This is a genomic window from Nonomuraea typhae (assembly GCF_009760925.1).
Lineage (GTDB): Bacteria > Actinomycetota > Actinomycetes > Streptosporangiales > Streptosporangiaceae > Nonomuraea > Nonomuraea typhae.
In genome coordinates this window covers 56,615-109,997 of the sequence record NZ_VRLV01000022.1, presented here as the reverse complement: position 1 = coordinate 109,997, position 53,383 = coordinate 56,615, and the positions used below count along the sequence as shown (strand labels likewise).

General features: G+C 67.8%; 58 protein-coding genes, 4 tRNA genes and 3 pseudogenes (2 of these 65 cut by a window edge). 25 read left to right on the top strand and 40 right to left on the bottom strand.

The genetic code is table 11. The annotated features are described in order from the left end of the window. From FVE25_RS49700 to lepB, 3 genes are all read left to right on the top strand, one after another. Positions 1–700 carry the 3' portion of an RNA polymerase sigma-70 factor gene (locus tag FVE25_RS49700; RefSeq protein ID WP_157254402.1) on the top strand. The gene continues 239 nt to the left of window position 1, outside the view, so only the last 700 of its 939 coding nucleotides appear in the window; the start codon falls outside the window, past its left edge; its stop codon occupies positions 698–700. Positions 701–819: 119 nt separating this feature from the next. Next, a complete protein-coding gene (locus FVE25_RS57265; RefSeq protein WP_219825989.1) occupies positions 820–1,053 on the top strand; it encodes an integrase core domain-containing protein in 234 nt (77 codons plus the stop codon). Between the two features lie 34 nt (positions 1,054–1,087). Beyond that, positions 1,088–1,591, top strand: a complete 504-nt coding sequence (gene lepB, locus FVE25_RS49690) for a signal peptidase I (RefSeq protein WP_157254401.1) — start codon at positions 1,088–1,090, stop codon at positions 1,589–1,591. A gap of 303 nt (positions 1,592–1,894) precedes the next feature. Here the strand turns inward: lepB and FVE25_RS49685 are convergent, their stop codons facing one another. Next, positions 1,895–2,335 (bottom strand): hypothetical protein, encoded by a 441-nt coding sequence (locus FVE25_RS49685; protein WP_219825988.1) that lies wholly within the window; start codon positions 2,333–2,335, stop codon positions 1,895–1,897. After that, entirely contained in the window at positions 2,332–3,165 is an 834-nt protein-coding gene (locus FVE25_RS49680; protein WP_157254400.1) for an IS5 family transposase, read from the bottom strand. The genes FVE25_RS49685 and FVE25_RS49680 overlap by 4 nt, the downstream gene beginning before the upstream one ends. Before the next feature lie 335 nt (positions 3,166–3,500). On the opposite strand from FVE25_RS49680, the gene FVE25_RS49675 reads away from it, so the two are divergent. Both FVE25_RS49675 and FVE25_RS49670 read left to right on the top strand, forming a co-directional pair. Beyond that, on the top strand, positions 3,501–6,833 hold the full coding sequence (locus FVE25_RS49675) for a type ISP restriction/modification enzyme (protein WP_157254399.1): 3,333 nt from the start codon (positions 3,501–3,503) through the stop codon (positions 6,831–6,833). A gap of 202 nt (positions 6,834–7,035) precedes the next feature. After that, entirely contained in the window at positions 7,036–8,328 is a 1,293-nt protein-coding gene (locus FVE25_RS49670; RefSeq protein ID WP_157254398.1) for a tyrosine-type recombinase/integrase, read from the top strand. Between the two features lie 107 nt (positions 8,329–8,435). Here the strand turns inward: FVE25_RS49670 and FVE25_RS49665 are convergent. Both FVE25_RS49665 and FVE25_RS49660 read right to left on the bottom strand, forming a co-directional pair. After that, positions 8,436–8,511: transfer RNA gene (locus tag FVE25_RS49665), tRNA-Lys, on the bottom strand. Positions 8,512–8,629: 118 nt separating this feature from the next. After that, positions 8,630–9,784 carry an acyl-CoA dehydrogenase family protein gene (locus tag FVE25_RS49660; protein ID WP_157254397.1) on the bottom strand — a complete coding sequence of 385 codons (1,155 nt, stop codon included), beginning with the start codon at positions 9,782–9,784 and terminating at the stop codon, positions 8,630–8,632. 89 nt (positions 9,785–9,873) lie between these two features. Between FVE25_RS49660 and FVE25_RS49655 the strand changes: the two genes are divergently transcribed. Further along, positions 9,874–10,143: a PspC domain-containing protein gene (locus FVE25_RS49655; RefSeq protein WP_157254396.1), complete on the top strand. Its 270-nt coding sequence runs from the start codon at positions 9,874–9,876 to the stop codon at positions 10,141–10,143. Here FVE25_RS49655 and FVE25_RS49650 read toward each other — a convergent pair whose 3' ends face one another. Beyond that, positions 10,144–11,421, bottom strand: a complete 1,278-nt coding sequence (locus FVE25_RS49650; RefSeq protein WP_157254395.1) for an MFS transporter — start codon at positions 11,419–11,421, stop codon at positions 10,144–10,146. It abuts the gene before it with no gap. A gap of 125 nt (positions 11,422–11,546) precedes the next feature. Then, positions 11,547–11,897 carry a metallopeptidase family protein gene (locus tag FVE25_RS49645; RefSeq protein WP_181019961.1) on the bottom strand — a complete coding sequence of 117 codons (351 nt, stop codon included), beginning with the start codon at positions 11,895–11,897 and terminating at the stop codon, positions 11,547–11,549. Positions 11,898–11,930: 33 nt separating this feature from the next. Here FVE25_RS49645 and FVE25_RS49640 point away from each other — a divergent pair, with 33 nt between their 5' ends. From FVE25_RS49640 to FVE25_RS49625, 4 genes are all read left to right on the top strand, one after another. Continuing rightward, positions 11,931–13,475 carry a metallophosphoesterase family protein gene (locus FVE25_RS49640; RefSeq protein WP_157254393.1) on the top strand — a complete coding sequence of 515 codons (1,545 nt, stop codon included), beginning with the start codon at positions 11,931–11,933 and terminating at the stop codon, positions 13,473–13,475. A gap of 7 nt (positions 13,476–13,482) precedes the next feature. Beyond that, positions 13,483–13,555, top strand: a tRNA-Glu gene (locus tag FVE25_RS49635). A 79-nt stretch (positions 13,556–13,634) separates the two neighbouring features. Next, positions 13,635–13,709, top strand: a tRNA-Asp gene (locus tag FVE25_RS49630). 5 nt (positions 13,710–13,714) lie between these two features. After that, positions 13,715–13,791, top strand: a tRNA-Phe gene (locus FVE25_RS49625). A gap of 256 nt (positions 13,792–14,047) precedes the next feature. On the opposite strand, the gene FVE25_RS49620 is transcribed toward FVE25_RS49625, so the two are convergent. From FVE25_RS49620 to FVE25_RS49610, 3 genes are all read right to left on the bottom strand, one after another. Continuing rightward, on the bottom strand, positions 14,048–14,866 hold the full coding sequence (locus FVE25_RS49620; RefSeq protein ID WP_157254392.1) for a CPBP family intramembrane glutamic endopeptidase: 819 nt from the start codon (positions 14,864–14,866) through the stop codon (positions 14,048–14,050). Between the two features lie 30 nt (positions 14,867–14,896). Then, positions 14,897–15,124, bottom strand: coding sequence for a hypothetical protein (locus FVE25_RS49615; RefSeq protein WP_157254391.1), 228 nt, complete (start codon positions 15,122–15,124; stop codon positions 14,897–14,899). A 121-nt stretch (positions 15,125–15,245) separates the two neighbouring features. Next, positions 15,246–15,653: a DUF1761 domain-containing protein gene (locus FVE25_RS49610; protein WP_157254390.1), complete on the bottom strand. Its 408-nt coding sequence runs from the start codon at positions 15,651–15,653 to the stop codon at positions 15,246–15,248. A gap of 86 nt (positions 15,654–15,739) precedes the next feature. Between FVE25_RS49610 and FVE25_RS49605 the strand changes: the two genes are divergently transcribed. Next, positions 15,740–16,384, top strand: coding sequence for a winged helix-turn-helix transcriptional regulator (locus FVE25_RS49605; protein WP_157254389.1), 645 nt, complete (start codon positions 15,740–15,742; stop codon positions 16,382–16,384). Between the two features lie 44 nt (positions 16,385–16,428). Here the strand turns inward: FVE25_RS49605 and FVE25_RS49600 are convergent, their stop codons facing one another. Beyond that, positions 16,429–16,800, bottom strand: coding sequence for a hypothetical protein (locus FVE25_RS49600; protein ID WP_157254388.1), 372 nt, complete (start codon positions 16,798–16,800; stop codon positions 16,429–16,431). Between the two features lie 379 nt (positions 16,801–17,179). Between FVE25_RS49600 and FVE25_RS49595 the strand changes: the two genes are divergently transcribed. After that, positions 17,180–17,935, top strand: a complete 756-nt coding sequence (locus FVE25_RS49595) for a putative protein N(5)-glutamine methyltransferase (RefSeq protein WP_157254387.1) — start codon at positions 17,180–17,182, stop codon at positions 17,933–17,935. Here the strand turns inward: FVE25_RS49595 and FVE25_RS49590 are convergent. Further along, positions 17,925–19,046 carry a sensor histidine kinase gene (locus FVE25_RS49590; protein WP_157254386.1) on the bottom strand — a complete coding sequence of 374 codons (1,122 nt, stop codon included), beginning with the start codon at positions 19,044–19,046 and terminating at the stop codon, positions 17,925–17,927. The two genes, FVE25_RS49595 and FVE25_RS49590, sit on opposite strands and share 11 nt — an antisense overlap. Beyond that, positions 19,043–19,687, bottom strand: coding sequence for a response regulator transcription factor (locus FVE25_RS49585; protein ID WP_157254385.1), 645 nt, complete (start codon positions 19,685–19,687; stop codon positions 19,043–19,045). The genes FVE25_RS49590 and FVE25_RS49585 overlap by 4 nt, the downstream gene beginning before the upstream one ends. An 89-nt stretch (positions 19,688–19,776) precedes the next feature. Between FVE25_RS49585 and FVE25_RS49580 the strand changes: the two genes are divergently transcribed. The 4 genes from FVE25_RS49580 to FVE25_RS49565 are packed head-to-tail and all read left to right on the top strand — an operon-like array spanning position 19,777 to position 23,157. Further along, positions 19,777–20,277, top strand: coding sequence for a hypothetical protein (locus FVE25_RS49580; RefSeq protein WP_157254384.1), 501 nt, complete (start codon positions 19,777–19,779; stop codon positions 20,275–20,277). Next, positions 20,274–21,329 (top strand): efflux RND transporter periplasmic adaptor subunit, encoded by a 1,056-nt coding sequence (locus tag FVE25_RS49575; protein WP_157254383.1) that lies wholly within the window; start codon positions 20,274–20,276, stop codon positions 21,327–21,329. The genes FVE25_RS49580 and FVE25_RS49575 overlap by 4 nt, the downstream gene beginning before the upstream one ends. Continuing rightward, complete coding sequence (locus FVE25_RS49570) at positions 21,326–21,982, top strand: ABC transporter ATP-binding protein (RefSeq protein ID WP_157254382.1); 657 nt, start codon at positions 21,326–21,328, stop codon at positions 21,980–21,982. Before FVE25_RS49575 ends, FVE25_RS49570 begins: the two co-directional genes overlap by 4 nt. Then, a complete protein-coding gene (locus tag FVE25_RS49565; RefSeq protein WP_157254381.1) occupies positions 21,979–23,157 on the top strand; it encodes an ABC transporter permease in 1,179 nt (392 codons plus the stop codon). The genes FVE25_RS49570 and FVE25_RS49565 overlap by 4 nt, the downstream gene beginning before the upstream one ends. A 1-nt stretch (position 23,158) precedes the next feature. Here the strand turns inward: FVE25_RS49565 and FVE25_RS49560 are convergent, their stop codons facing one another. From FVE25_RS49560 to FVE25_RS49535, 6 genes are all read right to left on the bottom strand, one after another. After that, on the bottom strand, positions 23,159–24,277 hold the full coding sequence (locus FVE25_RS49560) for a hypothetical protein (RefSeq protein WP_157254380.1): 1,119 nt from the start codon (positions 24,275–24,277) through the stop codon (positions 23,159–23,161). Next, positions 24,274–25,401: a DNA adenine methylase gene (locus FVE25_RS49555; protein ID WP_157254379.1), complete on the bottom strand. Its 1,128-nt coding sequence runs from the start codon at positions 25,399–25,401 to the stop codon at positions 24,274–24,276. Before FVE25_RS49555 ends, FVE25_RS49560 begins: the two co-directional genes overlap by 4 nt. After that, complete coding sequence (locus tag FVE25_RS49550; protein ID WP_157254378.1) at positions 25,398–26,777, bottom strand: DNA double-strand break repair nuclease NurA; 1,380 nt, start codon at positions 26,775–26,777, stop codon at positions 25,398–25,400. The genes FVE25_RS49555 and FVE25_RS49550 overlap by 4 nt, the downstream gene beginning before the upstream one ends. 8 nt (positions 26,778–26,785) lie before the next feature. Beyond that, the gene (locus FVE25_RS49545) at positions 26,786–28,888 is read right to left on the bottom strand and encodes a helicase HerA domain-containing protein (protein ID WP_157254377.1); all 2,103 of its coding nucleotides are present in this window, start codon (positions 28,886–28,888) and stop codon (positions 26,786–26,788) included. Between the two features lie 118 nt (positions 28,889–29,006). Continuing rightward, entirely contained in the window at positions 29,007–30,065 is a 1,059-nt protein-coding gene (locus tag FVE25_RS49540) for a quinone-dependent dihydroorotate dehydrogenase (protein ID WP_157254376.1), read from the bottom strand. Positions 30,066–30,071: 6 nt separating this feature from the next. Continuing rightward, positions 30,072–30,722 (bottom strand): response regulator, encoded by a 651-nt coding sequence (locus FVE25_RS49535; RefSeq protein WP_157254375.1) that lies wholly within the window; start codon positions 30,720–30,722, stop codon positions 30,072–30,074. Positions 30,723–30,791: 69 nt separating this feature from the next. Here FVE25_RS49535 and lpdA point away from each other — a divergent pair, with 69 nt between their 5' ends. After that, complete coding sequence (gene lpdA, locus FVE25_RS49530) at positions 30,792–32,171, top strand: dihydrolipoyl dehydrogenase (RefSeq protein WP_157254374.1); 1,380 nt, start codon at positions 30,792–30,794, stop codon at positions 32,169–32,171. A gap of 61 nt (positions 32,172–32,232) precedes the next feature. Here lpdA and FVE25_RS55985 read toward each other — a convergent pair. The 10 genes and pseudogenes from FVE25_RS55985 to FVE25_RS49480 form a co-directional block, all read right to left on the bottom strand. Next, positions 32,233–33,147 (bottom strand): annotated as a pseudogene (locus tag FVE25_RS55985) (tyrosine-type recombinase/integrase); the annotation flags it as partial. Positions 33,148–33,417: 270 nt separating this feature from the next. After that, a pseudogene (locus tag FVE25_RS49520) lies at positions 33,418–34,289 on the bottom strand (IS5 family transposase); the annotation flags it as partial. 219 nt (positions 34,290–34,508) lie between these two features. Continuing rightward, positions 34,509–34,913 carry a hypothetical protein gene (locus FVE25_RS49515; RefSeq protein WP_157254373.1) on the bottom strand — a complete coding sequence of 135 codons (405 nt, stop codon included), beginning with the start codon at positions 34,911–34,913 and terminating at the stop codon, positions 34,509–34,511. 76 nt (positions 34,914–34,989) lie between these two features. After that, positions 34,990–35,211: a DUF397 domain-containing protein gene (locus FVE25_RS49510; protein WP_157254372.1), complete on the bottom strand. Its 222-nt coding sequence runs from the start codon at positions 35,209–35,211 to the stop codon at positions 34,990–34,992. Positions 35,212–35,580: 369 nt separating this feature from the next. Further along, positions 35,581–35,706 carry a hypothetical protein gene (locus FVE25_RS56695; RefSeq protein ID WP_281367985.1) on the bottom strand — a complete coding sequence of 42 codons (126 nt, stop codon included), beginning with the start codon at positions 35,704–35,706 and terminating at the stop codon, positions 35,581–35,583. A gap of 6 nt (positions 35,707–35,712) precedes the next feature. Continuing rightward, positions 35,713–35,970 (bottom strand): hypothetical protein, encoded by a 258-nt coding sequence (locus FVE25_RS49505; RefSeq protein WP_157254371.1) that lies wholly within the window; start codon positions 35,968–35,970, stop codon positions 35,713–35,715. 33 nt (positions 35,971–36,003) lie between these two features. Beyond that, the gene (locus tag FVE25_RS49500) at positions 36,004–36,861 is read right to left on the bottom strand and encodes a helix-turn-helix domain-containing protein (RefSeq protein WP_157254370.1); all 858 of its coding nucleotides are present in this window, start codon (positions 36,859–36,861) and stop codon (positions 36,004–36,006) included. 9 nt (positions 36,862–36,870) lie between these two features. Continuing rightward, positions 36,871–37,380, bottom strand: a complete 510-nt coding sequence (locus tag FVE25_RS49495) for a DUF6879 family protein (protein ID WP_157254369.1) — start codon at positions 37,378–37,380, stop codon at positions 36,871–36,873. 571 nt (positions 37,381–37,951) lie between these two features. Then, complete coding sequence (locus FVE25_RS49485) at positions 37,952–38,392, bottom strand: anthrone oxygenase family protein (RefSeq protein ID WP_157254367.1); 441 nt, start codon at positions 38,390–38,392, stop codon at positions 37,952–37,954. Positions 38,393–38,462: 70 nt separating this feature from the next. Beyond that, a complete protein-coding gene (locus FVE25_RS49480) occupies positions 38,463–39,173 on the bottom strand; it encodes a TetR/AcrR family transcriptional regulator (protein WP_157254366.1) in 711 nt (236 codons plus the stop codon). 112 nt (positions 39,174–39,285) lie between these two features. Between FVE25_RS49480 and FVE25_RS49475 the strand changes: the two genes are divergently transcribed. Beyond that, positions 39,286–40,734 (top strand): DHA2 family efflux MFS transporter permease subunit, encoded by a 1,449-nt coding sequence (locus tag FVE25_RS49475; protein ID WP_157254365.1) that lies wholly within the window; start codon positions 39,286–39,288, stop codon positions 40,732–40,734. 53 nt (positions 40,735–40,787) lie between these two features. Next, positions 40,788–40,982, top strand: a complete 195-nt coding sequence (locus FVE25_RS49470) for a heavy-metal-associated domain-containing protein (RefSeq protein ID WP_157254364.1) — start codon at positions 40,788–40,790, stop codon at positions 40,980–40,982. Here the strand turns inward: FVE25_RS49470 and FVE25_RS49465 are convergent. The 4 genes from FVE25_RS49465 to FVE25_RS49450 form a co-directional block, all read right to left on the bottom strand. Beyond that, positions 40,979–42,577 (bottom strand): beta-N-acetylhexosaminidase, encoded by a 1,599-nt coding sequence (locus tag FVE25_RS49465; RefSeq protein WP_157254363.1) that lies wholly within the window; start codon positions 42,575–42,577, stop codon positions 40,979–40,981. The two genes, FVE25_RS49470 and FVE25_RS49465, sit on opposite strands and share 4 nt — an antisense overlap. Beyond that, positions 42,574–43,389: an N-acetylmuramoyl-L-alanine amidase gene (locus tag FVE25_RS49460; RefSeq protein ID WP_157254362.1), complete on the bottom strand. Its 816-nt coding sequence runs from the start codon at positions 43,387–43,389 to the stop codon at positions 42,574–42,576. Before FVE25_RS49460 ends, FVE25_RS49465 begins: the two co-directional genes overlap by 4 nt. A gap of 28 nt (positions 43,390–43,417) precedes the next feature. Beyond that, on the bottom strand, positions 43,418–43,666 hold the full coding sequence (locus FVE25_RS49455; RefSeq protein WP_157254361.1) for a hypothetical protein: 249 nt from the start codon (positions 43,664–43,666) through the stop codon (positions 43,418–43,420). Positions 43,667–43,759: 93 nt separating this feature from the next. After that, positions 43,760–44,797, bottom strand: coding sequence for a LacI family DNA-binding transcriptional regulator (locus FVE25_RS49450; protein ID WP_157254360.1), 1,038 nt, complete (start codon positions 44,795–44,797; stop codon positions 43,760–43,762). Between the two features lie 147 nt (positions 44,798–44,944). Between FVE25_RS49450 and FVE25_RS49445 the strand changes: the two genes are divergently transcribed. Beyond that, positions 44,945–45,616: a TetR/AcrR family transcriptional regulator gene (locus tag FVE25_RS49445; protein WP_246268694.1), complete on the top strand. Its 672-nt coding sequence runs from the start codon at positions 44,945–44,947 to the stop codon at positions 45,614–45,616. Positions 45,617–45,823: 207 nt separating this feature from the next. Here FVE25_RS49445 and bldC read toward each other — a convergent pair whose 3' ends face one another. Continuing rightward, entirely contained in the window at positions 45,824–46,027 is a 204-nt protein-coding gene (bldC, locus tag FVE25_RS49440; protein ID WP_013133571.1) for a developmental transcriptional regulator BldC, read from the bottom strand. 334 nt (positions 46,028–46,361) lie between these two features. Continuing rightward, a complete protein-coding gene (locus tag FVE25_RS49435) occupies positions 46,362–47,228 on the bottom strand; it encodes a DUF8083 family protein (protein ID WP_157254359.1) in 867 nt (288 codons plus the stop codon). A gap of 107 nt (positions 47,229–47,335) precedes the next feature. On the opposite strand from FVE25_RS49435, the gene FVE25_RS49430 reads away from it, so the two are divergent. Together FVE25_RS49430 and FVE25_RS49425 are read left to right on the top strand one after the other, a co-directional pair. After that, on the top strand, positions 47,336–48,415 hold the full coding sequence (locus tag FVE25_RS49430; RefSeq protein ID WP_157254358.1) for a Glu/Leu/Phe/Val family dehydrogenase: 1,080 nt from the start codon (positions 47,336–47,338) through the stop codon (positions 48,413–48,415). A gap of 149 nt (positions 48,416–48,564) precedes the next feature. Next, positions 48,565–48,801, top strand: coding sequence for a DUF3073 domain-containing protein (locus FVE25_RS49425; RefSeq protein WP_157254357.1), 237 nt, complete (start codon positions 48,565–48,567; stop codon positions 48,799–48,801). Positions 48,802–48,882: 81 nt separating this feature from the next. Here FVE25_RS49425 and FVE25_RS49420 read toward each other — a convergent pair whose 3' ends face one another. Continuing rightward, positions 48,883–49,590 carry a helix-turn-helix domain-containing protein gene (locus tag FVE25_RS49420; RefSeq protein WP_157254356.1) on the bottom strand — a complete coding sequence of 236 codons (708 nt, stop codon included), beginning with the start codon at positions 49,588–49,590 and terminating at the stop codon, positions 48,883–48,885. Positions 49,591–49,766: 176 nt separating this feature from the next. Here FVE25_RS49420 and FVE25_RS49415 point away from each other — a divergent pair, with 176 nt between their 5' ends. Continuing rightward, positions 49,767–50,891, top strand: coding sequence for a serine hydrolase domain-containing protein (locus FVE25_RS49415; protein WP_157254355.1), 1,125 nt, complete (start codon positions 49,767–49,769; stop codon positions 50,889–50,891). A 1-nt stretch (position 50,892) separates the two neighbouring features. Here FVE25_RS49415 and FVE25_RS49410 read toward each other — a convergent pair whose 3' ends face one another. Beyond that, positions 50,893–51,300, bottom strand: coding sequence for a PPOX class F420-dependent oxidoreductase (locus FVE25_RS49410; RefSeq protein WP_157254354.1), 408 nt, complete (start codon positions 51,298–51,300; stop codon positions 50,893–50,895). 22 nt (positions 51,301–51,322) lie between these two features. Next, on the bottom strand, positions 51,323–51,838 hold the full coding sequence (locus FVE25_RS55980; RefSeq protein ID WP_246268687.1) for a LysR family substrate-binding domain-containing protein: 516 nt from the start codon (positions 51,836–51,838) through the stop codon (positions 51,323–51,325). Between the two features lie 44 nt (positions 51,839–51,882). On the opposite strand from FVE25_RS55980, the gene FVE25_RS55975 reads away from it, so the two are divergent. After that, the gene (locus FVE25_RS55975; RefSeq protein WP_246268721.1) at positions 51,883–52,134 is read left to right on the top strand and encodes a hypothetical protein; all 252 of its coding nucleotides are present in this window, start codon (positions 51,883–51,885) and stop codon (positions 52,132–52,134) included. Here the strand turns inward: FVE25_RS55975 and FVE25_RS55970 are convergent. Then, a pseudogene (locus tag FVE25_RS55970) lies at positions 52,083–52,214 on the bottom strand (LysR family transcriptional regulator); the annotation flags it as partial. The gene FVE25_RS55975 and the pseudogene FVE25_RS55970 sit on opposite strands and share 52 nt — an antisense overlap. Before the next feature lie 61 nt (positions 52,215–52,275). Between FVE25_RS55970 and FVE25_RS49400 the strand changes: the two are divergent. Then, the gene (locus FVE25_RS49400) at positions 52,276–52,599 is read left to right on the top strand and encodes a DoxX family protein (protein WP_157254353.1); all 324 of its coding nucleotides are present in this window, start codon (positions 52,276–52,278) and stop codon (positions 52,597–52,599) included. On the opposite strand, the gene FVE25_RS49395 is transcribed toward FVE25_RS49400, so the two are convergent. Then, positions 52,596–53,192 carry a GNAT family N-acetyltransferase gene (locus tag FVE25_RS49395; RefSeq protein ID WP_157254352.1) on the bottom strand — a complete coding sequence of 199 codons (597 nt, stop codon included), beginning with the start codon at positions 53,190–53,192 and terminating at the stop codon, positions 52,596–52,598. The genes FVE25_RS49400 and FVE25_RS49395 overlap by 4 nt on opposite strands. A 56-nt stretch (positions 53,193–53,248) precedes the next feature. After that, a protein-coding gene (locus FVE25_RS49390) for an MFS transporter (RefSeq protein WP_157254351.1) crosses the window boundary here: on the bottom strand, positions 53,249–53,383 show its final stretch. 1,386 nt of this gene lie beyond the right edge of the window; only the last 135 of its 1,521 coding nucleotides appear in the window; the start codon falls outside the window, past its right edge; the stop codon is at positions 53,249–53,251.

The following is a 53,383-nucleotide window of genomic DNA, read 5'->3' as shown; positions in this document are numbered from 1 at the left end:
CCGGCAGGCGCTGGACCGGCTACGCGCGCTCGGCCGGCGCAAAGAGTCCTACGTCGGGCCGTGGCTGCCCGAGCCGTTGCTGACCGCGCCCGACGTGGCCGAGGACGTCGAACTCGCCGAGAGCGTCTCGATGGCGATGCTGCTGGTGCTGGAGACGTTGCAGCCGACCGAGCGGGCGGTCTTCGTGCTGCGCGAGGTGTTCGATCTGGACTACGACGAGATCGCCGAAGCCGTCGGCAAGAGCCCGAACGCGGTCCGCCAGATCGCCTACCGGGCGCGCGCCCATGTCGCCGCCCGCCGACCCCGCGGCCTCACCTCCCCGGCCGAGACCCGGGCCGCGCTCCAGGCATTCCAGCGGGCTGTCGAAACCGGGGAGTTGCAGAGCCTGCTGGACGTCCTCGCGCCCGATGTCGTCGCCTTGAGCGACGGCGGCGGAGTCAGGCACGCCCTGCTGCGGCCCGTCGTGGGGATCGACAACGTGGCTCGCCTCCTGGCCGTCGGCTGGTGGAAACGCGACGCGGAACGGTCGGTCGAGCTGGTTCAGATCAATGGCGGCCCCGGACTGCTCGTACGGGTCGACGGAAAGATCGACGGAGTGGTGGCGGTGCGCGTGGAGAACGGCTACGTCACCGGCGCCTACCACGTGCGCAATCCCGAGAAGCTGTCGCACGTCGAGCGGGAGACCACCGTGACCCGCTGAGCCCGGTGAGACCGCACTCGGCATCAAGATCACCGCCTCCACCGTGTGGGGGATCTCGAAAGAGCACGGCATCGCTCCCACACCGGTCGGTCGTCACCACAGGCATCCGCATCCCGCGCATGAACTCCACCATGGAGCGCTGGATACAGACCTGCCGTCGCGAACCGCTGGACCGCACCCTGATCTGGAACCAACCTCATTTACTCCACGCGCTGCGAGAGTTCGAGACGTTTTACAACGAGCATCGACCACATCGGACGCTCGGGCAGGCGGCAAGACGTATGACTCGATCGCGTACGGCATCCTGCGCTCGGACTGGGAGTCCGGGAGCGTCGGGAGGACTGGTCGGCTAGATTTACTGGCCTTGTTTCCCCTATGGGATGGGTGATGATGAGGGTTGCCGCGGCTCTGCTGAGCATGACGCTGCTGACGGGGTGCGGCATGGTGTCGCAGATCACGGGCGGCGCCAAGATCCAGGTCAACAGCGATGCCATGGAACCCACGATCGAACGGGGAACCACGGTCACCGCTCAGCCGCTCAAGGACGGCAGGCCGCCGAAGCCGGGTGACATCGTCGCGTTCAAGGCCCCCGAGTGGGCGGACGGCGTCTTCGTCTACCGCGTGATCGGGGTGCCCGGCAATCGGGTCGACTGCTGTGACGGGCAAGGACGCGTGGTAGTCGACGGCAAGCCGCTGGACGAGCCCTATCTCCAGGGCATGAGCCCGTCGTCCACCAGCATGTTCTCCGTCACGGTTCCGCCTGATCGGCTCTGGGTGCTGGGAGACAACCGTGCCGCCGCCGCCGACTCCCGCACCCGTCAGGACCGCCCTGGCGGCGGAACCATCGCTGTGTCCAGCGTGATCGGCGTCGTGGAGCGTCCGGCGGGCTGACTCAGGGCACCCAGTGGCGGCCCGACCTGGAAATCAGCTTCCGCTTCCGGCACGGTTCGCACCGCTGGCTGGTCGATAGCGGGTTCTTCCAGGCCCATCGAGGCAGCCCGGATTCCGGGACTACACACCTGACTGCTTCACGAAGGCCGTTCCGGGCCGTGCCGCCAGGGTTGGTTTCAGTCGGCTTGGCCTGTGGTTGGACGGGTCTGCGTTTTCGCATCTCAGAGGGCGTTGCGTGAGTTGGTGCCCCTTTGGTCGCTTGGATTTGAGCAGGGCAGGCTGGTGAGGAGCGTTGCGGTGAAGCTACGGACGCGGCTGAGTGAACAAGCCGGGTTCGGTCTCGGCGAGGATGCCCTGGCTGACCAGGCGTTTGAGCTTGGCGCGGATCTTCTCGGTGTTCTTCGCGACGATGGGTAGGTCCATGGCCTCGCACAGATCGCGTGCTCGTAGAGGCCGGCCGTAGTCGGCGAACAGGTCCAGGATCTGCCGGTAGGCGGGGTGGCTGGGGAGGACGGGAGCCGGCGGGACATTCCCGGCCCCAGGCTGGTCGGCGAGACTGAGCAGCGTCTTGCGGGTGATCCGCAGGTGCTCGGCCGCTTGTTCGAGGTCGCGCAGTCGTGTGGTCAGGGTGTCGATCTCGGCGCGGGTCTGCTCGATCTGGCAGGTCACGGCCTGTTCACGGGCATCGATCTTGTCCAGCAGCCACGTGCCGGGATCTGGCTCCTGCCCGCCGGCTCTGGTCACGACGAGCGCCACGACGGAGCGGGGCCGTGGGCCAGGCGGCGGGACATCACGGCTGTCATCGCCCAATACACCCGTGATTCGGAGCTGGCCGGCAGGTGCTCGTAGTCGCGTACCAGGCGCCGGTGCAGCATCAAGGTGCCGTAGGTCTGCTCGGCGATCCATCGTTTCGGCTGGGGGACGAAGGCACGGTTGGCGGGATTGCGTTCGACGATCTCCACGTCGATCCCGAGGGTGACGCCATGGTCGACGACCGAGTTCTTGAACCCCTGGTCGGCCAGTGCTTTGGTCACAGTGGCGCCGGTGTGGGCGGCGATGCGGTCCAGCAGAGCGATCCCGGCGGTGTTGTCGTGGGCTGAGGCGGCCAGCACGACCACGGCGATGACCAGGCCGAGCACGTCCACGGCCAGGCCACGTTTGCGGCCCGGCACCTTCTTGGCCGCATCCTTTCCGGTCGTGGTGGGGGGGACCCCGGCTGAGGCGTGCACGCTCTGGGTGTCCAGCACGACCAGGCTCGGATCGGCTAATCGGCCCTTGTTCTCCCGCACGTGCCAGCGCAGCAGGTCGCAGATCTTCTGGGCGGTTCCGTCGTCGCGCCATTTGGCGAAGTAGTAGTAGGTCGCGCTACCCGGCGGCAGGTCGTGCGGCAGGTACTGCCATTGGCAGCCGGTCCGGCCCTGGTAGAGGATCGCGTTGACGATCTCGCGCATCGCGTAGTTGCCCTGGTGGCCGCTGACGGAGCGGTGCGCGGCCTTCCACGCCGTGATCACCGGTTCGATCAACGCCCACTGCTCGTCGGATAAGTCACTCGGGTACGGCTTGCGCTCGCTCACCCAGCCATCTCAGCACACGCGCACCGGCCGACAGGCGGTAACGCTATAAAACCACCCGATCACACTGCGACATCAAAGACATCTACTCGCGCAACGCCCTCTCAGGCTCAAGTAGACCGAGAGGACGACCCTCGATGGTGTAGCGGGACTTCGTCTGCCCGTCTGCATGAGCGATGGCGTGAGGCTGAGCAAGTCACGGTCCGTGATAGGTCCAGCGCAGCGGGCCGGGCCGGTGGGAGCTCGCGCTCAGTGGCATGGTTTCCGTTTCGTATCTTGATGGATTTTGATGCGGCGGTCACAGTGAGTGGGGTGCTGGTCGTCGACCGGAGGTGTGTGTGGCCCGAGTTCCCAAGCTCGACACCGGAACCACCGCGGACGCGATCGTGGCCAGGTTCGGCCGCACGGTGGTGGAGAAGCGAGGGCTGGGTGGAGCGGAAGAGGACCAGTTCCGTGGCCCGTTGGAGTCCCTGCTGCGCGACCTCGGCGCGTTGATCGGTGTCGAGGCGATCCCCTACGGCGAGGTGCGGTTGAAGCATCTGCGGGCGCGGCCGGACTATGCGGTGAACATTGGACAGGTCCGCGTCGGCTACGTCGAGTTGAAGAGACCGGGCAAGGGAGTGCCAGGAGCGCCCGAGTGGCGCCCCGACAAGCGGGATTTGGAGCAGTGGGGCAAGCTCTCCGCCCTTCCCAATGTGGTCTACTCGGACGGGGTCACCTGGGCGCAGTACTCGTTCGGCGAACGGATCTCGCCGATTGTCAGGCTGGCGAATACCGTCGCGGAGTTGCGGCGTCCGGCGGCGTCGGCCGTCGTCGACCTGATGGGTATCGTCCGGCGGTTCATGCTCTGGGAGCCAGAGTCTCCTCGGACGCTGGGCTCTCTCGTAAAGATCCTGGGTGGGCTGTGTGGCCTGTTGAAGGACGAAGTGTACGCCGCAATCACCGACCCGTTGAAGAAGCGCTCCCAGATGAGGCTGGCGCTGCTGGCCGACGACTGGCGGAAACTGCTATTCCCGGGGCTCAACCATGAGCGCTTCGCCGACGCCTTTGCCCAGACCGTCACGTTCGCGCTGCTGCTGGCCCGCTCGGATGGTATCAACCTGGTTGGCGAGTCCTATCAGGAGATCGCTCGGAAGCTGGGCAAACGACACCTGCTGATGGGGCAGGCGTTCGCGGTGCTCACCAGCGGGGCCGACGATGAGCTCAACACCATCGAGACCCTTCGCCGCGTGGTCAGCGTCGCCGATCTGCAGACGCTCGACGTCAGCCCGGCAGATGCCTACGCCTATCTCTACGAACACTTCCTCGCGAGCTACGACCCCACTCTCCGCAAGGAGACCGGCTCTTACTACACCCCGGTCAGCGTCGCCCGCCATCTTGTTCGGTTCGTGGACGCGGTGCTTCGTGAGCACCTTGATAAGGAGTGGGGGTTCGCCGACGACAACGTGGTGGTTGTCGACCCGGCGATGGGAACCGGCACCTTTCTGGTCGAGGTCATCGGCTGTGTCGCGGACCGGGTTGCAGACAAGCTCGGGTACGGGTCGCGGGATGACTACGTCAACGACCTGGTCACCGACCGGCTGATCGGGTTCGAGATCCAGGTAGCCCCGTACGCTGTGGCTGAGCTACGGATCCATGGATCGTTCCAGAGCCGGTTCGCGGTGGAGACCCCACCTGAGGCCCTGCGATTTCTCACCGACGCATTAGCCGACCCACACCATGTGCAGCCAACGCTGGGCGCGCCGTACCGAGTGATGGAGGAGGCACGGGACAAGGCGAACGACATCAAGCGCAGAGTCCCGGTGATGGTGGTAATCGGGAACCCGCCGCATGTGGAGAACGCCAAGGGCCGAGCCGAATGGATCGAACGGCCTCGCAAAGGGATGCCCCGGCTCGGAGCCAGGGTTGATCGCCCCTCGCTTGACGAGTTCCGAGCCGACGGCCTCGGCCGCTACGAATCGGACCTGCATGGAATGCCGTGGTACTTCCTGCGGTGGGCGGCCTGGAAAGTGTTCGAGGCCGAACATCGTATGCCGGAAGGCGTAGTGGCGTTTATCGTCCCGTCGAGCGTGGTCAGAGGTGCTGCTTTCCGGGGCCTGCGCCAGTATTTGCGACGCACGTGTGACCTGGGCTGGGTCATCGAGCTCACACCGGAAGGGAACCGCCCGCCGATCGCGACCCGAGTCCTCGGACAGGATGTTGGGCGCCAGCTCAGCATCCTGGTCTTCGCCAGGACGGCTGACTCCGACGCGGAGAAGCCTGCGGTGGTCCGCCATCTGGAGTTACACGGAACGCGTGAGGAGAAGACAGCCGCGCTGGCGCAGTTGACGACGACAGGACCGTGCTGGCATTCCTGCGGTAGCGGGTGGCAGGACTCCTTCCTCCCGGCCCCCGACGCGCAATGGGCGGCGTTCCCCTCGCTCGGTGACCTGATGCCGTGGCGGTCGAGGGGCGTCACGGCAGGACGAGCGTGGGTGTACGCGCCCACCGTCGAGGTCCTGCGCACCCGGTGGCAGACCCTCCTTGCTGCCTCGACCGAGGACCAGCGGAAACTTTTCAGAGAGGGGCGGGATCGCACTCTGCACAGCCGAGTCGGCCCGCTGCCTGGGTTCCCACCAGTCCAACGCTCGCTGGTAGAGGAGTCAGGGCCGTGTCCCGAGCCGATCCAGGTGGCCTACCGCTCGTTCGATCGGCAGTGGCTCATCCCCGACAACCGGCTTCTCGTCATGGCCCGTCCGCCACTCTGGCAAGTCCGATCCGAGCACCAGATCTACGTTTCCGAGCAGGACTCCCACGAGATTACTGATGGCCCGGCTTTGGTTTTCTCCGGGCTCATCCCCGACCTGGATAACTTCAAGGGCTGGGGCGGCGGCGGTGTGCGTCCGCTCTGGCGCGATTGCCTGGGCAGCGTCCCCAATATGACCCGGCACCTGCTCGAACACCTCCGCATCCGGTTGGGCACTCCCATCTGTGCAGACGACGTGCTGGCGTATATCGCGGCGATCACCGCGCATCCCGGATACACCAGCCGATTCCGGGAGTATCTTCGGCAACCGGGCGTCCGCGTCCCGCTCACGGCGGATCCGAAGCTGTGGGATCGGGCAGTGGCGATCGGACGCGAGATTCTCTGGCTCCACACCTACGGCAGCCGCTGCGTTGATCCCGCCGCAGGGCGGGGACGCTCAGAACGTGCCCTTGTCGAACGGTTCGGCGTCAAGTGCCTCACCGCCGTTCGGGCACTCCCTGAGCGGCTCGACGAGCACCTCGACTACGACCCCAGAACGCAGACACTCACAGTGGGCAGCGGAACATTCGCCCCCGTACGTCAGGAGGTCATCGACTACACGGTTTCTGGTCGGCGCATCGTGTGGCGGTGGTTGAACGACCGGACCCTCCAGCCTCGAAACAAGCGCCGGACATCCAGCCTCGACGACGTCACGCAGGACTCGTGGAACCGTGAGTTGACACTCGAATTCCTGGCACTGCTTTCCGTCTTGACCGGATGTGTCCTGATGCACCCCGAGCAGGACCAGGTGCTGGCCGACGTGTGCTCGGGGCCGCTGGTAGGCCAGGCTGACCTCGCCGCAACTGGCGTGCTCCCGGTTCCAGAATCAGCGACGAGGCCGCCGAAGTCAACGCAGACGAGTGCCGAGCCTCTTCCTGACAGCTGACCTTAATCAGCGGGTCCGAGATATGAGTCTCTGTCTGCGTACCAGACCTGTTCAGTCTCGATCCCACAGAGACGAGGCCCGCTGGGGCGGGTGATACGGACGGTGATGCTGCGGGACGAGCCCGGCGTTGTACGAACATCGCTCGAACGACGTCACGTCTTCCTGATTTGCCCGTCTTGCTAGTGGAGGAGAGGGGAGCAAGATGGGCGAGCCGGTGGTGTACAAGCGGTGCGGGTGCTCAGATCATGACAGGGCCTGCCCGGATCTGGCTGACGAAGGTCACGGTTCGTGGTACTTCGCGATCCAGGTGCTGGGCCCGAGCGGACGTAGGGAGCGGGTGCGGCGGGGCGGCTTTCGTACTGCAGAGCACGCCATGCGCGCTGCCCGCGAACTCGCCGCCGCTGATGACCCAGGTGGGGTGAGCGCAGCGTGCACCGTGGCGCAGTGGTTGCGCCACTGGCTGGCTACCCTCCAGTTCGTCCGCGAGCGTACTAGGCAAGGCTATGCCGATCATGTGCGAATCCACCTGGTCCCTGGCTTGGGCCGGATCCCGATTGCGGAACTCGGGCCAGTCGATCTCCGCCGCTTCTTCGCCGGCCTAACTCAGCGGCGAAATCGGTACGGCAAGGCGCTGTCGCCGTCCACTGTGCAGAGGGTCCACGCCACCTTGCGGGTGGCACTCAACGAGGCGATCCGCGAAGGTCTCATTGACACGAACCCGGCACGCCGGTTGGGGCTGCCGCGTACCCGGCGGCCTCACGCCCAGGTTTGGACTCGAAGTCGCGTAGCGGTGTGGCAGGCCACGGGACAGCGTCCGGCGGTGGCGGTGTGGACGACGGAGCACCTGACGGCGTTCTTGGACTACGTCCGCGAGGACGCGTTGCATACGCTGTGGTGGCTGGCCGCGTTGCGCGGCTTGCGTCGCGGCGAGCTCGTCGGCCTGCGGTGGGTGGACATCGGCCTGGAGACCCGCGAACTTACGGTCGTCCAGCAGCTCATCCACGTCAATGGCCGGCTGCAAGTCGTCCCGCCCAAGAGCGAGGCGAGTCAGCGCACAATCGCCTTGGACACCGAGACGACCCGCCTTCTACGTCGCCATCAGCAACGCCAGCACCAGAAGGGGCTGGATGTCGCTGGCTGGGTGTTCACCCGTGAGGACGGTCAGCCGATACGACCGGACTACCTGACATATCGGTTCCGCTATCTGGTGGCGGCCAGTGGGCTGCCTCCGGTACGGCTGCATGACCTGCGGCACGGCGCCGCCTCCACCGCGTTGGCGGCGCATGTTGACCCGTGTACGGTCCAGGGTCAGCTCGGGCACGCCAGCATCGTGCTGACCTCCGACACCTACACCTCGGTGCTGCCCGAACTTCATCACGAGGCGGCCGAGGCGACGGCACGCCTGGTGATGAGCACAGCGCGAAGGGCAGGTCACAGACTACGGAAGCGGACGATTCGACTCCGACGTCGCCGAACAACCCGACCGCCCCGATAGGCGCTTTGCCGAAATGGTCCGTGGTGTCGGTTTGTCCCAGGCGTGACCCAGGTATGACCCACCTCTTGATTCTTTGATCAAGAGGTCAGCAAATCCGCAGGTCAGAGTGGTAGGGCGCCCGGGGCTCGAACCCGGAACCTACGGATTAAAAGTCCGCAGCTCTGCCAATTGAGCTAACGCCCCTCGCAACATGCAGGGTACAGAGGTTACCCGTCGGTACGCGACGGGCTTACCGCAGGCCACGATAACGCACCCCCAAGCCCCTCCGGGGCAACAAGTGCCCCGGCGGCGTCAAAAGGGGTCAGCGGTAGGCGGCCAGGCCGGTCAGGGCTTCGCCGAGGACCAGCGTGTGGATTTCCTGGGTGCCTTCGTAGGTGAGGACGCTCTCCAGGTTGTTCATGTGGCGGATGACCGGGTACTCCAGGGTGATCCCATTCCCGCCGAGGATGGAGCGGGCCTGGCGGGCGATGTCCAGGGCGGCGCGGACGTTGGCCAGTTTGCCGAAGCTGACCTGCCGGGGCTGCAGTTGGCCGGCGTCCTTCAGGGCGCCCAGGTGGAAGGCGGTCAGGGATGCCTGGCCCACGCCGACGTACATCCATGCCAGCTTCTCCTGCGTCAGCTGGAACGCCCCGATCGGCTTGTCGAACTGCACGCGGGTCTTGGAGTACTCCACGGCCGACTCCAGGCAGGCGCGGGCGGCGCCCACGACCCCCCACAGGATGCCGAAACGGGCCTCCGACAGGCAGGACAGGGGGCCCTTCAAGCCCGACACTTCGGGGAGGACGGCGGAGGCGGGGAGGCGGACGTCGTCGAAGTACAGGGATGAGGTGATCGATGCCCTCAGGGAGAGCTTCTTGTGGATCTCGGGGGCGGAGAAGCCGGGGGTGTCGGTCGGGACCACGAAGCCTCGGATGCCTTCGTCGGTCTGGGCCCAGACAACGGCCACGTCCGCCACGGAGCCGTTGGTGATCCACATCTTGGAGCCGTTGAGGATCCAGTCGGAGCCGTCCCGCTTGGCGTACGTGCGCATGCCGGACGGGTCGGAGCCGTGGTCGGGCTCGGTGAGGCCGAAGCAGCCGATCGCCTGGCCGGCGGCCATGCGGGGGAGCCACTCCTCCTTCTGCTCGGCCGAGCCGTACTTCCAGATGGGGAACATCGCCAGCGAGCCCTGGACGGAGACGAAGGATCGCAGACCGGAATCGCCGGCCTCCAGCTCACGGCAGGCCACGCCGTACGAGGTCGCGTCGGTGCCGGCGCAGCCGTAGCCCTCCAGGTGCATGCCGAGGAGGCCCAGTTCGCCCAGGACCGGGGCCAGTTCGCGGGAGGGGAATGTGCCCTGCTCGAACCAGTCGCCCACGTTGGGGAGGATGCGGTCGGCCACGAAACTTTTCACGGTGTCGCGGATCAGGCGCTGGTCAGGGTTGAGCCGGTCGTCTATGCGCAGCAGGTCTTCCATGACGGTCCACTCCTCCTTAGGGGGCTACCAGGGTTGTACCAGGGCGAATCCCGATGTGCGAACGCGGGGTCGGGGGGCAGTCTTGAGGCATGAGCGAATCGAATGTCAAGCAGCTGCGCCGGACCCGCAAGGGCAGGATCGTCGGAGGCGTGTGCTCCGGTATCGGGGAGTACGTCGGGATCGACGCGAACATCATCAGGATCGGCCTCGCGATCGCGACCCTGTTCGGGGGTATGGGCGTGGGCCTGTACGCGATCGGCTGGCTGCTCATTCCGGAGGACGGGCGCAACGAGTCGATCGTCCAGGACCTGATCGGCAAGCAGCAGGCGAAGAAGAACGACGACGTCTGGCAGCAGTGATCAGGCGGTGGCCTGGGCGCGGACCCGGGCGGCGATGTCACCGCGGGACTCGGTCCACAGCATGGCGAGCACGGCCGCAGTGGTCACTCCCATGACGCCGGACAGCGCGACGACCGGCTCCGGGCCGAGTCTTTCCGCGGCGAATCCGCCGATCAGGATGCCGATGCCCTGTACGGCCATCAGGCCCGACTGCACCAGGCCGAAAGCCTGGCCCCGGCGTTCCGCGGGGACACACTGGACGAAAGCGGCGTTGGCCGCGAGCTGGTAGGCACCGCCGATTCCCGACAGAATCCACAATCCCAGGACGATGGCCAGCGGCGGCCGCATGGCCGACAGAATAAGCGGAGCGCAGCTCAACATGGCCATCCACCCCATCACGCGCAGACGGCCGGTCGGGGTGATGAACCTGCTGAAGAAGAACGCCCCCACCACGGTGCCCGTCGGCATGGCCGCCATCAGCAGGCCGGTGACGACCGCCACGGGGAGGTCGGAGTGCAGAGTGGCCGCATAAGGTACGGCGATGCCCTCAGGAAGCACGTAAAAGCCACAGAGCCAGGCGAACAACACCAGCGTCCGGAGCTTTCGGTCACCGAAGACCAGGGCGGCTCCGGCACGTGTCATGGTCCACATGGAGGGTTTCGCCCCCTCGCGGGTGGCGGACGGGCGGCGCCGTACCCCTGAGACGAGGATCAGCGCGGAGGCCAGGAAGGTGGCGGCGTCGAGGGCGAGGGCGCGGTACGGCCCGAGCGTCGCGATCAGCGCGCCACCCGCGGCGAAGCCGAGCATTTGGACGGCCTGGTTGGTCATGTTCTGGAGCGCGGAGCCGGCTACGTAGCGGTCGCCGACCAGGATCTCGGGGAGCAGGGCGGCGCGGGCGGCGGAGAACGGGGCGCTGAGCAGGACCACGAAGAAGACCAGGACACAGAGCACCGGGAACGGCATGCCGGGCACGGCCATTCCGGCGACCAGCATCGCGCGCAAGATGTCGCAGGTCATCATGACGCCGCGGCGGGCGAAACGGTCGGCCAGGCCGGCGAGGAGGGGGCCGCCGAGGATCGAGGGAAGGTACGTGAGCGCGTAGACGGCGGCGGTGGCCAGCGCGGACTTCGTCCGGTCGTACACGAGTACGGCCAGCGCCACCTGGGCCAGCTGGTCGCCGAGCAGGGACAGGCCCTGGGCGTACCAGAGCGCGCGGAACTCGCGTATGGCGATGACCTCGCCGTACGTGGCCTGTCGCTCTGCGGCACGCCGATGCCGCCCCGGAAGCCTTGCCCCCATCGGACTCCGCTGTGCCTGACTCAGTGTGTTCGGTATGTCACCTAAGGTGCCCGATCACCTGGCACGCCGCAACCGAAAGCTTCCAAGCGCTTGCAAACTGTAATCGCGTGCACTGATATGTCGGCTTACCAGCCAAGCTCGTGGAGTCTGGCGTCATCAATGCCGAAATGATGGGCGATCTCGTGCACGACCGTGATCTGGACTTCTTCCACCACGTCATCCTCGGTCTCACAGATCTGACAGATCGGATTGCGGTAGATCTCGATCCGATCGGGCAAGACAGCTGAGTACCAGCCGCCGCGCTCGGTGAGGGGGACGCCGGTGTACAGGCCGAGAAGGTTCGGCTCTGGCGGGTCGTCGACGACCACGACGACAACGTTGTCCATGAGCCGGGTCAGATCTGGCGGAATCATGTCCAAAGCCTCGGACACGAGTTCCTCGAACTTCTCCCGGGGAACCTCGATCACAGTTGCCATTCTGCCCTGCTCGTCGGGTAAGCAAGAAAGCGTATGAAGTACCTGAAGTCCAGATGGGTAGTGTCCGCCGCGGTCGTGTTCGTCGCGGCGGTAGGGGCGTGGCTGGGTATTTTCCTGAGCGGTACGGTGGCCGCGAAGATCGGCCCGGTCGAGACGGGGATGTCCCTGAGGCCCGCCTGGAAGGGCGAGACGATCGTCGACGCCAGTCCGCTGGGCACGCTCACCTTCCGCACGCACGACGCCCCGCTGCGCCTGCGCATCTCGCTCGAGAACATCGACCAGGAACAGGCCAAAGCGCTCATCGAGGACCCGCGGCTGGCCGACCGGCTGCCCGCCATCCTCGAGCGCGACCTGCGCGACGGCCTCGCCATGCTGCTCGTCCGCTCCTTGCTGAGCGCGGGCGCCGGGGCGCTCGTGGTCACCATGCTGGTCTTCAAACGCCCCAAAGTGGGCCTGATGGGCCTTCTGGCCGCCTCTGTGGCGCTGGCGGGCACCGGGATACTGGCCGCCGCCACGTTCAAGCCCGACTCGGTCCTGGAGCCGCGCTACTCCGGCCTCGTCGCGGCCGCGCCGTCCCTGGTGGGCAGCGCGGGGGAGATCGTGACCAAGTTCGAGTCGTACCGGGCCCAGCTCACCAAACTCGTCACGAACGTCTCCAAGCTCTACGACACCGTGCGCGACCTGCCCGTTTACGACGCCGATCCGGGCTCGATCCGCGTCCTGCACGTCTCCGACATCCACCTCAACCCCATCGCCTGGAACGTCATCCGCTCCATGACCGACCAGTTCAAGGTCGACTTCATCGTGGACACCGGTGACATCTCCGACCATGGGAGCAAACCCGAGAACAAGTTCGTGGAGGAGATCGGCAAGCTCGGCGTGCCGTACGTCTTCGTGCGCGGCAACCACGACTCGGACATCACGGAGAAAGCCGTCGCCCGCAACAAGAACGCCATAGTCCTGGACGACGCCGGCGCCGAGGTGAACGGCCTGCGCATCTACGGCCTCGGCGACCCCCGCTTCACCCCGGACAAGTCCGTCCCCGCCGACTCCGACCCCGCCCGCCTGCACGAGTTCGGCCGCTCTCACGCGGTACGGCAGGCCGCCCCGCCCGACCTCGTCGCCGTCCACGACCCGACCATCGCCCGCGGCTTCTCCGGGGCCACGCCCATGATCCTGGCCGGCCACTCCCACGAGCGCTCGACCAGCGTCCTGCCCACCGGCAGCCGGATCCTCGTCCAGGGCTCGACCGGGGGAGCCGGCCTGAGGGCTCTGGAACACCCCGAGCCGACCCCGGTCCAGGCATCGGTTCTGTATTTCGACAAGACCAGCAAACGCCTTCAGGCCTGGGACGATGTGACTCTGGGGGGCCTCGGTGAGCAGTCTGTGTACATCCAGCGTCACGTGGAGGAGAACCCTGGACGTATGATTTCTCCAGAGCCAACGAACGCCCCGTCGCCAGCGGGACCGGTCACAGGCACAGTGACGCCGGCCGCCGGTCCACCGCTTTGGCATGAAGGGCAATCGTCCCCTATGCTTCAGAGGTCTCCGACGGAAGACGTCAGGAACAGGATGTGAATCCTGAGCCCCCATCGTCTAGCGGCCTAGGACACCGCCCTTTCAAGGCGGCGGCACGGGTTCGAATCCCGTTGGGGGCACGGCTTAACAGGAAAACGGCTGGTCGAAGACCTCCGAAAGACTGGTAAGCTAGGCGAGGCCGAAAGGCCAAGCAAACAAGGTCCTGTAGAGCAGTTTGGAGTGCTCGCCACCCTGTCAAGGTGGAGGTCGCGGGTTCAAGTCCCGTCAGGACCGCTCTGGGTCAGGTAGCTCAGTTGGTACGAGCGTCCGCCTGAAAAGCGGAAGGTCGGCAGTTCGACCCTGCCCCTGACCACCAGCTTTGAACAGCCAGAACGCCCCGGTCATGAGTTACTGACCAGGGCGTTTTCGTTTATGCGTGACCAGGACGCCGGGGTAAGTGGAAAGATGGCTCCCTCCTGCATGACGGGTCTGATCCGCTTGCGGTAGACCGTCTCCGCCACGACCGTGTCGGTGTGGCCGACCGGGCCATCTCCGTGATCTTGAAGGCGGAATCGGTCGCGGCGGGAAGACGGTCGGCTGAGCGAGAGGGCAGGCGTGAGCAGGGAATCAACCTAACCGTCGATGGGCCCGCGGACGAGCCGCGCCCGGCTCGGGCGCATCAGCCACACGGCGGCGGCGAGCGTGAGCACCCAGCCGATCACTTCGATGAGCAGGTGATCCGTTGCGTTGGGGACGGATTGCAGCAGGTACACCCGGACGCTGTTGATCGCTCCGTGCGTCAGAACCGCGGGCCAGACACTCGCCGAGTGCCAGCGAAGTGCGAGCAACAGAGGCGCCCAGGGCAGCATGCCCGCGTAGTAGATGACGATGTCCCAGACGGGTCGATCACCGATGACGGCGAGGACCGGCAGATGCCAGACGATCCAGACCAGGCCGCTGACGAGGGCCAGTGGCCAGAATCCCCATGACGCGGCGCGCGTCGCCAGCCAGCCGCGCCAGCCGAACTCTTCGCCGATGGCGAAGACCGACTGCATGAGGAAGACCGGAGCGACCCACATGGTCGCCGTGAAGATCTGGTCAAGCGGGTTGAGCTGCCAGATCCCCAATGCCAGTGCGATGGCGGTTTGGATCGCGGCGATCGCGGCGATGAGGCCGATGCCGATGCCGGTCCACTTGAGTGTGCCGCGCCACCTGGTGGCGAACGTCGCTCGGAACGTTCCGGGCCGCCGGGCAAGCCACATGATGATCGCTGCGAGCAGCGGAGTCTGTTGCATGATCGGAGTGATCAGGTTGTTGAAGTCCGTCGGGACGAGCCGGAAGACCATAGGGACGGACAACGCGAAACACAGCAGGACGGCGATCGCGAAGAACCAGGTGACATCGGAAGTGGTTGATCTGGCGGAACTGGAGCGCGTGGGGGACGCAGTCATGATGACCTCGTTTCGTGCGGGCGCGAGGATCTAGCTCGACGAGCGTGCGGTGATCTTGGTGTAGCGCGGATCGGCCATCTTGAACTCGGGGAGAACCGTGACGACCGCGTCGTCCACGGAGAATCGGTTCGTCAGCGGCATGATCGCCGTCGCCGTCATCGACTTGCTCAAGCGGTAGTCGTCGATCGGCTCTTGGCCACGGGCTGTCCAGCCGACGAGCATGACGACGCTGAGAAGGATGAGACGTAGGAAACGCACAGTCTCGAAGCTAGGCCGGGCGGAACCGGTCCGGCCTCACCCGACGGGGTGAACCCGGTATCGCCCGTCAGGATGGAATTCCGGTTCCGCGCGGGTCTCGCTGCCGGATCCGCCGTGGGCGCTACAGCAGCCCGATCACCAGCGCCATGGCGAGAAACAGCACCAGCTGATAGCCGCTGTTGACGAGGGTCAGCTTCGGAGGCTTCAGCTCGAAGGCGTTGTGCTGGAGGAGCGTGGTCGCCGAGAACGTCAACCACGCCACGAGGCCGACCAGCAGCGCCGGCCACACGGAATCGTTACCTGTGGCCGCCGACGCGATCCCGATGCCGGCCGCCAGTCCGAGCGCCGTCACGCTGTTCGCGATGAGGAGCTGGACCATGTTCCTTCTGCTGGCCGTCTTGGAGTCTTCGGGAGCTATGCCGGTCAACCTCCACCAAACGATCCCGAAGCCCTTCTTGCTGTACCACACGAACGCCACGGCCATGCCGACGACGATGGCGAGCACGGTGGCAAGCCAGTTGATCTCCATGGCGTCACTCCTTGGTTGTCCGAGCATCGGGGCGGTCCGAGCCGTGCCCGGCGACCGCATCGAGGAGCTTGATATAATCAACCACGATGGAAAATATCAAGCACTCTTCGGGTCGCTCCTATGGGCAGTTCTGCGGACTTGCCCGCGCCTTGGACGTGGTGGGCGACCGCTGGAACCTCCTGATCGTGCGCGAACTGCTGCCCGGTCCGCTGCGCTACAACGAACTGAAGACCTCCCTCGCCGGGATCGCGACCAACCTCTTGGCGGAGCGCCTGCGGAGCCTGGAGGGAAATGGAATCGTCGAGCGGCGGCTTGGAGATGCGGGCGTCCTCTACGCCCTGACGCCGTGGGGCGCGGGGCTCCGCGAGCCGATGGAGGCGCTTGGCAGGTGGGGTGCGCCGCTGTTGGCGACAGGACGTGGCGACGACGCGTTCCAGCCGCGCTGGCTGGCGCTCGCGCTGCCGGCGATGCTACGCGGCGTGACCGCGGCTCCCGCGCTCGAACTCGGCCTCGAGGTCGAAGGCTTCCTCATGGTCCTGCACATCGACGAGAACGGCCCGCGCGCGGTCGCCGGGCCCGACGCTCGGCCGGGCACGATTCTCACGGCCGTACCAGAGATCGTCATCGGGCTTGCGGCCGGCACGTGCACGGTCGAGCAGGCGGTCTCCGCAGGACGCCTCCAGGGCGACGCCGAGGTTCTCCGCAGAGTCTTCCCCGCCCCTGGCGCGTGACCGAGTCCCCGGTGTGTGAAACACCGGGGAAGCTCGCCAGGAGGTCAGCGGCCGTGGAGCAGTGCCCGGCAGAATCTGCGATCGAGGTCGAGATACCGGCGGCAGAACGGCCGCGGCTTCCCCGGGCGGTAGTACGTGACCTTCACCTGCATGTGGTACGGCTTCCGCTCGCTGTGCGCCGGGGTCCGGGTGGACACCGTACGGGTGACCGTGACGGTTGGACGTGGCGTCATGCGCCCTGCCGCGGCCGGCGGTTTCGGGTGCTCGGACGTGCTGCTGCTTGCCGTGAACACCGCCACGGTGATCACGCATACCAGCGCGATGCTGCCCGCGGCCTGCGGCACGATCAGACGGTACGGCTTCTTCGGCAACGATCGAATCTTGGCGGACGGCGGGGGGTCATAGAGGCCGGTCACGATCTCCCCATCACCACTTTCCTCGCTCGGTTGTGGGCACTGGGCAAACGATCACCTATGTGCTTGACGGGCGATGGGAGCGCGAAGGTTTCCCGAGACGTCGATCTAGACCCGGCCCTGGCCGACTGTTTCACCATGCTTGACGCGTAAGTCCCGCGGGGGTGGCCGGGAAGAGACTGCGTGGAGCGGCCGGTGGTGTCGTGACCTGAAATACGACATATCGCAATAAATGGGGATAAAAGCCACCCGCCTGCCGTCCCCAGAAGACGGCCCAGTATCCTGGCACCCGACTTGAGGAGGTGAGACCGATTTCCGCTACAGAGACGCGGGCGATCTCGCCAACCGCAGGGGGACGCCCGCAGCACCGAAAGGCGTTCGTGTGTCACCCGAAGAAGTCGTCACCAGACTCCGTGCCGCCGGCTGTGTCTTCGCCGAGGACGAGGCGGAGCTGATCCTCTCCACCGCCGCCACCCCGGGGGAGGTGGCCGCCATGGTGGGCAGAAGAGCGGAGGGATACCCGCTGGAGCAGGTCGTGGGCTGGGCGGAGTTCTGCGGCCTGCGCGTGCGCATCGGCCCCGGGGTGTTCGTGCCGCGCCGCCGTACCGAGTTCCTGGTACGGCAGGCCGCGAAGCTGGTCCCGAGCCCGGGCGTGATCCTCGACCTGTGCTGTGGTTCCGGAGCCCTGGGCAAGGCGCTGGTGTCGCTGACCGGCGGCGAGTTGCACGCTGCCGACGTGGAACCGGCCGCCGTGGCGTGCGCGCGCGAGAACCTGGCGGGGAACGTGTACGAGGGCGACCTGTTCGACCCTCTGCCGGAGCACCTGCGCACCCGGGTGGACGTGCTCCTGGCCAACGTCCCCTATGTGCCGACAGCCGACATCGGATTCCTGCCGCAGGAGGCCAGGGAGCACGAGCCGCTGGTGACGCTGGACGGCGGCCCGGACGGCCTGGACGTCCTGCGCAGGGTGACGGCCGAGGCGCCGCGGTGGCTGGCTCCGGGCGGCCATCTGCTGTTCGAGACCGGCGAACGTCAGGCTGAGGCGGCCCGAGCGGTGGTGGAGGCGGCCGGGCTGCGCGGGCAGGTGCTGCGCTCGGCCGAATTCCACGCGACGGTCATCGTAGGCGTCAAGGAGTGAGCGGGAGGCGCACGGTCACCGACAGCCCGCCTTCGTGGCGAGGCTGCGCGCTGACGGTGCCCCCGTGCGCCTCCGCGATGGCCCGGACGATCGACAGCCCGAGCCCGGCCCCCCGGCCGGACTGCACCCGATCCCCATGACGCCGGAACGGCTCGAACAGGTCATCCACTTCGAAGGGCGAGATCACCGGCCCGGTGTTCTCGACGGTGAAGGCGGCCCCGCCGTACTCCTCCCGCAGCGAAACCCACACCCGCCCGCCCCGCACGTTGTACTTGAGCGCGTTCTCCAGCAGGTTGAACACGCAACGCTCGAGAAACAGCGGATCGCCCTCGACGACGACCGGCCGCAGATCCTGGTGAACGGTGATGTCGCGCTTGACTGCGGTGAGCTCCAGCGCGGTCCGCACGACATGCTCCACCTGGACCGGCTTGCGGGTGCCCAGCTCCTGCTCCGACTGCGCGAGCAGCAGGAGCCCCTCGATCAGCCGCTCGTAGCGGGCGTTGGTCCCCAGCAGCGCCCTGGCCAGCGCCTTGAGGTCGGGCGAGGCTTCGGGTTCCTCCAGGGACACCTCCAGGACGGTCCGGTTGATGGCCAGCGGGGTGCGCAGCTCGTGCGAGGCGTTGGCGATGAAGCGGCGTTGCGCGTCGAAGACCCGGTGCAGCCTGCCGAGCATCGCGTCGAAGGTGTCGGCCAGCCGCTTGACCTCGTCCTGCGGCCCTTCCAGCGCGATGCGCTCGTGCAACGTGCTCTCGGACAGGCGCTGGGCGGTCTCGGTCACCTTGTTCAGCGGTCGCAGCGCCCGGTCGGCGACCAGGTAGCCGATGACCACGGCCGCGATCCCGATCAGCACCATCGCGCTGACCGACCAGCGCAGGGTCTCGTCGAGCACGGCGCCGGCGCGTTGTTCCATCTCGGCCTGGGCGGCCTTGAAGACCACGTCGCCGGACGGCGGCTCGCCGCCCTGGGGGCCGCCGCCGATGACCTTGACGAACTTCTGGCTCACGGACCGCGCGGTCATCAGATAGGTGATCCACAACAACGCGCTGCCCGCCAGGAAGAACAGCCCGCCGTACAGCAGGGTGAGCCGCATCCGCAGGCCGAGCCGCTTCACAGGCGGTACCCGCGGCCGGGGACGTTCTCGATCACCGCGGGGGTGCCGAGCTTCCTGCGCAGCGAGGTCAGCGTGACCCGCAGCACGCCGGTGCCGCCGTCCGCGTACTCGTCCCACACCTTCCTGCGCAGCTCGATCGAGGTGAGCAGCTTTCCGCCGGCGCGCAGCAGCTCGTGCAGGACGTCGAACTCCTTGCGGTTCAGGCCGACGTCGGCGCCGTCGCGGGTGACCGTACGGCGGGCGGGGTCGAGCCGGATGCCCGCGCGTTCGAGGACCGGCGCCTCGCCCCGGTCGGTACGGCGGGCCAGCGTCCGCACCCTGGCCACCAGCTCGGCGAAGGCGAACGGCTTGACCAGGTAGTCGTCGGCGCCGAGCGTCAGCCCGTCCACCCGGTCGTGCAACTGCCCGGCGGCGGTCAGCATGATGATCCGGCTGCGGGACATCAGCTCGCGGCACACGTCGTCCCCGTGCACCGCGGGCAGGTCCCGGTCGAGCACGATGACCGAGTAGTCGATGTAGGAGGCCAGGTCCAGCGCCTCCTGCCCGTCGTAGGCCACGTCGACGGCCATGGCGTTGAGCCGGAGCCCGCGCGCGATGGCGTCGGCCATCTGTTCCTCGTCCTCGACGACTAGCACCCGCATGCAGGTCAGGGTCGCTGATGAGGTGTTAGCGCCAGGTAAATACGGCGGCTTATCCGCGTTTAGCACCGGCTTCGGTGAAGTGCGGTGCCATGAACCTACGCATCGTCCCGGCCGTCGCGGCCATCCTTCTGACCCTCGTCGCCTGCGGCACCACCTCCACCGGAGCGACGACCGCCGGCGCCTCCGGCGCGGCCTCGGCCAGCCCGTCGGGCAACGCCCGTGACGCCCAGCTCAAATACGCCCAGTGCATGCGCGAGAACGGCGTCAAGATGGATGACCCGGGCGACGACGGCCGCATCCAGATCAGGCTCCCCGAAGGCGTCGACAAGAGCACGGTCGACAAGGCCCAGCAAAAGTGCCAGGAACACCTCAAGGGCGTCATGGGCGACAGGGGCGCCAACGCGGACCCGGAGGCGCGCGACAAGATGGTCAAGTTCGCCCAGTGCATGCGTGAGAACGGCGTCGACGTGCCCGACCCGACGGCCAACGGCGGCATCATGATGACCGGGGGCCCCGGTGACGGCGACAAGATGCAGAAGGCCCAGGAGGCGTGCAAGCAGTTCGCGCCCGGCGCGGTGAAGAAGCCGTGAGGAAGCTCCTGGCAGCCGCCGCGGTCGCGCTCGTGGGCGCGGCCGCCGCCTGGACGGCGACAGCCGTACTCAGCGACAGCGGCACGGGTACGGCGGCGCCGACCAGGGCGCCCGCGCCGGCCACCGCGGACATCACCCGGCAGGACCTCGTCGACACCGAGACCGTGGACGGCACGCTGACCTACGCCGACGAGCGCACGGTCACCACCGAGGCGCGCGGCACCGTCACCTGGGTCCCGGAGGAGGGCGCGCTGGTCAAGCGGGGCCGCTCGCTGATGCGGGTGGACCGCGAACCCGTCACGCTCATGTACGGCAAGCTCCCCCTGTACCGCACCCTGGAGCGGGGCGTCGAAGGCCCGGACGTCACCCAGCTCGAACGCAACCTCAAGGCCCTCGGCTACGGCGACGACCTGACCGTGGACGACGAGTTCACCTACGCCACCTACCTGGCCGTCCTGGAGTGGCAGGAGGATCGCGGCCTGCCGGAGACCGGCCGGGTGGACGCCGCCCAGGTGGTCTTCCAGAAGGGCGCGGTCCGGATCGGCGAGGTGAAGACCGCGGTCGGCCGCAAGACGATGCCCGGCCAGGAGGTGTTCAAGGTCACCGGCACCAAGCGGCTGGTGCACGTGGACCTCGACACCGACGATCAGGAGCTGGCCAGGAAGGGCGCCAAGGTCACGGTCGAGCTGCCCGGCGGCGAACGCGCCAAGGGAAAGATCACCGCGGTCGGCACCGTCGCCGAGACCAGCGGCTCGCAGGAGAACCAGACCACCACCGTGGACGTGGACATCACGCTCAACAAGAAGCCCAAGACCCGGCTCGACCAGGCGCCCGTGGACGTGGAGCTGGAGAGCGAGCGGGTCAAGGGCGTGCTCACCGTCCCGGTCGAGGCGCTGCTGGCCACCAGCACCGGCGGCTTCGGCGTCGAGGTCATCGAGGGCGGCGGCAACAAGATCGTCCCCGTGGAGCTCGGCGCGTTCGGCAGCGGCCGGGTCGAGGTCAAGGGCTCCGGGCTCGCGGAGGGCATGAAGGTCGGGGTGCCGGCCACATGAGCGTCATCGAGCTGCGCCAGGTGACCAAGACCTACCACGGCGACGTGCAGGCGCTGCGCGGCGTGGACCTCACCGTCGAGTACGGCGAGCTGGTCGCGATCGTCGGCCCGTCCGGCTCGGGCAAGTCCACGATGCTCAACCTGATCGGCACCCTGGACCGGCCCACCACCGGCATCGTCCGCATCGCCGGGCACGACATCGCCACGCTCAGCGACCGGCAGCTGTCGGCGCTGCGGGCCAAGCACCTGGGCTTCGTCTTCCAGCAGTTCCACCTCTCGCCCGGCGTCAGCGCGCTGGACAACGTGGCCGACGGCCTCCTCTACACCGGCACGCCCCGCCGGGTGCGCCGGGAGAAGGCCGCCGCCGCGCTCGAACGCGTCGGACTCGGCCACCGCCTCGGCCACAAGCCCAACCAGCTGTCCGGCGGCGAACAGCAGCGGGTCGCCGTCGCCAGAGCGGTTGCCGGGGATCCGCCGCTGCTGCTGGCCGACGAGCCGACCGGCAACCTCGACAGCGCCTCCGGGGCCGAGGTGCTGCGCATCCTGGGCGACCTGCACGCCTCCGGCACCACCATCGCCGTCATCACCCACGACATGGACGTGGCCGCCTGGTGCCCGCGCCAGGTCAAGGTACGGGACGGAGCCGTCTCATGAAGCCCGCCCGGCTCAGCCCGTCGGACGTCATGCGCGTCGGCGCCGCCGGTCTGCGCAGCCGCCCCACCCGGGTGGTCCTGTCCGCGCTCGGCATCGCGATCGGCATCGCCACGATGATCGCGGTGATCGGGATCTCGTCGTCGTCCAGGGAACAGCTGCTGCGCCAGCTCGACCAGCTCGGCACCAACATGCTGACCGTCTCCGCCGGGCAGACCCTCTTCGGCCAGCAGGCCAAGCTGCCGGAGAACGCCGCCGGGATGGTCGGGCGCATGGAACACGTGCAGACGGCCGGAGCCACCGGCACCGTCGAGGCGACCGTGCGCAGGACCGCCCACATCCCGGAGGCGGTGACCGGCGGCCTCGCCGTACAGGCTGCCACGATCCCGCTGCTGAAGACCCTGGAGGGAAGCGTGGCGCAGGGCGCCTGGCTGAATGCCGCCACGGCCCGGCAGCCCGCCGTCGTGCTGGGCGCGAAGGCGGCGGAGCGCCTGGGGATCACCAGGACCGGCGTGCGGGTGTGGATCGGCAACCGCTGGTTCAGCGTGATCGGGATCCTGAATCCGATGCCGCTGGCTCCGGAGGTCGAGCGTTCGGTCCTGGTCGGGTTCGCCGCCGCGGAGACGTACCTGTCCTTCGACGGGCACCCCACCACGATCTACGAACGCTCGAGCGACGCCGCGGTGCCCGCGGTCCGCGAGGCCCTGCCGAGGACGGTGAACCCGGAGAACCCCAACGAGGTGGAGGTCAGCAGGCCGTCCGACGCCCTGGCCGCCAAGGCCGCCGCCGCGGGCGCCTTCACCAGCCTCCTGCTGGGCCTGGGCGCCGTGGCCCTGCTCGTGGGAGGGGTGGGCGTGGCCAACACCATGGTCATCTCGGTCCTGGAACGACGCAAGGAGATCGGCCTGCGCCGCTCCCTGGGCGCGACCCGCGGCCAGGTCAGGGTGCAGTTCCTGGCCGAGTCGCTGCTGCTGTCGGCGCTGGGCGGGGTGGCGGGGGCCTTCCTGGGTACCGTCGCCACGGTCGCCTACGCGGTCTCCCGCGACTGGCCACCGGTGGTCCCGCCCTGGGCCATCGGCGGCGCCGTCCTGGCCACCCTGCTCATCGGCACGGTCGCCGGCATCTACCCGGCCATGCGCGCCGCCCGCCTGTCCCCGACGGTGGCCCTGACCGTTTGAGTCACTCTCGAGGCACCTGGGAGGCGAACCACTCGAGCGCGGCCCAGAGGCGGTCGGCTCCCGGGCCGCGCAGGGCGGCGAGGGGGAAGGCGGGCCGGCCGGCCAGGCTCTCGTTGTCCTCCGGCAGGGACACCCCGGGGATCTCGTTGACCCTGAGCAGAAGCTCGCGGCGGAGCCCGATGTCGTCGAACGGCGGGCGGCGGCTCAGATGGTCGAACGTGATGTGGATCTTGCGGATGGGCGGGCTGATCGAGACGGCCCAGTAGTCGAAGTCCTCGCCGTCGAGGACGAGCAGGCAGGACGTCTCGGTTCCGCTGTAGGTGATCGAACCGCCCAGCTTGACCCACCGCTGGAGGATGCCGGTGACGGCCGGAGCCTCCTCCGGGTAGCGGCCGAGCAGGGCGTCGAAACGCTGGGACAGTTCGACGGCCGGCGCACGGGGCATCGGCAGCGCGGGCGCGGCCGTCTCCGCGGGCCGCCGCTCACGGTCCAGAACCTCGACGATGGCGGCGGCGACGGTCTCCAGGAAGTCGATGACCGCCTGGACCTCGTCGGCGTCGATGGCCAGCTTGGCGCCCGGGAGATCGGGGTCGCGGTCGGCCTCGTGGGAGATCTTGTTACGGCGGTTGGCCACGGCCGTGAGCCGGTCGGTCACGTCCTTCGGCGCGACCCGGGTCCCGCCGGAGCGCTGCGCGCTGAGCGCCTTGGCCACCTCCTCCCACAGCGGCAGGTCGCTGACCAGCGCGAACCCCTCCTTGATCTTGACCGGGTTCTGGTAGGACCGGTGGCTCAGCGACTTCTTCAGATGGTCGCGGAATCCGGCCTCCAAGGAGACGAGTCCCGCGCTCACCTCCTCGACGAGCCGCATGGGGATCTCGAAGGCCAGGAACTTCCTGGGCTTGCCGGGATCGTCCGGCCGCAGGGCGATGGCGGCCGCCCGATGGTAGATCTCCTCGTGCGCCCAGTGGTCGAGCGCCGCCACCGCCTGGACCCAGGCGGCCCGGTACAGGTCGTCCACGTCGAAGGAGCTCACCCCGAGGCCCGCCAGCAGGCGGGCGCCCTTCACGATCTGGCGGGCGTAGTCCAGGTTCTGCGTGAACACGTCGAAGGGGGAGGTCATGGATCCTCTGGGGAGATGAACCGCTCGTTGGCGGGCACGCGGGCCGGCGGCAACGTGGTCAGCAGCAGCTCACGGCGCCGGTTCCGCATGTTGCTCGACACGGTGTAGTGGAGGTCGACCAGGCGACGGGAGATGCGCCAGGCCCTGACCCTCAGGAGGTCGTCCCTTGGCGTCATCCGGCGCGCGGCATAGAGCCCGGGATCGGCCGTCAGGTCCGGATGGTTGTCGTAGGAGAGGATCCACCGGTGCTGCGCCTCCCGCCGGAGGTATTCCGCGAGGCGGTGGTGGGCGAGCCCGTCGGTCCAGGCGGCCTCCTGCATGGCGTACCCGCCGCCGGGGTCGAAGGACCGGCCGTACAGCCGCTCCGACTTGTCGATGTACGGCGGGTCCAGGTAGGAGATCACCTTGTCCGGCAGCAGGTGGGGGTACCACTCGGTGACGTCGTCCAGGGTTTCCCGCCAGTCCTTGCACCAGACGTCGACGATGCGGTTGCCGGCGTACAACCTGCCGACGACGCGCAGGCGCTCGGCCAGGTTCTCCTTGTTGAACCGGCAGTCGATCTTGTACGGGCTCTCCTGCTTCCGCCCGCCGATGGGTCCGGCGCGCCCGTGCAGGATCCCGGAGAACGTCGTCCGGTTCAGGAACAGGCACTTGACCGCCACCTCGCGGTCGTCGCGGGATCGCGGCTGCCAGGACCGCCAGTAGTCCCACCGCTGGAGGGTGATCGGCTCGTCGAGCATGCGGTCGATGAGCCAGTCGGTCTCGGCGGCGGCGATCTGCCAGAACCTGGCGACCAGCGGGTCGGCGTCGGCCAGCAGCACGCGGTCCACGAGCCCCGAGCTGACCAGCCTGAGCGAGGTGGAGGCGCCTCCGGCGAAGGGCTCGACGAAGAGGCTCGGCCTGCCCAGGGAGCGCGACGCCGACGCGACGAGCTCACCGATGGCCGCGGCCAGCCCGGACTTCGCCCCCGGATAGCGCAGGGGCGAGAGGTAGCGGATGCCGGCGGGGTCCGCGCCGTCGAGTTTCCCGATCTCGCGGACGGCCCGTGGCGTCGCGCCGATGTGGCGGGGCGCGGCGCCCGGCGTGATGCGGCGGTAGGCCAGGGCGGGGGTCGGCGTGCTCATCGGCCGGCGGGCCCGTCGTCGGGAGCGTCGCGCAGGCCGAGCTTCTGCTTGGCGACGAGCCGGAGGACGTCGGTGCCCACGCCGATCGGGTAGGCGGCCTTCGAGTGGGCGAGGGCGACGGGGATGAGCCCGTCCCGGTACATGGACGACCCCGTTCTGTCGACGACGTCGAGAATGGCCGGCAGCGAGGGATAGGCGGCCGGATCCGCCTGCCCGCCGTGGTCATCGTAGGGGGCGCCCGAGCCGGGCAGCACGGTGATCACCACAACGCGCCCGTCGAGTGAGCGGTAGAAGAACTTGCGGCCCCAGTAGGTCTCTGAACCGTAGGCGAGGGGATTGCCGGCATTGGTCATCTTGGCGATGACCTCGTCATCGACCAGGAGGAGATCGCCGGGTTTGAGCACCTCGTGGCGGACCAGCGAGCGGGCGTAGTCGACCGCCGTGCCGGTCTTCTCCACGCCGCAGACGAAGGGGCCGGGCTCCATGCTCTGGAAGTAGCCGAGGGCTCGCCCTCTGAGCTTGGCGGGCGGCCCGTAGACCGCCATCGGCCCGTCGATGACGAACAGCGTCGAGGTGAACAACTCCGTCCGCGACAGCCGCCACAGCAGGGTGGACAGGCCCACCAGCACCAGGAGCTCCACGACCTGCATGAGCCGGCCGAGCGCGGTGCTGTTCTCGCCGTCCTCCACCACCTCCTCGTAGATCCGCAGGGTGTCGGTGGGGTAGAGGGCGCTCCCGCACCTCGGGCAGGGCCGGCCCGCCTCGGGCACCGCGACGTCCTTCCACCGGCACGACTGCCGCGGGCAGTCCACGGGGACGGTGTGGGCCGGCGCCCCGGGCCGGCCGTGCAGCAGCATGAGCAGCTCCAGCAGGCTCTGGTCGAGCCGGTTCACCTCGATCTTCTTCTCGCGGAAGAGCCGGTCGACCGACTCGCGCCAGGAGTCCTCGATGGACATCCCTTCACGCAGGTAGGCGCCGGCGACCGGCATGTCCATCGAGATCAGGTTGGATTTCACCGCCTCGTGCAGCGCGACCGGATCGACGAAGCGTTCCTTGCGCTGGGCCTGCATCAGCTCCAGGTCCAGCCAGATGGCCGCCGCCTGCGCGTAGCCGTACCGCACGGAAGGCAGGCCGTCGCGCACGGGGACGACCATGAGCGAGCCGTCGACGCCGATCACCCCGGTCAGCCGATGCTCGTCGGCCCGCGCGAGCTCGGATCTGTGGCGGATCTTGGGCTGGAGCCAGGCGATGTCGCGGACGTGCTCCGCGGGGACGTAGAAGTGCGCCTCCTCGGCCAGCGCGCGGACGATCGCGTGGGTGTGACCGAGCCGTGAGGCGAGCTCGTGCTGGTCGCCTCCAGAGGTCTCGTACGGCATGGCGTCCCTCACTCCTGGACCAGGTCGAGCGCCAGCAGACCGGCCGCCTGCCGGGCCTCGTCGACCAGGGCCCTGCCGTACCGGTCGATCTGGACGGGCACGATGAACGGCGAGGACATGGTCTTAAGCCGCACGTAACCCCTGTCCTCGTGGCTGATGATCGCGTCGTTGAACGCCTTGAAGTCGTAGTAGCGGCCGAGTTCGGTGACCTCCTTCGCGTTGTTCAGGTGGGCGACGACCCAGTTCTTGGTGTTCGCCAGCACCTGGTGGTCGACGCCGGTGACCTCCTGGGTGGCGTAGAGCATGCCGATGTTGAGCTTGCTGGCCTGCTTGGCCATCCGGACCCACACATCGAGCTCGTCGCGGTACTTCTCGGTGGAGAAGAGGTTGTGCGCCTCCTCGATCGCGATCTGGATGTCGGGCGGCTCGGAGCCCGAGGTGAAGACGGCGGTCTGCCGGTACATCAGGTATTCGGCCAGCCGTTCCGAAAGCCGTCTGGTGGCGCCTTCCGAGCCGAGGTGGAGATCGACGATCACGATGCGCCCGCGCAGGAGCTCCCCGTAGATCTCGTTGCGGTAGTCGACGCGGGCCGCCGGCGAGTGGTAGGTCCTGGCCGGCTTGAGCTTGGCGAAGCCCGACACCCTGCGGTTCTGGGAGAGCTGCGTGTAGATCGGGAGGGCCGAGCGCCACGGGTCGCCGGAGACGAACGACTGCAGGCCCCGCAGCGCCTCCCCGGTGAGGTCGCCGGCCTCGTCGCGCTCGATGATCCAGTCGATGACCCTGATGAGCGAGTTTCTCTCGACGCCGATGACGCGGTTGCCGGGGTAGCGCCGGATGTGCCCCTCTCCCAGGGCGCGTTCCAGCTCGTCGGCCAGGGCCGCCCTCATGGTCACCATCGCCCGCCATTCGCGCAGGCGCCCGCTCTCCTCGGGGATGTGCGTGGGGACGGAGAAATCAGCCTTGGCCAGAGCGCCGTAGAGCAGCAGGCGTCCGCGCTCCGCCCTGGCCTGCCGCCTCGCCGCGTCCTCCGGTGTCTCACCGACGACCGGGGCGCCGCCGAAGTCCGCCAGGACGAAGCCCTTCACGTAGTCGGCGGAGGCGTCGGCCAGTTCGGCGGAGATGATGTCCTTCACCGGCTGGATCTGCTCGGGGTCGAAGAAGTTGAAGCCCAGCGGGCGGACGTTGCGCCTGCTGCCGTCGGCGCCGAACTTGTAGATGACGACGTGTTCGACGCCGATCGCGGCCAGGTGGGTGCCGTCCTGGGTGTTCGGGTTGGCGTATTCGCCCTGCGGGTCGAAGATCAGCTGCCCGATGGGCGGCTCGCCGCCGAGCCGACGCTGTTCCGAGACGGCGAAGACCCGGGCCGCGATCGTCTTCATCGTGTTGGACTTGCCCATGCGGGTCATCCCGAACATACCGGTCTTGGTGCCGATGAAGTCCTGGATGTTCACCTTCACCGGCACAGACGACTGCTTGGCGAGGATCGCCCGCCGCCGGGTGGACGAATAGCGCACCGTGCCTATACGCACCATCTGGACGAAGTCGTCGGTGGGCTTGATGAACGAGGTGAGGGCGCTGAGTCCGTCCCCGATCGGCTTGAAGACGCGATAGGTTGCGGTCGCATAGAAGTTATCCACGTCATGTCCGAAATCAAGCACCTGGTGCCCGTCCCGGATGTCTTCATAGAAAGTGCCAATGATCCGGCAGTCCAGCCCGGTAAAGGACATTCTGTTCTTGGTGAAGGGGTCCAGGTCCATATCCAGAACGATGGACGGTGACGGGTCGTTCTTCTTCGAGAGGGCGTCCCGGAGGGCTTCCTCTCTTACGGCGAGCTGGTCGCGTTCGAGCGAGAGCGGCGCGGTGCCCTCGACGCGCAACAGCAGGACCTCGTCGTCGTCCCCGCCGCCGTTGCCCACCTCACGCGCGGTCGCGAGGAGGAACGCGTATTGCGGAATGCCGCCGACCTCGGCTTTCCATCGATCGTGGGTGATGACGACGGCACGGTCGTAGTCCAGCCGATGGACGGCCCCGACCCTGATCGCCCGGTCATCGGCAAGAAGGACCCTTTCGAGAAGGGTCCCTGATCCGACATTGGGGATGAGGTCGGGCATGGGGCGTCCTCCTTGGCAAGTAGTGCCAACGGGTCAGGACCCCCATAATGCAGGATCTTGCTTTCGTTTTAAATACGCCGCCTATTTGTCCGATTTGCTGCGAACAACTGTTCTTCATTTAGTGCTCGGCTGTTTTGCCGATCGCCTCGGTGATGGACTTCATGCCGTGGCGGCGCAGGCGGCGGGCGAGCTGGCGGTGGATGCGCGCGGCCCAGAACGGGCCCTGGTAGATCCACCCGGTGTACCCCTGGACCAGCGTGGCACCGGCCAGCAGGCGCTCCCAGACGTCGTCGACGCCCTCGACGCCGCCGACCGAGACCAGCGTGAGACGGTCGCCGACCCGGGCGCGCAGGCGGCGCAGCACCTCCAGCGAGCGGGACTTCAGCGGCCGCCCGGACAGCCCGCCCTGCTCGCCGTCGTGCCTGATCGTGGTGTTCGTCGCGATGATGCCGTCCAGTCCCAGCTCCAGGGCGAGGTCGGCCACCGCGTCCACGTCGTCGTCGGCGAGGTCGGGGGCGATCTTCACCAGCAGCGGGGTACGGCGGGGCGTCCCGTCGGCCACGTCCTTCACCGCCGCCAGCAGGGGCCGGAGCAACTCCACCGCCTGCAGGTTGCGCAGGCCGGGGGTGTTGGGCGAGCTGACGTTGACCACCAGGTAGTCGGCCAGCGGCGCGAGCTGCCGGGCGCTGGCCACGTAGTCGGCGGCGGCCTCCGCCTCGGGGACCACCTTGGTCTTGCCGATGTTCACGCCGACGACCACCGGAACCCCGCGGGTGCGCCGCAGCCGCTTGGCGGCCACGCCCGCGCCGCGGTTGTTGAACCCCATCCGGTTGATGACCGCCCCCTCCTTCACCAGCCGGAACAGCCGGGGCCGGGGATTGCCGGGCTGGGCGTGGGCGGTGATGGTGCCGACCTCGACATGGCCGAAGCCGAGCGCCGAGATCGCCTCGGCGCAGGCGGCGTCCTTGTCGAAGCCCGCCGCCAGGCCGAACGGCCCGGGGAAGTGCACGCCGAAGGCGCTGACCCGCAGCGCGGGGTCGCGGGGCGCGAACCGGCGGTGCAGCAGCCGCTTCAGGTACGGCAGGGCCGCCAGCACGGCCAGCGCGCGGACAGTGGCGTGGTGCACGGTCTCGGCGTCGAAACGGCGCAGGACCAGCAGGAAAAGGAGACGGTACATCACAGGTCAGGCTACCAACCCGGCTTCGTAGGCGATGATCGCGGCCTGCACCCGGTTGCGTACCCCGAGGCGAGTCAGGATGGTGCTCACATACGCCTTCACCGTGCCCTCGACGATGTAGAGCCTGCCGGCGATCTCGGCGTTGGACAGCCCGGCGCCGACCAGGGCGAGGACTTCCCGCTCGCGCTCGGTCAGGGCCCCGACGCGGTCGCGGGCGGCGGCGGCGCGCGACATCTGGCCGCCGGCGAGCTGGGTGATGACGCGCTGGGCGACCTTGGGCGACAGGTAGGCGGCGCCGCCGGCGACGGCGTGGATGCCGGCCAGCAGCTCGCGGGGGTCGCCGGACTTCAGCAGGAAGCCGCTGGCCCCTACGTCCAGCGCCTTGGCGATGTAGTCGTCCTCGCCGAACGTCGTGAGCATGACCACGGCGCTGCCGGGCGCGGCCTTGCGGATCTCGGCCGCCGCGGCCAGGCCGTCCAGCTTGGGCATGCGGATGTCGAGCAGGACCACGTCGGGGTGGTGGCTGATGGCCAGATCGACGGCCTCCCTGCCGTCACCGGCCTCGGCGATCACCTCGAGCTCCGGGTCGGCGCCGAGGATGGCGCGCACGCCGGCCCTGATCATGGCCTCGTCGTCGGCGAGGAGGATGCGAATCACGCTTCTATCTTGGCGGAGGTGTCCGCACTGCCGTAAAGGCGGACCGTGGCGAACGGTATCGTCCGACTCATGAGCACTCACTATGACGTCGTCGTTCTCGGCGCGGGTCCCGGGGGATACACGGCTGCGGTCCGCGCCGCCCAGCTTGGCCTCAAGGCTGCGGTCATCGAGGAGAAGTACTGGGGTGGCGTCTGCCTGAACGTGGGCTGTATCCCGTCCAAGGCGCTGCTGCGCAACGCGGAGCTGGCCCACATCTTCACGAAGGAGGCCAAGACCTTCGGCATCAGCGGCGAGGTCTCCTTCGACTACGGCGCCGCCTTCCAGCGCAGCCGGAAGGTCGCCGACGGCCGGGTCAAGGGCGTGCACTTCCTGATGAAGAAGAACGGCATCACGGAGTACAACGGCCGGGGCCAGTTCCTGGACGCCAACAGCATCCAGGTGAACGGCGAGACGATCACGTTCGCCACCTGCATCATCGCGGCCGGCGCCACGACGCGGCTGATCCCCGGCACCTCGTTGTCGGAGCGGGTCGTGACCTACGAGGAGCAGATCCTCAGCGAGGACCTGCCGGGCAGCATCATCATCGCCGGCGCGGGCGCCATCGGCGTCGAGTTCGCCTACGTGCTGCACAACTACGGCGTCAAGGTGACGATCGTGGAGTTCCTCGACCGGGTCGTGCCGACGGAGGACGAAGAGGTCTCGGCGGAGCTGGCCAAGCGCTACAAGCGGCTCGGCATCGAGGTGCTCACCTCGACCCGCGTGGAGAACATCGAGGACACCGGCGCCTCGGTCAAGGTCACGGTTACCCGCGACCAGCAGACGCAGGTGCTGGAGGCCGACAAGGTCCTTCAGGCGATCGGCTTCAAGCCGAGGGTCGAGGGCTACGGGCTGGAGAAGACCGGGGTCGCGCTCAACGACCGCGGCGCCATCGAGGTGGACGGGCGCGGCCGTACCAGCGTCCCGCACATCTTCGCGATCGGCGACGTGACGGCCAAGCTCATGCTGGCCCACGCCGCGGAGGCCATGGCCGTCGTCGCGGCCGAGACGATCGCCGGCGTCGAGACGATGGAGATCGACTTCGCGATGGTGCCGCGGGCGACGTACTGCCAGCCGCAGGTGGCCAGCTTCGGCTACACCGAGACGCAGGCCCGCGACCTGGGGTACGACGTCAAGGTGCAGAAGTTCCCGTTCACCGCGAACGGCAAGGCCCACGGCCTGGGCGACGCCAACGGCTTCGTCAAGATCATCGCGGACGACACGTACGGCGAGATCATCGGCGCCCACCTGATCGGGCCCGAGGTGACCGAGCTGCTGCCCGAGCTGACGCTGGCCCAGCAGTGGGATCTCACCGTCCACGAGGTGGGCCGCAACATCCACGCCCACCCCACGCTCGGCGAGGCGGTCAAGGAGGCCATCCACGGCCTGGCCGGCCACATGATCAACATGTGAGCTTGGTGGGCAAAAGTGCCTGCTAGACAGGCATTTCCGGTCTGTAAATGTCAGCACAACGTCAGCACGCTGCGGCGGCCACGTTGGTGGAGATGCCTGTCTGGTAGGCGGTCTGCATGAGGCTGACCGCCGTATCCCATGCCTCGTCCACGAGGTGGCCGTACGTGCGGAAGGTGATCCCCATGTCCTGGTGTCCCAGCCATCGGGACACGTCCGTGATGGGGATGCCCTGAGCGAGTTGCATCGAGGCGTAGGCGTGGCGGAGCCCGTGAGGCGTGAAGTCTTCGGGGAGACCCGCCTTCTTGACGGCGGCCACGAAGGCCGTGCGGTAGGACTCGTACTTCACGAAGCCTTCCACGCGCCCCGTGAAGAGGTACCCGTCAGTCGTCCCATGGTCGTCGATGTGCGTGGCGATTGCTTCGGCCACGAAGGGCGGCAACGGCATGTCGCGGTAGTCGCCCTCCTCCCGATGCTTGAGAGGGCCGGGTACGCGCTTACGGGTGATCTGCTCGTGGATGCGCAGACGCTTACCACCGAACATCTCGCATCCGGTCCCCACGGCGAACGCTTCGGAGACGCGCAGACCGCATCCAGCCATGAGCCACACCGTTGCCCGCCATTGGGCGGGCATCGAGTCGGCGAGTGACTTGATCTGTCCCCATGACGGGACGTAGAAGTCCTGGTGCTGTGCGGGGTTGGGTAGCTCAATGTCCACGCAAGGCGATTCGGGAATGAGCTTGTCTTTCGCCGCCTCGCTGAGGATTTCCGCGATCACGCGGTACGCGCCATTCACGGAGTTCGGCGCGTAGCCCCCCTTGCTCAGGGCCGAGATCAGGTTCTTGATGGTCTGGCGGGTGACGGCGTTGAGCCGCATATGTCCGATGGTTGGGTTGATCAGGTTCTTGAGGCACGAGCGGTATACCTCGATGCTCTTGGGGGCGAGGCTGACCCGCCCAGCGAGCCACTTCTCCGCGAAGGACTCGAACGTGATCGCACCGGCCTTGGGGTCGATGGTGCGGCGCAGGCCGGACACCTTGTCGGACTTGATCTCCAGGATGAACGCTTCGGCGTCGCGCTTCATCTCGTGTGGGTAGGACTGCTCTTGCTGCTTGGAGGTGCGCCCGCCGAGCCGGTAGCGGACCGTCCAGGAGTGGGCGCACTTGGCCCATACCCTTTCAGCGGCCTTACGGTCGTCGGACTTGCGGAGGTTGAGTCTGCGCCCGGTCTTGGTCTCGGCGCACTCGCATTTCTTGTCGTATCGAGTGGCCGCGGCGCGGAAGTTCTTCAGCCGGTTGATCGCGCGTTCGACGACATTGCGCTGTTTGTAGCGCTCGGTGTCGAAGCTGGTGGGCCGGCCTCCGGCGGAGCCGCGGTTGCGGCGGTTGGCGCGCTGGTCGCGGGGTTCGGGGATGGTGTGCCGGATCTTGCGGCGGCGTAGCAGCCGGCGGTTGGCGCGGGAGCTGTAGGCCTTGTCGGCGCTCAGGTGTTCGGGCCGGGTGCGGGGGCGTCCCGGTCCGCGCCGGGGAACGCGGATGCGGGCCAGCACGGCTGGCAGTTGCGGGCTGTCACCGCGCTGCCCCGCGGTGATCAGCAGACCCAGCACGCGGCAGCGTCCGTCGGCGGCCAGGTGAATCTTGGTGGTGAAGCCGCCGCGGGAGCGGCCTGGGCATTCGCCAGCTTGACCACCGCCTCCAGTTGGGCGGCCAGCGCGGCCAGTACCGGATCGCCCTGCTTTGTCCCCGGCGCGTCCCCCTTTTGCCGCACGGGCGCCGGCGCGGTGTGAGGCGCTCCGGCGGCGTGCTGGTGAGCGCGGACCGTGGTGGAGTCCACTGCGATGTTCCAGTCCAGGCGCCCCTCGGCGTCCTGGGCGGCTTGCACCGCGGTGAGCAGCCGCTGCCAGGTGCCGTCGGCGGATCAGCGGCGATGCCGCTTGTAGATGGTGATCCACGAACCGAACCGCTCGGGCAGGTCCCGCCACGGCAATCCCGTCCGCGCCCGGTAAAGCACACCATTGATCACCATCCGGTGATCGTTCCACCGGCCACCACGCCTGCCACCTTCAGGCAGCAGCGCTACCAGCCGCTCCCACTCGGCATTCGTCAGATCTCCACGCCCCATAGATTCAGCGGGGCAAGACCATCACGAATTGTCACAAGAACCAAGAAACAGCTCCTAGGCCGGGCTGGTCTCTCAGAAGTCCAGTAGGGCCAGAGCCCAGCCACCGGCCAGCGCCAGCAACAGGAACGGGGCCAGGAAGTACAGGTGTCTACGCGGCATCGGGCGACTCCTTCGAGACCTGTGACCAGGGCTGATGATCAGCGGGCGGTTTGCCGGCCGCTACCGGCCGTCACCGCGCTTGGGGCACGGATGGTTCACGTGCCGGTTCGGGCAACAGATCATCCCGACCGTGAGGAAGCGCCCTCCGGGCAGCCAGCAGCCCCACTGCACATCCACCCCGCCCGGCAACAGGCCGTATGCCTCGCGCTGGTGGTGAGACATGGAGATCGGGTCGTGGGCTGATGCGGGCGCGTACTGGGTTCGCATCCACTCAATGGCCTTGTCCACGTCCTCGAACGTCTCGGCGATCCGCGATGCGGGTTTGGCCAGCCACTCCCCAGTCCGCATGGGCGGCAACAACGAACTAAAGAAGTCCGGCGAAGTCGGGCGGCGTTCGTCTTCACGGGCCAGATCCGCACCATTGCCGTTCCAGGTGTAGGCGTGCCAGTGCAGCAGCAGTTCCAACGATTCCCCCGTACAGTCGAAGGACGGGACGGCCCCTGCCTGATTCAGGCGGGCGGGGACCGCCCCGGACGGCGTTCTAGATGGTCTTCAGTCCGGCCGCGCGAAGCTCGGCACCGGTGAAGCGGAGCGTCCCGGCATCCGGGTTCTTGGAGTCACGCAGGGCGAACGCATCAGCCACGCCCGCAAGCGGGGCGATCATGACGCACGACTCGCCTTCTCCGTCCTCGTTGTTGCTGCCGCCGCACAGGCGGCGGAAAGCCAACGGACCCAGCTCTCTGGCGTACAAGTCCACAGACATGCTGAACAGACCTCCTAGCGGTGTGGTGGATGGGGTTCGTGGCGGCCCCGCCGTTGCGGCACCAGCGGGACCACCGCACGGCCAGCCCTGACACGGGTGTGTTCCTTCGCGGGACCGTGTCTCCGGGCTCCCCAACAACCCGGAACGGGCCAGGCCATGCCCACGGCTGAACGCAATGGGGGACGTCCCGCCAGCCGTGAACTTTTAGGACGCCTTGCGCCGGGCCGTCGCCCCGGCCAGGAACGCTGCCAGGAACTCTCCCAGCAGCACCTCGGCGCGGGCCTTCGCCTCCTCAATGGAGTCGAAGCTCTCCGACAGCAGGGGAACACCCTGATGATCCGGCAGGCGGGGATAAAGGCTGAACTCGCGCTAGTGCTCAACGACGGAGAACGCCTTGATCTCCCCGACCATCCCGTATTCGGTGTCCTGGAAGTGCCGCTTCCAGCAGATCTCCAGCCTCATGAGGCCGCCGCCCCGCCCCTGCACAACCAGCACAGGCCGCTAAAGTGCACCCGCCGCGCGTAGATCCGCTCCATGAGCGCCCCCCAGCTCGGTGGCACGCCGTTTCAGCTCTGGCAGGTCCTCGGCCGGCACGAACACGTCGTAGCCGCTGCGGTCATGAACCGCCCGCAACCCCGACTCCTCCCGCTTCACCGTGAAGCCGTCGATGACGGTCTCGATCTGGCGCTGCGCGGGAGGCCCGTCATAGCAGGCAAGGGGCTTCGCGTACCGGCGGTGTGCTGTGTGTGCGAGGGCCATGCATCGACTCTGAAGGGTGACGCCCTCTCGGGTCTACGAAATTGCGCCTGATTGCGGCAAGCGTCTCCGAGCCTCTTCGACCAGGGCTCGGGCTGGATCTCCGTACACGGCCATCGAGCGGAGCATCTCGAACGCTTTCAGATACACAGCGATCTCATCCGGCCTATTGGTCCGGATTCGCCCCGTCCAGAGATCGTCACGGACGAGCTGATCATCGAAAATGTAGAAACATTCCCCCGGATACAGAATCCTCCGCCTTGCCGAGGGAATGATGCCGAGTGAGACGTTGGGCAGCCTACTAACCCGAATGAGAAAGTCGAACTGCTCGTGCATTGCCTCGGTGTCACCCATGGAAGCATTGAGTGCCCCGACTTCCAGAACAAACGCGTACCTATTGTGGCCGTCAGTGACTAGATGTTGGCGCGAAAGTCTGGCATCTGTTGCTTCTGTCAGATCATCTGTGGGTAGTCCATATAGGTGCGCATTGGCTTCCATGACGCCATAGACGTAGCCGCGCGTTTGCAGGATGCCCGGAACAACCCCGGATTCATAGACCTTCAACAGTTTTGTCCGCTCATACAGGGCGGTCCCCTGCGCCTGGATGTATGGCTGCCCGGCCCGCATGGCCTGGCGGTGCTCCTCCCACATGAGCGCGATCTCGCGGCGAGTCGCGATCAGTTCGGGAAGGAGTCGCGCCACCCCGCAGGCGATGGCCCATTCCCGGATGTCGTCCTCAGATGCGTTGGACTGCCCCAACTCGATACGGCTGATCTTCGCGGGATGGCAACCCAGTCTTTCCGCCAACTGTTTTGCGTTCATTCCAGCGTCACGACGAATATTGCGGAGTCTGGCGCCAAACGCTTTCTTTGCGACATCTGCTTGCTCGGTCATAGTGCAGTTCTAGACCTGATATTGAGGGTAAGGCGTCGCCATCATCCAGGCCGCCTCGAATGAGTCGCGGCAGAACTTCACCACGTCGGGGTTGTCCGTTAGCTGAACATCTACACGGTTGTTGTTGCCGTCGAGCACATTGAACATGGCCAACTGGCCGTCCAGCACGAAGCAGTCGTTGCCGGGCAGAGGAACAGCCGAGACCAGTCGGCGCGGAAGGTAACGCATTTGCTCCCCCGCAGCGACTCCCGGCCCAGCGAAGATGTAGGCGAATCTGTGGTACTCCGAAAGCGGTTCAGACACCACACGCAGCCGCCGCCAGCTTTGCCCAGCAGCATGGTCTTGGACTACCTGATCCCGCCAGACGAGCGCGGGACCCGCCAGCACTTCGGCGGGGTCCCGTCGCCATGTGTTCAGCAGGTCGTGGTCTATCTGGTAGTCGTCGCGCAGCTCAAGCTTGAGGTAGTGACGCGACTTGCTGAGCAGTTCGCCGCGCCGTTCCGGAGAGATCGACTCCATAGTGCTCCTTTACGTACGTGAGGACGAGCCGATCCACCAGCCGGTCGGGGATCTCCACGAACGTCTCGGTGGGCTTCAGCCCCGTTAGTTGCGCCTCGATGTGCTTGCCCTGCCTGTCGCCCTGAACTATCCAGGAGGCGCGGTCTGTGCGGTAGAACGTCGGGCAGTCGGCGGTGCCGGTCGAGTGCGGGTCCTTGCAGTAGAAGCTAACGATCACGTTGTCGCCAGTCGATTGCATGAGATTGCGCCTCCTGGTGATGTTCGAGCTACCACGTGACCGTCCCCTGCGATCAGCAGTTCGTCAACCCCTCTAGCGGTTCGGCCATCATCACGGGTCAGCACAAGGTCAGCACACTGCCGACGAATGACCGTGAACAACGGCAACCAACAAGAAGCCCCAGACTCACGGATCTAAGCCGTGAGCTGGGGCTTCCTTGATTGTTTGACCTGATCAGACCCTTGTGCTATCTCCAAGAGCCCATACATGATCAACATGTGAGCCCCCTTCTCGGAAGAGATAACCCCAGATCGGTGATCTGGGGTTAAGGGCCGGAGAAGGCTGGTCATGGCGCTACAGATAGGCGATGCCGATGCCGACCAGGACCGTGGAGGCGACGCACGCGATGGTGCGCAGGGTGTTGAAGGCGGTCCAGCGCGGCGAGTACTCGGCGAACGACATCTTCCCCTGGTCGAGGGCGTTGTTCATGGGCACGTTGATCGCGACCGTCACCAGGAACGAGCCGGCGAAGTTGACGCCCGCGGCCAGGTAGAACCACAGGGCGGCGGGTGACCCGGCGACGATGCCGGCGATCAGGGCGGCCACGGGTGAGCCCATGAAGGTGATGAAGAGCCACGGGTTGAGGATCTTCCGGTTGATGCTGACCATGGCCGCCCCGGCCTGCGCGGGGTCGATGGCGTTGAGGCCCCACATGACGGACATCGAGAAGGCGTAGAACAGACCTGCGGTGAGACCGGTGAGCGTGAGGGCGATGAGCGCGATGGTGAGTTCCATGTGGCTTATCGTGGCCCACGTGCGCTGAGACGGTCCATGGTCTGAACGCTCTATCCCATAAGAGTCCGTCTCACTTCATGCGGGCGGCCATGCCTTCCAGCATCAGGTCCAGGCCGAACTCGAACCGGGCCTGCCCGTCGGGGTCGGTCAGTTCGGCGACGTAGGCGGTGAGCGTGGGGAACTGCTCGGGCGGCAGCGACTGGTAGTAGTCCCTGATCTGCCCGACGAATCCCTCGATGTACGTCTTCGGGTCGTCCACGCCCTGGGTGCGCATCCTGGCGAAGTGCTGCGAGCCCTCGAAGGCGTCCCCGGCGATGTACAGCGACAGCCGGTCGACGACGAAGGAGGCGTCCAGCGGCGACATGCCGGCGGAGACCAGCAGGCGCATCATGTACTCGCCCACGCGCAGCGCGTTCGGCCCGGTGGGGATGCTGACCAGGGCGGTCTTGGAGATGTCGTTGTGCTTGGTCAGCACCCGGTGCGCCTCCAGCGCGTAGGCGCGCAGTTGCCGCCGCCAGTCGGCCGGGTCCGGCTCCGGCAGCCGGATCTCGCCGAGGATCACGTCGTAGATCAGGTCCAGCAGCTCTTCCTTGTTCGACACGTGCGCGTAGAGCGAGGCGGGACCGGTCTCCAGTTCCTGGGCGACCCTGCGCATGCTCAGCGCGTCGAGCCCTTCCGCGTCGAGGATGCGCAGCCCGGTTTCCACGATCAGTGCCTGGCTGAGCTGGGGCTTCATCGGTCGCGGCGACTTGCGCCAGGGCGGGGTGGGGACGGTCGTCATCTCTGGCCTCCTTCTCGGAACACTGTACTTGACACGAACGCCGTTCGTCATTAAAACAGTGTTCGTACACGAACGGTGTTCGTCAATAGAACGATGTTCCTAAGGAGTCCCCATGACCGTCTCCGCCACCGCGGCGGCCATCCCCGAGGCCCAGCCGTACAGATGGCGCTGGGTCGCCCTCTTCGTCATCCTCGCCGCCGAGGTGATGGACCTGCTCGACGCGTTGATCACCACGATCGCCGCCCCGACCATCCAGCGGGAGCTGGGCGGCGACAACTCGCTGATCCAGTGGCTGACCGCCGGCTACGCGCTGGCCATGGCCGTCGGCCTGATCACCGGAGGCCGCCTCGGCGACCTCTACGGCCGCAAGCGCATGTTCGTGATCGGCGCCTTCGGCTTCACCGCCGCCTCGTTGCTCTGCGGAATCTCCGGCAACCCCGAGATGCTGATCGTCTTCCGGGTCCTTCAGGGCCTGTTCGGCGCCGTGATGATCCCGCAGGGACTTGGCCTGATCAAGGAGATGTTCCCCCCGAACGAGATCGGCAAGGCGTTCGCCGCCTTCGGTCCCATCATGACCATCTCATCCGTCGGCGGCCCCGTGCTGGCCGGCTGGCTCATCGACGCCGACCTCTTCGGCACCGGCTGGCGCATGATCTTCCTGATCAACCTGCCCATCGGACTGGCCGCCGCGTTCGCCGGGATGAAGTTCCTGCCCGAGTTCCGCCTGTCCAACGCCACCAAGCTCGACCTGGTCGGCATGCTCCTGGTCTCGGTGGCCGCGTTCCTGCTGATCTTCCCGGTCATCCAGGGCCAGGAACTCGGCTGGCCCGCCTGGACCTTCGTCTCCATGGCCGCCTCGATCGTCTTCTTCGCCGTCTTCGGCCGCTACGAGGCCGCCCGCGTCCGCAAGGGCAAGGACCCGCTGGTCACGCCCAGCCTGTTCCGCAAGCGCGCCTTCACCTCCGGCCTCATCGCCGGGCTGGCGTTCTTCTCCGGCATGGTCGGCTTCGGCGTCGTCTTCAACCTCTTCACCCAGGCCGGCCTCGGCTGGGACCCGCTCCAGGCCGGGCTCGCCGGGCTTCCGCAGGCCGTCGGCGGCGTGATCGGCTTCGGCATCGCGATGTCCGGCCTCCAGGCCAAGCTCGGCCGCGGCCTCATCCAGATCGGCGCCGTCGTCATGGCCGCGGGCGCCGGCGTGCTCGCCCTGTTCATCCACCTGTACGGCATGCAGATCGGCTACTGGCAGCTCGCCCCCGGCCTCGCACTGGTCGGCATCGGCATGGGCCTGACCATGGCGCCGTTCTTCGACATCGTCCTGGCCGGCGTCGAACCGCACGAGTCCGGCTCGGCCTCGGGCACGCTCACCGCCGTCCAGCAGCTCGGCGGCGCACTCGGCGCCGCCGTACTCGGAACGCTCTTCTTCAACCTGCTGAAGAGCCAGATGGCCTTCTCCGACGCCCTCCAGCTCACGATCCTCGTGGAGGTCGGCCTGCTGGCCGCCACCTTCGCGCTCTCGTTCCTGCTGCCCGAGTTCGCCCGCCCAGGCGCCGACGGGCACTGACGGTGTACGGCAAACGCCCCCGGCATACCGGCCGGGGGCATACGCTTGTCCACATGAGCACCACGTACACCGTCACCGGCATGACCTGCGGCCACTGCGTCGCCTCCGTGAAAGAGGAGGTCGGCGAGGTCCCCGGCGTCACCGCGGTCGAGGTCGACCTGGCCTCCGGGCGCGTCGAGGTCACCGGGCAGGCCGACGACAACCTCGTCCGCGCCGCCATCAAGGAAGCCGGCTACGACGTCGCCTAGAAGCTGGGCCGCGTGCTGTCGGCGTCGTGCGTCAGCTGCTCCACGTGCCGCATGACCTCCGCCACCGGCACCACGCCCGGGTGGTGCGGGCGGCGGCGCTGCCACGGCTTCGGCCCGTCGAGCGGCCGGTACTCCACCCCCAGCGCGTCCAGGCGGCCCAGGTGGGCGGCCAGCCGTTCGGTGAAGTCCGGGCCCGCGGCGCCCGCCCAGCCGATCTCGGCCAGCGCGCACGAACGCGGCCAGGCCCGGTAGTCCAGCGTGCGGGCGTCCGGGATGCGCTCGCTCCACAACTGCGCCTGCAGGCCGAGCACGTGCTTGCGCTCGGCCAGTTCCCATGAGGACGGCGCCGGGTCGAACGCCGCCACGTCGGCCACGGTGACCGCCTCGCCGATCGCCATCGGCTCCTCGGCCGAGGCCGCCTCCGCGTAGTCGAAGTACAGCGGGAAGATCGGCGTGGCCACGACGTCGTGCCCGGCCGCCGCGGCCCTGCGCCCGACCGGCATGCCCCGCCACGGCATGACCAGCGTGTCCGCGCGCAGGTCACCGGCGACGAACGCCTCGTCCCACACCACCGCCCGCGTGCCGCGCTCGGCCAGCACGTCGGCCAGCCGCCGCAGGAACCACGCGTGCAGCTCGCCCACCGAACCCAGCCCCAGCTCGTCGGCGTAGGAGCTGATGTCGTCCGAGGCCGCCCACTGGTCCAGGACCACCTCGTCGCCACCGAGATGGAAGTACGGCGTGGCCCCCAGCGCGCCCAGCAGCTCGTCGAAGACGGTCGTCAGGAAGCCGACCGTCGCCGGCAGCGGCGACAGGATCGCGGGGGAGATGCCCCACTTGTCGAGCACCTGGACCGGCTCGCCCGTCGCGCCGAACTCCGGATAGGCGGCCAGGATCGCCGAGGCGTGCCCCGGCACGTCGATCTCCGGCACCACCGTGACCGCCCGCGCCCTGGCATACGCGGCGATCTCCGCCAGATCGGCCAGCGTGTAGTAGCCGCCGTGCGGCACGTCGTCGAACGTCTCCGGCTCGTGGAAGAAGTGCGTCGCCGTACGCGGGCGGTGCGAGCCCGCCTCGTGCAGGCGCGGGAACGCCCGGCTCTCCACCCGCCAGCCCTGGTCGTCGGCCAGGTGCAGGTGGAGGCGGTTCAGCTTGTGCACGGCCATCAGATCGACCACGCGCAGCAGCTCCCGCTTGGGGAAGAAGTGCCGCGCCACGTCCACGTGCAGGCCACGCCAGGCGTAGCGTGGCGAGTCCTCGATCCGCACCCCGGCCACCTGCCACGAAGCCCCCGCCGACCAGCGGTAGGACTCGTCGGGCAGCAACTGGTGCAGCGACTGCCCGGCGTAGAACGCCCCGGCCCGGTCACCCGCCCTGATCTCCACGCCGCGCGAGCCGACCGTCAGTTTGTACGCCTCGGGCCCCAGCGCGGGGTCGAGCCGGAGCTCGATCGCACCCGAGTCACCCGGCCGCAGGTCGAGTACGGGCAGCGCCAGCCGTACCGCCTCGACGAGATCGTCGGGACCGGACACCACGGCGCCCGCGGTCAGCTCGTAGGAGCCGGACAGGTGGCTGAGCAGATTAGGGCGAGGAATCATGCTTTGAGATACTGCTGCAACCCGTCGGCCAGCGCCACCGCGATGCGCTGGCGGAAGGCCGGGTCGCGGAACTTCGCCGCCTCACCGGCGTTCTTCATGTTCCCGCACTCGATGAAGACCTTCGGCACCGTCGAGAGGTTGAGCCCGCCCAGGTCGCTGCGGAAGTCGAGGGCGTCCTTGCCGATGTAGGTCGAGTACGGCAGGCCGGTGCCCTTCCTGAACGCCGCGCGCACCGCCAGCCCGAGCTCCTTGGAATCGCCCACCACCGGATCGACCGGGCCCTTGATCTTCTGCGGCATGATCACGTGGAAGCCCTTGTTGCCCGGAGCCGCGCCGTCGGCGTGCACCGACAACGCCGCGTCGGCCTTCGCCTGGTTCCCGATCGCCGCGCGCTCGGTGATGCACGGGCCCACGCTGGTGTTGTCGGCCCTGGTCAGCTTCACGCTGGCGCCGCGCTGCTTGAGGATCTTGGCCAGGCGGTTGGAGACGTCCCAGGTGAAGGCGGCCTCGGTGTAGCGGTCGGCGGTCTCGGTGCCGGTGGTGTCGCACGCCTTCCACTTGGTGAGCACGTTCACCTTGCGGTTGACGGCCTTGGGATCGCGGAAGTTGCCGCCGTTGTGGCCGGGGTCGATGACGATGACCTTGCCCTGGAGCGCCTTGGCCGCCCGCTTCGGCGTCGTGGTCTGCTGGGCCGGAGCCTGAGCCTGCCCGGCCTGAGCGCCCCCGCCCACGGCGTCACTGTTGGCGACGCCGCCACAGGCGGTGGCGGTCAGGCCGAGCAGGGCGAGAACGGTGGCAGGAAGAGCACGCATGCGCTCCAAGGTACGTCACGATCCGGTATCACCAGACGTGTTCGCCCACTTCCTGCCGCTGGAGAAGGGCCGCGAGCTCCCTCGCGTCCTCCGCGTCCAGCCCCAGAACCACCCGCGGACGGCCCCACGGGTGGTCGAGGGAATGGGCGACGTAACTGGCCACGGACTCGGCGCCGACTTCGTTCCCCCTGCCCTTGCCGGCCCGCCAGTGTGCCCAGGCGCGCTCTAGCTCGGCCGCCGCGCGCTGGGCACATGACACCAGTTCTGGATCACGCATGACTGTTCCCCCCGGATCAGACGCCATGATGATGACGAGTAAACCGGGAGGACCCGTCCCCGCCTCAGGGATTGTCCAGCCTTTGGACAGCCTTTAGGCAGGCCCCGTGCTCCGCCGTACGATCAGTTCCGGGGTGACCTGGCGCAGTCTGGCGGCCTTGCCGGGGTCGCCGATCCGGTCGCTGAGCAGGGCCGCGGCCGAGCGGCCCATCGTGCGCCTGGGCTGGTCGACCGAGGTGAGCGAGATGAGGCCAGACGCCGCGAAATGCGTGTTGTCGTAGCCGACCACCGACAGATCCTCGGGCACACGCAATCCCAGCTGTGCGGCAGCCGTCAGCACGCCCAGCGCGACCACGTCGTTGGCCGCGAAGATCGCGGTGGGCCGGGGTTCGCGGGTGAGCAGCGCCGTTGCCGCCGCCTGCCCGCTGTCCTCGGAGGACTCCGCGTGCTCGACCATGATGTACGGCGCGAGCGCGTGCCGTCGCATCGCCACCAGATACCCCTCGCAGCGCGAGGAGCGGCTGCCCTCGATGTGGGCGATGCGCTTGTGGCCCAGCTCCACCAGGTGGTCGATGGCCAGCCGGGCGCCGAGTTGGTCGTCGTCGACCACGATGTCGACGCCGTCGAGCTCGATGTCACGTTCCCCTACCACCACCGTGGGGGTGTAAGAGGTCGCTTCGACAAGGGTTTCGCTGGTCGGCGGTATGCCTAAGAGCACCAGGCCGTCGACCCGGAGCTCCAGGAACGCTTCAATGGCCTCGTCCTCGAAGGCGGGGTCCCATTGGCTGTTGCCGATCAGCATGCGCAACCCGTCGCCGTGCAGGCTTTCCTGGAGTCCGTCCAGGAACTCGGCGTAGAACGGGTTGTGCAGGTCGGCGACGAGCGCGCCGACCAGATGAGTACGGCCTTCGACGAGGCTGCGCGCCACGGCGTTCGGCCGGTAACCGAGCTCGCGTGCCGCCGCGAGCACCGCTTGCCGCCGATGCTCGCTCACGTGCGGCGAGCCGCGCAGGACGAGTGAGACGAGCGATTTCGAGACGCCTGCTCGCTCGGCGACGTTGCGGATGGTTGGCCTGGGCCGGGGCAGGGTGTCTACCTCGGCGACGGTCGTGTTGACGGGCGGTCCTGACATGTGTCTCCCCCGCGATGCGGATACGGGCACCTGTCTCACCAAACGATCGAGTACGCCGCAGGGTACGGCCTACTGTATGGGAAAGGCGGATATTGACGCCGTCCCCGGTCGGCCGCTATTGGGCACCCGGTTGGATAGTGTGCAGATGTGACACCCGGGAAGTCCTCCGCCGAGGCGGCGCGCCCCGCACGGCGCAGGCTGAGCGTCGACCGGCGGCGCGAAGAGCTCATGGCCGCCGCCTTGGAACTGTTCAGCAAGCGTGACGCGGAAGACGTCTCGATCGACGACGTGGCCAGCGCGGCCGGCGCCTCGCGGGCGCTGGTGTACCACTACTTCGGCGGCAAGCAGGAGCTCTACGTGGCGGCGCTGAAAAGCGCGGCACAACAGTTGGAGTCCCGGCTGCGCCCCCAGGAGGGCGGCAGGCCGCTCGACAACCTGACCGCCGGGCTCCGGCGGTATTTCGACTTCGTGGAAGAGCACGCGGCCGGGTTCGCCGCGTTGCTGCGCGGGGGACCGGCCAACCGGGCGGGCGAGGTCGGCGAGATCGTCGACGGGGTCCGGCAGCGGTTGTTCCGGCTCATCCAGCAGCAGATGCGGGTGGAGCAGCCGTCTCCCGTGCTGCGGACCACGATCAGGTCGTGGATCGCCTCCGTGGAGACGGCCGGACTGGACTGGCTGGAGCATCGGGACATCGAGCGCCCCGTGCTGGAGAAAATGCTCGTGGATCACATGATCGCGCTGCTCGGTGTGGCCGCGACCTACGACCCCGAGGTCCGTGCCCTGTTCGAAGGGCTGGCTCACGAGCAGTTTCCCGGCTGAGCCGGTTAAACGGGCTAAAGCGGGCTTACGCGGGCTTAGCGGGAAAGGGATGGAAGGCGAGGGGAAGGATGGCGCCGGGCGGGCGGCGCCAACTCCCATGTGCGTCCCCCGACGCGCGGGGCGACATGACGTCGTCACGCGGGTGGACCGGGCCGATGACCCTGGCCCACCGTGAAACCCCCCTATAGGTCCGTGACGACCTCGGTGTTACTCCGAGCGCTGCTGCGGAATCCCCGCCAGCAGTGCACGAACCTCGGTCTCCCGGTATCGCCGGTGACCGCCGAGGGTGCGAATCGACGTCAGTTTGCCCGCCTTGGCCCACCGGGTAACGGTCTTGGGGTCGACCCTGAACATGGTCGCGACCTCAGCGGGCGTGAGCAGCGGCTCGGCCTCGGGTGTACGAGCTGACATTTGTGCGGCCTCTCCTCCGTGTGGACCGGCATTCGCGATCCTGCGACTGCTTGTGCGCGTGTCACGGATGTCCCCCTATGGCCCAGAACGTGCGGCTTTTCCGAGCCATATGCGGCATCACCCGAAGTGACCATACCGCCACGCAGAGCGATTGGCGAGCCCTTCTTTGACCCAACTGCCCGCCCACATGGCGATGTCACGCTCGGTGATTCTAGCGACACGTTTCGTGGTATCGCAGTGAAAACGGCAAACTACTCAGTTCGCAGAAGCCAGTAGCCGTGACACGTGACCTACTCATGCCATGCTCTTGCTGGTCAGGACCCCTGTATGGGGTTCAGTTGGCAGATTCCAGAAGTTGCATTGACTTCCAGCGCAAGATCACGCGCTGATACATTGCGAACGCAAGCTCTTCTTGACCCGTCTCCAAACCGGTCAAAGCTGCCGAAAGCTCCGCAACCGACTGGTCCGCCTGAAGCGCGTCGTCGTCCATCACGTGCACGAGCCCGCCGTAGTCGAGCTCCACCAGCGAATGCGGATGGAAGTCCTCCAGCCAGCGTGCCACGTCTTCCACGTCCAGCCCCGCAGCCACGTCGCCCAGATGCTTGCGCAGCACCTGCAGCGCCTTGGCGCAGCGCCGCCTGGCCTGGGCCATGGAGGTCACGTAGATGAGGTTGCGGCCCGTGGCCGTGGTGAGGTCCTGGCCCTTGGCCGGCGCCGAGCCCAGCACGAGCCACCGCTCGTTGCCGTCGAACGGGATGAACCAGGAGGGCGGCACGTGCCAGGCCGTGGTCCTGATGTGCGTGCGCAGCGCCGAGGCGCCGCCCTGGCGCTTGAAGCGGTCGAAGTCGTCGGCCGTCTGCTCGGCGATTGACTTGGGGACGAACCGGTCCATCATCTTCACCGGAGTGGTTCCGCGCAGCCGTGAGAACGCCAGCCACGAGCGCAACCGGGTCTGCCAGGGGCAGACGTAGAGACGATCCTCCACACGCCGCAAATAGGCGTTGGGACTCTCCTGGGCGGGCGCGGGGTGCGGCGGCACGGCGAGGAGGCGCCGGAGGGACTCGCCATGCTCGGCCTGAAGCGCGTTCGCCCGGCGCGGGCGGTCGCGCGACTCGGCGTAATCGGCCCAGACCTTCCGCTCGGACTCGCTGAAGGCGGTCAGCGGCTCATAGACGCGGAGGTACGCGGCGTAGGGCAGCACGGAAGGCATCGTGTCATGAAGACAGCCTGCTTGCACCGTTGCTGCCACTACCCTGAGAGGTGATCTCCGCCGCGAAGGTGCGGCGGACCGGACAGGGAGTCACTACCGTGACCGACGTCTTCGGCACGTCCCACAAGGACGTTCACGAACAGGTCGTCTTCTGCGCCGACGAGCAGAGCGGCCTCCGCGCGATCATCGCCATCCACAACACCCAGCTAGGCCCCGCTCTCGGCGGCACGCGTTTCTACCCCTACGAGAGCGAACAGGCCGCCCTGGCCGACGTGCTCAACCTGGCCAAGGGCATGTCGTACAAGAACGCCCTCGCCGGTCTCGACCTCGGTGGCGGCAAGGCCGTCATCATCGGCGACCCGGCGACCCAGAAGACGGAGGCCCTGCTGAGGGCCTACGGCCGCTTCGTCCAGTCGCTCGGCGGACGCTACATCACCGCCTGCGACGTCGGCACCTACAGCCCCGACATGGACCTCGTCGCCAGGGAGTCCCGTTTCGTCACCGGGCGCACCGTGGAGCACGGCGGCGCCGGCGACTCCTCCATCCTCACCTCGTTCGGCGTCTTCCAGGGCATGCGCGCCTCGGCCGAGCGGGTGTACGGCACGCCGTCCCTGCACGGCAAGCGGGTCGGCGTGGAAGGGGTCGGCAAGGTCGGCCACCGCCTGGTGGACCTTCTGCGCGAGGACGGCGCGGAGGTGGTGATCTGCGACGTCAGCGAGGCGGCCGTCGAGCGGGTACGGCTGCGCCACCCCGAAGCCGACGTCGTGGCCGACGCGGCCGAGCTGGCCACGGCCGACATCGACGTCTTCGCCCCCTGCGCCCTGGGCGGCGCGCTGACCGACTCGGTCGTCGAGACGCTGCGCGCCAAGATCGTCTGCGGCGCGGCCAACAACCAGCTGGCACACCCCGGCGTGGAAAAGCAACTCGCCGAGCGCGGAATCCTCTACGCTCCCGACTACGTGGTGAACTCCGGAGGCGTCATCCAGGTCGCGGACGAGATCGAGGGCTTCAACATGGACCGCGCGCGGTCCAGGGCGGCCAAGATCTACGACACGACTTTGAAGATCTTCGGAATCGCCGCAGAAGAAGGCGTACCTCCAGCCGTCGCAGCGGATAGGCTGGCCGAGCGCAGAATGTCGGAAGTCGGGCGAATCAGGGGCATTTGGCTGGGCGCCTGACGCCCCACGTCCATACGACGTACCGAGCTGGGCACAAAACAGGTACGGTAATAGGCGAACAAGAGGCTGACGTCCGAGACAGTGACGTCGGTGTGTGGTGCGTTAGCGACGAGGGGTCGGGGACGACCCCACACGAGGGGGTCGAGCCAATGGGGCGCGGCCGAGCAAAGGCCAAGCAGGTCAAGGTTGCTCGCCAGCTGAAGTACAACAGCGGTGGCACAGATCTTGATCGTCTTCGCGACGAACTCGGAGTCGGAGACTCCAGCCACAACGATGACGCCGACGACCTCAACGATGAGCTGGCGGATCGGTATGCCGATTACGCCGATCAATACGGCGCCGGAGACGACGACGATGACGATGACCGTTCGTCCGAACGCAGATAGCCGCTCTTCAGGTTGACGTTGTAGCCAGGCACCCGATGTGGAATCAATCACATCGGGTGTCTGTGTGTGCGCGGGATTTCGCTAGGAGTCCCGGGGGAAATACACCCGGCTCCAGTGCTCGGCCGAGCGGACCAGGTCTTCGTTGACGCTGATGATGAAGCGGCCGAGGTTCTCCAGCCGGCTCCCGGCGGGCGAGTCCGGGCCGAGCGCCCGGGCGCCGTCGTGCGCGCCGGTGGCCACCAGGCTGGCGAGGCGGGCGCTGGCGATCATGGCGTGATACCACGTGCGGTCGTCGATCACGTACAGGTCGGCGCGGCGGCGTGGGTCGCGCTCGCGGCGGATGAGCTCCTGGGCCTCCAGGTAGCCGACGGCCTTGGAGATCGAGGCCGGGCTGACGCGCAGGAGCCGCACGAGCTCGGCCGAGGTGAGGCTGCCGCTGTCGGTGGTGAACAACGCGGCCATCACCCTGGCCATCATCTGGGGCAGCCCCGACAGGACCATCTGGTCGGCCAGGTGCGCCGAGACCCTCTCCACCGTGCGCGGGTCGTGTCCGCCCGGGGCGGGCGCGGAGGCGCGCGGGGCGCTCGCGCGCCGGCGCGTGCGGCCTTCGCCGGCGCGCTGGGCCCGCTCGGGGTGGTAGGCGTGCGGGCCGCCGTTGCGCATGACCTCACGGGTGACGGTCGAGGTCGGCCGCCCGAGGCGGCGGGCGATGGCGGCGTAGGTGTGCCCATGGGCAAGTCCGGCCGCGATCTGGCGGCGGTCCTGCTGTGTGAGCCTCTCTCCAGGCATGGTGCCAGCCTAACGCAACGTCGACCTTGCATTAACCCGCAGATTAGGTGCAACAAATTTTCTGCTCTGAGCTGCCTATATGCATGTTGCTTCAGGAAATCGCGATTGACCGATCCGTGTATGCAACGTAACTTTCGAGGTGTTGTAACGGCGAGTGAAACGCGAGGAATCGAGATATGTCGTACGAAGACGTGCAGCGCGTGCTTGACCAGGCGATCGAGAAGTACGGCGTGCCCGGCGCCGTCGTCGAGATCCGCGACGGCGGCGAGACCTGGTTCGGCACGGCAGGCGTGGCCGATCTCACCACCGGCGCCCGGCGCGTGCCCGGCGAGTACATGCACATGGGCAGCTCCGGCAAGGCGTTCACCGCCGCCGCGATGCTGCAGCTGGAGGCCGAGGGCAGGCTGACCATCGAGGACCCCGTGGAGAAGTGGCTGCCCGGCATGCTCGGCGGCGGCAACGGCTACGACGGCAACAAGATCACCATCAGGCACCTGCTCAGCAACACCAGCGGCATGTTCATCACCGGCATCGCGCCCGAGATGTCACGGCCGTACGCCACCCGCTCGATGTTCGACCGCAACCGCTTCAAGGTATGGACCAAGGAGGACCTGCTGAAGCTCGCGGTCTCCCAGCCGCCGATCTTCGAGCCGGGAGCCGCCTTCGCCTACTCCAACGGCGGCTTCTACGTCGCGGGTGCGGTCATCGAGGCGGTCACCGGCAACAGCTACGCCGACGAGGTCGACCGTACCGTCATCAAGCCCCTCGGGCTGACCGGCACCCACGTGCGCGGCCTCCACGAGACCGGCTACCCGGACCCGCACCCGTCGTTCTACACCTCGCAGTTCCTCAAGGAAGGCGCCGACCCGGCCGACGTCACGGCGGAGAACTGGCAGTCGATGATGGAGGAGCCCGGCCTGACGCCCCTCGACATCACCGCGTTCAACAGCTCGGCGGGCTGGTCGGCCGGCGGCGTCGTCTCGACCGTTGGCGACATGGGCCGCTTCTTCACCGCGGTCTCCGCCGGCGGCCTCCTGCCGGCGGAGCAGCAGGAGAAGATGTGGACCACCGTCTCCACCGAGGGCGGCCACTGGATGCCGAACGCCCGCTACGGCCTGGGGGTGTTCGAGCTCGACAACGCGCCCCTGCGCGGTTTGGGCGGCAGCCTGTGGGGTTCGTACTTCCACATCTTCGGCACCCTGGACGGCGAGCACACGATCGCCGTCCACACCAACACCGAGTGGAAGACCTGGGAGCTCGCCTTCGACCTCGTCGCGGCGGAGTTCGGCCGCGGCAAGTAGGTCAGACGGCGTTGCCGGCCAGGCGATGCGGCCTCAGCCGGATGACCACGCGCACCGTGGCGGCGGGCAGGTCGAGGTACTCCTGCCCGGCGCCCTCGCCGTCGTACCTCTCGGCCAGTTCCGCCGCCAGCCGCCGCCCCGCGTCCTCGGCGACCGTCGCCTCGCCGCGCACCTCGACGTAGCGCTCGGGGTCGGCCAGGTCGAACACGCTGAGGCTGGCCCGCGGGTCCCGCTCGAGATTGGTGATCTTCCGCCTGCCCGCCTGGGAGGAGATGACCACGTCGTCGCCGTCCGTGGCCACCCAGACGACCGAGGTCTGCGGGCTGCCGTCGGGGTTGATGGTCGCCAGGATGCCGATGTTGGGGGCGTTGAGGATCTTCCGGGCGCTGTCGCTCAGTGAAACGCTCATGAAGGCCATCCCATCATGGAGATCAGCACGAGTGCTCCACGCAGCAGCGGACGAAGTCCTGCAGGACGGGGTTGGCGTCGGCCGAGGGCGGCCAGGCAACACCGCACCGGCTGGGGCTGACGCCGGTGAGCGGGCGGAAGGTGACGCCGGGGCGGGCGTAGTAGCGGGCGGCGGAGGCGGGCGCGAGGGCCACGCCGTACCCGTTCGCGATGGCCTGGAGCCATTCGTCCGGGTGGTCGGTGACGGCGCCGACGCGGGGCGGGCGGCCGCCGCGCTCGCCGGCGGCCAGCCAGTAGTCACGCCAGGCGCCGGTCTCCAGAGGGGCGGCGACGAAGGGCTCGTCCCACAGCGCGGAGAAGGGGATCTCCTCCTCGGCGGCCAGGGGATGGGTGGAGGGAAGGGCCGCCCAGCGCGGCTCGCTGAACAGGACCACGACCCGCAGCGCCTCCTGCCCGGGGAACGGCAGGCGGACCAGGGCGGCGTCCACCTCTCCCTCGGCCAGCCCGGCGGTCGGGTCCGACCAGGACGATTGGCGCATCTCCACGCGCCAGCCGGGCCCGCAGGCGGGTGAAGGCGGCGACGATGTCCGGGGTGGCCTCGTTGGCGGCGCTGGCCAGGAAGCCGACGCGCAGGACGCGGGCGGCCCGGCTGGCGGCGCTCTTGGTCGCGCGCAACACCTCGTCGCAGGTGGCCAGCAGCGCGGGGGCGTCGCCGGCCAGTGACCGCCCGGCCTCCGTCAGGGCCATCCCCGCCCGCGAACGGGTGAACAGGCGGACGCCGAGCTGCGTCTCCAGGCGCCGGATCTGCTTGGTGAGCGCGGGCTGGGAGAGATAGAGGCGTTCGGCGGCCCGGGTGAGGTTGCCCTCGGCGGCGACGGTCAGGAAGTAGCGGACCAGCCGGGTGTCCACATCCATGCCAATAGGTTATCGATGCTGCTATTGGACGCTCCAGGAGCCGCCCGGTCAGGGTTGACGCATGCTTCTTGTGCTCGTGACCGTGGTGTTCACCGTGGGGGCGGCCGCCGTCGACTTCCTGCGCGTGGGGTGGGTCCTGGACAACATGGACAGGTACGGCGTGCCGCGCTCGTGGCTGGCTCTTCTCGGCCTGGCCAAGGCGGCGGGGGCCGCCGGGTTGCTGGCCGGCCTCGTGGTTCCGGCTCTCGGCCTGGCCGCCGCGCTGGGGCTGGTGGTGTACTTCGCGGGGGCGGTCTTCACCGTCATCCGCGCCCGCTGCTACAGGGACCTGCCTTTTCCCGGCGCCTTCCTCGTGCTCGCCGCCGCCTGCCTGACGGCGTTCTAGGGGTTCGGCAGCGAGGGGTGCGCGGGCCAGGGCTGCGGGTTGTGGATGGCCCAGCGTTCGTGGTCCTCCCAGGCGCCGTTGATGAACAGCAGCGCCGGGGAGAGTCCCTCGAAGCGGAAGCCGAGCCGGCGCACGAGCTTGATGGAGGCCGTGTTGCCCGGCTGGATCTGCGCCTCCAGCCGGTGCAGGCGGAGCTGGCCGAAGGCGTAGCGCAGGACCAGGCCCAGCCCCTCGGTCATGTAGCCGCGGCCGGCGCTCGGTGCGAAGGCGGCGTAGCCCAGCGAGCCGTTCTGGAACCGGCCGCGGATGATGCTGTTGATGTTGATCATGCCGGTGATGTCGCCGGTCTCCCGGACGCACACCAGCAGCGGGCGGGCGGTCACGAGGTCGAAGCGGGCGAGGTAGGCGCGGAACCCCTCCTCGGTGTCCGGCAGCGACATCCAGGGATGGTGGAGGTCCGCGCTGGCGCGTACCAGCGCGGTGAACTCCGTCTCGTCGTGCCGCGTCAGCGGCCGTAGCGTCACCCGTGACAGCGGCTGCCCGGCCAGGAACTCCTCGATCTCCGCCGCGATCTGCACCAAACCCTCGGTCATGGCGAGACACTCTAGAACACGTGGCCTCGAGGAGCCCCGGCCGCCCATGCCTACCGTCAGTGAAGGACTTCGGCCTTCTGCGGCTGCTGCTCGTCGGCGATCCTCGCGTGCGCGCCGGGCTTGCGGTCCCGCAGCAGGACGAAGGCCAGTACGGCTGCCGCCAGCGCGCCGAACGCCCCGGCCATGAACGT

Coding starts and splice junctions, on each gene's coding strand:
- FVE25_RS49640 (WP_157254393.1), top strand. CDS start 11,931: ATGAAGTACCTGAAGTCCAGATGGGTAGTGTCCGCCGCGGTCGTGTTC.
- FVE25_RS49500 (WP_157254370.1), bottom strand. CDS start 36,861: ATGACCGAGCAAGCAGATGTCGCAAAGAAAGCGTTTGGCGCCAGACTC.
- FVE25_RS49450 (WP_157254360.1), bottom strand. CDS start 44,797: ATGTCAGGACCGCCCGTCAACACGACCGTCGCCGAGGTAGACACCCTG.
- FVE25_RS49650 (WP_157254395.1), bottom strand. CDS start 11,421: ATGGGGGCAAGGCTTCCGGGGCGGCATCGGCGTGCCGCAGAGCGACAG.
- FVE25_RS49660 (WP_157254397.1), bottom strand. CDS start 9,784: ATGGAAGACCTGCTGCGCATAGACGACCGGCTCAACCCTGACCAGCGC.
- FVE25_RS49610 (WP_157254390.1), bottom strand. CDS start 15,653: ATGGAGATCAACTGGCTTGCCACCGTGCTCGCCATCGTCGTCGGCATG.
- FVE25_RS49475 (WP_157254365.1), top strand. CDS start 39,286: ATGACCGTCTCCGCCACCGCGGCGGCCATCCCCGAGGCCCAGCCGTAC.
- FVE25_RS49655 (WP_157254396.1), top strand. CDS start 9,874: ATGAGCGAATCGAATGTCAAGCAGCTGCGCCGGACCCGCAAGGGCAGG.
- lepB (WP_157254401.1), top strand. CDS start 1,088: ATGATGAGGGTTGCCGCGGCTCTGCTGAGCATGACGCTGCTGACGGGG.
- FVE25_RS49670 (WP_157254398.1), top strand. CDS start 7,036: ATGGGCGAGCCGGTGGTGTACAAGCGGTGCGGGTGCTCAGATCATGAC.
- FVE25_RS55980 (WP_246268687.1), bottom strand. CDS start 51,838: ATGCGCCAATCGTCCTGGTCGGACCCGACCGCCGGGCTGGCCGAGGGA.
- FVE25_RS49570 (WP_157254382.1), top strand. CDS start 21,326: ATGAGCGTCATCGAGCTGCGCCAGGTGACCAAGACCTACCACGGCGAC.
- FVE25_RS49580 (WP_157254384.1), top strand. CDS start 19,777: ATGAACCTACGCATCGTCCCGGCCGTCGCGGCCATCCTTCTGACCCTC.
- FVE25_RS49555 (WP_157254379.1), bottom strand. CDS start 25,401: ATGAGCACGCCGACCCCCGCCCTGGCCTACCGCCGCATCACGCCGGGC.
- FVE25_RS49415 (WP_157254355.1), top strand. CDS start 49,767: ATGTCGTACGAAGACGTGCAGCGCGTGCTTGACCAGGCGATCGAGAAG.
- FVE25_RS49395 (WP_157254352.1), bottom strand. CDS start 53,192: ATGACCGAGGGTTTGGTGCAGATCGCGGCGGAGATCGAGGAGTTCCTG.
- FVE25_RS49480 (WP_157254366.1), bottom strand. CDS start 39,173: ATGACGACCGTCCCCACCCCGCCCTGGCGCAAGTCGCCGCGACCGATG.
- FVE25_RS49460 (WP_157254362.1), bottom strand. CDS start 43,389: ATGCGTGCTCTTCCTGCCACCGTTCTCGCCCTGCTCGGCCTGACCGCC.
- FVE25_RS49565 (WP_157254381.1), top strand. CDS start 21,979: ATGAAGCCCGCCCGGCTCAGCCCGTCGGACGTCATGCGCGTCGGCGCC.
- FVE25_RS49425 (WP_157254357.1), top strand. CDS start 48,565: ATGGGGCGCGGCCGAGCAAAGGCCAAGCAGGTCAAGGTTGCTCGCCAG.
- FVE25_RS49585 (WP_157254385.1), bottom strand. CDS start 19,687: ATGCGGGTGCTAGTCGTCGAGGACGAGGAACAGATGGCCGACGCCATC.
- FVE25_RS49420 (WP_157254356.1), bottom strand. CDS start 49,590: ATGCCTGGAGAGAGGCTCACACAGCAGGACCGCCGCCAGATCGCGGCC.
- FVE25_RS49400 (WP_157254353.1), top strand. CDS start 52,276: ATGCTTCTTGTGCTCGTGACCGTGGTGTTCACCGTGGGGGCGGCCGCC.
- FVE25_RS49550 (WP_157254378.1), bottom strand. CDS start 26,777: ATGCCGTACGAGACCTCTGGAGGCGACCAGCACGAGCTCGCCTCACGG.
- FVE25_RS49645 (WP_181019961.1), bottom strand. CDS start 11,897: ATGGCAACTGTGATCGAGGTTCCCCGGGAGAAGTTCGAGGAACTCGTG.
- FVE25_RS49455 (WP_157254361.1), bottom strand. CDS start 43,666: ATGCGTGATCCAGAACTGGTGTCATGTGCCCAGCGCGCGGCGGCCGAG.
- FVE25_RS49545 (WP_157254377.1), bottom strand. CDS start 28,888: ATGCCCGACCTCATCCCCAATGTCGGATCAGGGACCCTTCTCGAAAGG.
- FVE25_RS49410 (WP_157254354.1), bottom strand. CDS start 51,300: ATGAGCGTTTCACTGAGCGACAGCGCCCGGAAGATCCTCAACGCCCCC.
- lpdA (WP_157254374.1), top strand. CDS start 30,792: ATGAGCACTCACTATGACGTCGTCGTTCTCGGCGCGGGTCCCGGGGGA.
- FVE25_RS49620 (WP_157254392.1), bottom strand. CDS start 14,866: ATGACTGCGTCCCCCACGCGCTCCAGTTCCGCCAGATCAACCACTTCC.
- FVE25_RS49540 (WP_157254376.1), bottom strand. CDS start 30,065: ATGTACCGTCTCCTTTTCCTGCTGGTCCTGCGCCGTTTCGACGCCGAG.
- FVE25_RS49465 (WP_157254363.1), bottom strand. CDS start 42,577: ATGATTCCTCGCCCTAATCTGCTCAGCCACCTGTCCGGCTCCTACGAG.
- FVE25_RS49560 (WP_157254380.1), bottom strand. CDS start 24,277: ATGACCTCCCCCTTCGACGTGTTCACGCAGAACCTGGACTACGCCCGC.
- FVE25_RS49495 (WP_157254369.1), bottom strand. CDS start 37,380: ATGGAGTCGATCTCTCCGGAACGGCGCGGCGAACTGCTCAGCAAGTCG.
- bldC (WP_013133571.1), bottom strand. CDS start 46,027: ATGTCAGCTCGTACACCCGAGGCCGAGCCGCTGCTCACGCCCGCTGAG.
- FVE25_RS55975 (WP_246268721.1), top strand. CDS start 51,883: ATGTCCGGGGTGGCCTCGTTGGCGGCGCTGGCCAGGAAGCCGACGCGC.
- FVE25_RS49510 (WP_157254372.1), bottom strand. CDS start 35,211: ATGTCTGTGGACTTGTACGCCAGAGAGCTGGGTCCGTTGGCTTTCCGC.
- FVE25_RS49505 (WP_157254371.1), bottom strand. CDS start 35,970: ATGGCCCTCGCACACACAGCACACCGCCGGTACGCGAAGCCCCTTGCC.
- FVE25_RS57265 (WP_219825989.1), top strand. CDS start 820: ATGAACTCCACCATGGAGCGCTGGATACAGACCTGCCGTCGCGAACCG.
- FVE25_RS49485 (WP_157254367.1), bottom strand. CDS start 38,392: ATGGAACTCACCATCGCGCTCATCGCCCTCACGCTCACCGGTCTCACC.
- FVE25_RS49605 (WP_157254389.1), top strand. CDS start 15,740: ATGGAAAATATCAAGCACTCTTCGGGTCGCTCCTATGGGCAGTTCTGC.
- FVE25_RS49470 (WP_157254364.1), top strand. CDS start 40,788: ATGAGCACCACGTACACCGTCACCGGCATGACCTGCGGCCACTGCGTC.